This window comes from Paenibacillus intestini (assembly GCF_030803945.1).
GTDB lineage: Bacteria > Bacillota > Bacilli > Paenibacillales > Paenibacillaceae > Paenibacillus > Paenibacillus polysaccharolyticus.
The window spans coordinates 115,343-173,013 of sequence record NZ_JAURUN010000012.1 but is presented as its reverse complement, the minus strand read 5'-3'; the positions used below and the strand labels follow the sequence as shown (position 1 = coordinate 173,013).

At 46.2% G+C, this 57,671-nt stretch carries 47 protein-coding genes, 1 tRNA gene and 1 other RNA gene (1 of these 49 cut by a window edge); 45 read left to right on the top strand and 4 right to left on the bottom strand.

Annotation, left to right across the window (positions count from 1 at the left end; genetic code table 11):
* From J2T16_RS24835 to J2T16_RS24680, 32 genes are all read left to right on the top strand, one after another.
* Positions 1 to 736 carry the 3' portion of a PucR family transcriptional regulator gene (locus tag J2T16_RS24835; RefSeq protein ID WP_221790084.1) on the top strand. 461 nt of this gene lie to the left of the window's left edge, so the window shows 736 of its 1,197 coding nt (coding positions 462-1,197); its start codon lies beyond the left edge, outside the window; its stop codon occupies positions 734 to 736.
* 103 nt (positions 737 to 839) lie between these two features.
* Positions 840 to 1,964 (top strand): ABC transporter ATP-binding protein, encoded by a 1,125-nt coding sequence (locus J2T16_RS24830; protein WP_090924764.1) that lies wholly within the window; start codon positions 840 to 842, stop codon positions 1,962 to 1,964.
* Positions 1,965 to 2,328: 364 nt separating this feature from the next.
* Entirely contained in the window at positions 2,329 to 3,267 is a 939-nt protein-coding gene (hprK, locus tag J2T16_RS24825; protein ID WP_090924765.1) for an HPr(Ser) kinase/phosphatase, read from the top strand.
* A 197-nt stretch (positions 3,268 to 3,464) separates the two neighbouring features.
* The gene (gene lgt, locus J2T16_RS24820) at positions 3,465 to 4,499 is read left to right on the top strand and encodes a prolipoprotein diacylglyceryl transferase (protein WP_499019446.1); all 1,035 of its coding nucleotides are present in this window, start codon (positions 3,465 to 3,467) and stop codon (positions 4,497 to 4,499) included.
* A 6-nt stretch (positions 4,500 to 4,505) separates the two neighbouring features.
* Complete coding sequence (gene ppaX, locus J2T16_RS24815; RefSeq protein ID WP_221790085.1) at positions 4,506 to 5,162, top strand: pyrophosphatase PpaX; 657 nt, start codon at positions 4,506 to 4,508, stop codon at positions 5,160 to 5,162.
* Entirely contained in the window at positions 5,159 to 5,701 is a 543-nt protein-coding gene (locus J2T16_RS24810; RefSeq protein WP_499019445.1) for an acyltransferase, read from the top strand. Before ppaX ends, J2T16_RS24810 begins: the two co-directional genes overlap by 4 nt.
* Positions 5,702 to 6,227: 526 nt before the next feature.
* Positions 6,228 to 7,427 (top strand): ATP phosphoribosyltransferase regulatory subunit, encoded by a 1,200-nt coding sequence (locus J2T16_RS24805; protein WP_221790087.1) that lies wholly within the window; start codon positions 6,228 to 6,230, stop codon positions 7,425 to 7,427.
* Between the two features lies 1 nt (position 7,428).
* Complete coding sequence (hisG, locus tag J2T16_RS24800; protein WP_090924770.1) at positions 7,429 to 8,088, top strand: ATP phosphoribosyltransferase; 660 nt, start codon at positions 7,429 to 7,431, stop codon at positions 8,086 to 8,088.
* A gap of 69 nt (positions 8,089 to 8,157) precedes the next feature.
* Positions 8,158 to 9,462: a histidinol dehydrogenase gene (gene hisD, locus J2T16_RS24795; protein WP_336121427.1), complete on the top strand. Its 1,305-nt coding sequence runs from the start codon at positions 8,158 to 8,160 to the stop codon at positions 9,460 to 9,462.
* On the top strand, positions 9,455 to 10,096 hold the full coding sequence (gene hisB / locus J2T16_RS24790) for an imidazoleglycerol-phosphate dehydratase HisB (RefSeq protein WP_336121425.1): 642 nt from the start codon (positions 9,455 to 9,457) through the stop codon (positions 10,094 to 10,096). Before hisD ends, hisB begins: the two co-directional genes overlap by 8 nt.
* 3 nt (positions 10,097 to 10,099) lie before the next feature.
* Positions 10,100 to 10,720: an imidazole glycerol phosphate synthase subunit HisH gene (gene hisH, locus J2T16_RS24785; protein ID WP_154984812.1), complete on the top strand. Its 621-nt coding sequence runs from the start codon at positions 10,100 to 10,102 to the stop codon at positions 10,718 to 10,720.
* Between the two features lie 161 nt (positions 10,721 to 10,881).
* A complete protein-coding gene (gene hisA / locus J2T16_RS24780) occupies positions 10,882 to 11,616 on the top strand; it encodes a 1-(5-phosphoribosyl)-5-[(5-phosphoribosylamino)methylideneamino]imidazole-4-carboxamide isomerase (protein ID WP_154891573.1) in 735 nt (244 codons plus the stop codon).
* Positions 11,617 to 11,646: 30 nt separating this feature from the next.
* A complete protein-coding gene (gene hisF / locus J2T16_RS24775) occupies positions 11,647 to 12,408 on the top strand; it encodes an imidazole glycerol phosphate synthase subunit HisF (RefSeq protein WP_221790098.1) in 762 nt (253 codons plus the stop codon).
* A 1-nt stretch (position 12,409) separates the two neighbouring features.
* Complete coding sequence (gene hisIE / locus J2T16_RS24770) at positions 12,410 to 13,147, top strand: bifunctional phosphoribosyl-AMP cyclohydrolase/phosphoribosyl-ATP diphosphatase HisIE (protein ID WP_499019447.1); 738 nt, start codon at positions 12,410 to 12,412, stop codon at positions 13,145 to 13,147.
* Between the two features lie 14 nt (positions 13,148 to 13,161).
* Positions 13,162 to 14,001: a histidinol-phosphatase HisJ gene (gene hisJ, locus J2T16_RS24765; RefSeq protein ID WP_499019444.1), complete on the top strand. Its 840-nt coding sequence runs from the start codon at positions 13,162 to 13,164 to the stop codon at positions 13,999 to 14,001.
* A 90-nt stretch (positions 14,002 to 14,091) separates the two neighbouring features.
* Positions 14,092 to 15,039, top strand: coding sequence for a ribose-phosphate diphosphokinase (locus J2T16_RS24760; RefSeq protein WP_090924777.1), 948 nt, complete (start codon positions 14,092 to 14,094; stop codon positions 15,037 to 15,039).
* A 268-nt stretch (positions 15,040 to 15,307) separates the two neighbouring features.
* Positions 15,308 to 17,569 carry a helix-turn-helix domain-containing protein gene (locus J2T16_RS24755; RefSeq protein ID WP_499019443.1) on the top strand — a complete coding sequence of 754 codons (2,262 nt, stop codon included), beginning with the start codon at positions 15,308 to 15,310 and terminating at the stop codon, positions 17,567 to 17,569.
* Positions 17,570 to 18,066: 497 nt separating this feature from the next.
* A complete protein-coding gene (locus J2T16_RS24750; RefSeq protein ID WP_499019442.1) occupies positions 18,067 to 19,668 on the top strand; it encodes an extracellular solute-binding protein in 1,602 nt (533 codons plus the stop codon).
* A 117-nt stretch (positions 19,669 to 19,785) separates the two neighbouring features.
* Positions 19,786 to 20,685, top strand: coding sequence for an ABC transporter permease (locus J2T16_RS24745; protein WP_090924780.1), 900 nt, complete (start codon positions 19,786 to 19,788; stop codon positions 20,683 to 20,685).
* A 69-nt stretch (positions 20,686 to 20,754) separates the two neighbouring features.
* A complete protein-coding gene (locus tag J2T16_RS24740; protein ID WP_499019441.1) occupies positions 20,755 to 21,627 on the top strand; it encodes a carbohydrate ABC transporter permease in 873 nt (290 codons plus the stop codon).
* Between the two features lie 55 nt (positions 21,628 to 21,682).
* Entirely contained in the window at positions 21,683 to 22,636 is a 954-nt protein-coding gene (locus J2T16_RS24735; RefSeq protein ID WP_499019440.1) for a sugar phosphate isomerase/epimerase family protein, read from the top strand.
* 129 nt (positions 22,637 to 22,765) lie between these two features.
* On the top strand, positions 22,766 to 24,511 hold the full coding sequence (locus J2T16_RS24730) for a hypothetical protein (protein WP_499019439.1): 1,746 nt from the start codon (positions 22,766 to 22,768) through the stop codon (positions 24,509 to 24,511).
* Positions 24,512 to 24,718: 207 nt separating this feature from the next.
* Positions 24,719 to 26,467 (top strand): tetratricopeptide repeat protein, encoded by a 1,749-nt coding sequence (locus J2T16_RS24725; protein WP_499019438.1) that lies wholly within the window; start codon positions 24,719 to 24,721, stop codon positions 26,465 to 26,467.
* A gap of 191 nt (positions 26,468 to 26,658) precedes the next feature.
* Positions 26,659 to 27,618 (top strand): thioredoxin-disulfide reductase, encoded by a 960-nt coding sequence (gene trxB / locus J2T16_RS24720; RefSeq protein WP_499019437.1) that lies wholly within the window; start codon positions 26,659 to 26,661, stop codon positions 27,616 to 27,618.
* A 164-nt stretch (positions 27,619 to 27,782) separates the two neighbouring features.
* On the top strand, positions 27,783 to 28,814 hold the full coding sequence (locus tag J2T16_RS24715; RefSeq protein ID WP_499019436.1) for an AI-2E family transporter: 1,032 nt from the start codon (positions 27,783 to 27,785) through the stop codon (positions 28,812 to 28,814).
* Positions 28,815 to 29,223: 409 nt separating this feature from the next.
* A complete protein-coding gene (locus tag J2T16_RS24710; protein WP_123066169.1) occupies positions 29,224 to 30,174 on the top strand; it encodes an ROK family glucokinase in 951 nt (316 codons plus the stop codon).
* 52 nt (positions 30,175 to 30,226) lie between these two features.
* A complete protein-coding gene (gene rapZ / locus J2T16_RS24705; RefSeq protein WP_090924789.1) occupies positions 30,227 to 31,126 on the top strand; it encodes an RNase adapter RapZ in 900 nt (299 codons plus the stop codon).
* 13 nt (positions 31,127 to 31,139) lie between these two features.
* Positions 31,140 to 32,126, top strand: a complete 987-nt coding sequence (locus tag J2T16_RS24700; protein WP_221790105.1) for a gluconeogenesis morphogenetic factor MgfK — start codon at positions 31,140 to 31,142, stop codon at positions 32,124 to 32,126.
* Between the two features lie 6 nt (positions 32,127 to 32,132).
* Positions 32,133 to 33,065, top strand: a complete 933-nt coding sequence (gene whiA, locus J2T16_RS24695) for a DNA-binding protein WhiA (RefSeq protein ID WP_090924791.1) — start codon at positions 32,133 to 32,135, stop codon at positions 33,063 to 33,065.
* A 225-nt stretch (positions 33,066 to 33,290) separates the two neighbouring features.
* Positions 33,291 to 33,560, top strand: a complete 270-nt coding sequence (locus tag J2T16_RS24690; RefSeq protein WP_090924792.1) for an HPr family phosphocarrier protein — start codon at positions 33,291 to 33,293, stop codon at positions 33,558 to 33,560.
* Positions 33,561 to 33,734: 174 nt separating this feature from the next.
* Positions 33,735 to 34,487 (top strand): SIMPL domain-containing protein, encoded by a 753-nt coding sequence (locus J2T16_RS24685; protein WP_154891557.1) that lies wholly within the window; start codon positions 33,735 to 33,737, stop codon positions 34,485 to 34,487.
* A 367-nt stretch (positions 34,488 to 34,854) separates the two neighbouring features.
* Positions 34,855 to 35,952: a stalk domain-containing protein gene (locus tag J2T16_RS24680; protein ID WP_308723440.1), complete on the top strand. Its 1,098-nt coding sequence runs from the start codon at positions 34,855 to 34,857 to the stop codon at positions 35,950 to 35,952.
* A gap of 260 nt (positions 35,953 to 36,212) precedes the next feature.
* Here the strand turns inward: J2T16_RS24680 and clpP are convergent, their stop codons facing one another.
* Positions 36,213 to 36,809, bottom strand: coding sequence for an ATP-dependent Clp endopeptidase proteolytic subunit ClpP (gene clpP / locus J2T16_RS24675; protein WP_090924795.1), 597 nt, complete (start codon positions 36,807 to 36,809; stop codon positions 36,213 to 36,215).
* 180 nt (positions 36,810 to 36,989) lie between these two features.
* A tRNA-Arg gene (locus J2T16_RS24670) sits at positions 36,990 to 37,064 on the bottom strand.
* A 498-nt stretch (positions 37,065 to 37,562) separates the two neighbouring features.
* Between J2T16_RS24670 and J2T16_RS24665 the strand changes: the two genes are divergently transcribed.
* The 10 genes from J2T16_RS24665 (at position 37,563) to ssrA (ending at position 50,218) form a co-directional block, all read left to right on the top strand.
* Positions 37,563 to 38,594, top strand: a complete 1,032-nt coding sequence (locus J2T16_RS24665) for a sugar-binding transcriptional regulator (RefSeq protein ID WP_499019435.1) — start codon at positions 37,563 to 37,565, stop codon at positions 38,592 to 38,594.
* Positions 38,595 to 38,715: 121 nt separating this feature from the next.
* Complete coding sequence (gene gap, locus J2T16_RS24660) at positions 38,716 to 39,723, top strand: type I glyceraldehyde-3-phosphate dehydrogenase (RefSeq protein ID WP_056695277.1); 1,008 nt, start codon at positions 38,716 to 38,718, stop codon at positions 39,721 to 39,723.
* A 149-nt stretch (positions 39,724 to 39,872) separates the two neighbouring features.
* A complete protein-coding gene (locus J2T16_RS24655) occupies positions 39,873 to 41,054 on the top strand; it encodes a phosphoglycerate kinase (RefSeq protein WP_154891555.1) in 1,182 nt (393 codons plus the stop codon).
* Between the two features lie 33 nt (positions 41,055 to 41,087).
* Positions 41,088 to 41,840 carry a triose-phosphate isomerase gene (gene tpiA / locus J2T16_RS24650; protein ID WP_308723438.1) on the top strand — a complete coding sequence of 251 codons (753 nt, stop codon included), beginning with the start codon at positions 41,088 to 41,090 and terminating at the stop codon, positions 41,838 to 41,840.
* Position 41,841: 1 nt separating this feature from the next.
* Positions 41,842 to 43,386, top strand: coding sequence for a 2,3-bisphosphoglycerate-independent phosphoglycerate mutase (gene gpmI / locus J2T16_RS24645; protein WP_499019434.1), 1,545 nt, complete (start codon positions 41,842 to 41,844; stop codon positions 43,384 to 43,386).
* A 244-nt stretch (positions 43,387 to 43,630) separates the two neighbouring features.
* On the top strand, positions 43,631 to 44,917 hold the full coding sequence (gene eno / locus J2T16_RS24640) for a phosphopyruvate hydratase (protein WP_090924800.1): 1,287 nt from the start codon (positions 43,631 to 43,633) through the stop codon (positions 44,915 to 44,917).
* A gap of 233 nt (positions 44,918 to 45,150) precedes the next feature.
* Positions 45,151 to 45,384, top strand: coding sequence for a preprotein translocase subunit SecG (secG, locus tag J2T16_RS24635; protein WP_090924801.1), 234 nt, complete (start codon positions 45,151 to 45,153; stop codon positions 45,382 to 45,384).
* A gap of 584 nt (positions 45,385 to 45,968) precedes the next feature.
* Positions 45,969 to 48,788 carry a ribonuclease R gene (gene rnr, locus J2T16_RS24630; RefSeq protein ID WP_499019433.1) on the top strand — a complete coding sequence of 940 codons (2,820 nt, stop codon included), beginning with the start codon at positions 45,969 to 45,971 and terminating at the stop codon, positions 48,786 to 48,788.
* A gap of 156 nt (positions 48,789 to 48,944) precedes the next feature.
* Positions 48,945 to 49,427 carry an SsrA-binding protein SmpB gene (smpB, locus tag J2T16_RS24625; RefSeq protein WP_090924803.1) on the top strand — a complete coding sequence of 161 codons (483 nt, stop codon included), beginning with the start codon at positions 48,945 to 48,947 and terminating at the stop codon, positions 49,425 to 49,427.
* 426 nt (positions 49,428 to 49,853) lie between these two features.
* Positions 49,854 to 50,218, top strand: a transfer-messenger RNA (tmRNA) gene (ssrA, locus tag J2T16_RS24620).
* A gap of 129 nt (positions 50,219 to 50,347) precedes the next feature.
* Here the strand turns inward: ssrA and J2T16_RS24615 are convergent.
* Together J2T16_RS24615 and J2T16_RS24610 are read right to left on the bottom strand one after the other, a co-directional pair.
* Positions 50,348 to 50,929: a hypothetical protein gene (locus tag J2T16_RS24615; protein ID WP_336121377.1), complete on the bottom strand. Its 582-nt coding sequence runs from the start codon at positions 50,927 to 50,929 to the stop codon at positions 50,348 to 50,350.
* 315 nt (positions 50,930 to 51,244) lie between these two features.
* Positions 51,245 to 51,442, bottom strand: coding sequence for a hypothetical protein (locus J2T16_RS24610; RefSeq protein WP_336121376.1), 198 nt, complete (start codon positions 51,440 to 51,442; stop codon positions 51,245 to 51,247).
* 449 nt (positions 51,443 to 51,891) lie between these two features.
* Here J2T16_RS24610 and J2T16_RS24605 point away from each other — a divergent pair, with 449 nt between their 5' ends.
* The 3 genes from J2T16_RS24605 to J2T16_RS24595 all read left to right on the top strand — a co-directional run bounded on the left by J2T16_RS24605 (position 51,892) and on the right by J2T16_RS24595 (position 57,661).
* Entirely contained in the window at positions 51,892 to 54,411 is a 2,520-nt protein-coding gene (locus tag J2T16_RS24605) for a histidine kinase (RefSeq protein WP_499019432.1), read from the top strand.
* A complete protein-coding gene (locus tag J2T16_RS24600) occupies positions 54,399 to 56,018 on the top strand; it encodes a response regulator (RefSeq protein ID WP_336121373.1) in 1,620 nt (539 codons plus the stop codon). Before J2T16_RS24605 ends, J2T16_RS24600 begins: the two co-directional genes overlap by 13 nt.
* Positions 56,019 to 56,344: 326 nt before the next feature.
* On the top strand, positions 56,345 to 57,661 hold the full coding sequence (locus J2T16_RS24595; protein ID WP_154959895.1) for an extracellular solute-binding protein: 1,317 nt from the start codon (positions 56,345 to 56,347) through the stop codon (positions 57,659 to 57,661).
* Positions 57,662 to 57,671 lie beyond the last annotated feature (10 nt).

The following is a 57,671-nucleotide window of genomic DNA, read 5'->3' as shown; positions in this document are numbered from 1 at the left end:
CGATCCATTGCCTGATTCGTTTGCTTCTATTGCAGGATTTCAGGAGGAGAAAGTTCTTTTTCTGTTGCAGGGTGAGACTCCGGATTCTCAACGTGTTGACTCTATAGTTTTGAATAAGTTGCTCGAAAGTTATTTTGGTGAAGACATCACACTAATCCCGTTGGGTGAGCAAGAATGGCTCTTCATGGGAGACGAAGAGATTGTTACCGGTGAGGCCGATGAAGATACAGCAGAGGCGAGAAAAGAGTCACTCAACGCTTTTTGTATGGGACTGTATGAGCTTGTGGCCAGTGAGTTCGCCGGCGTTTTCCACTTGTCAGCTTCGCTACCGTGTATTCCCAAAGAGGCGTTGCTTCAGGTGACATTCCTTCTTCAGGAAAGCATGGAGCTTGGTCGCTCTTTCCACGTTACACAGCATATCCACCTTCCTTGGAATCTGCAACTAGAGCAATTGGTGGCTAGTATTTCAGAGCAACAGCGAATGCGTTTTATTCGGGAAACGGGAAAGGATACGACGCTCTATAATGACAGCGAGACGTTGGCTACATTGGAGACCTTCTTCAGTTTAGACTGTAACGTCAGCGAGACAGCAAAGCGTTTGTTTATCCATCGTAATACGCTGGTGTACCGTCTGGATAAGATTAAACAAGAGATTGGTTATGATGTAAGACACTTTAAAAGTGCGATCGTTGTGCAACTTTTACTTCTAATGTACAAAGTGACGAAAAAGGCTTAATATTTTTGTGCAGTTTGCGAATAGTCAGATAACCAACCGATAGGGTATTATAAAACTACAAATTGTATTCGATTACAAAATGATCTCTGAGGAGGCAACAATCATGGCAGGAGTACGTTTAGAGCATATTTTCAAAAAATACCCGGGTTCTGATAAAGCAACTGTAGTTGACATTAACCTGGACATTAAAGATAAAGAGTTTCTGGTACTGGTAGGTCCGTCCGGTTGTGGTAAATCAACAACACTGCGTATGATCGCAGGCCTTGAGGAAATTTCTGAAGGTAAACTCTATATCGGTGACCGTGTCGTTAATGATGTTGCACCTAAAGACCGCGATATTGCGATGGTATTCCAATCTTACGCCTTGTATCCGCATATGAGCGTATATCAAAACATGGCATTTGGTTTGAAATTGCGTAAGGTTAAAAAAGATGAGATCGACAAACGTGTACGTGAAGCAGCTAAAATCCTCGACATCGAGCACTTGCTTGAGCGTAAGCCTAAAGCATTGTCCGGTGGTCAACGTCAACGTGTCGCTTTGGGACGTGCGATTGTCCGTGATCCACAAGTCTTCTTGATGGATGAGCCTCTCTCCAACTTGGATGCGAAACTTCGTGGACAAATGCGTGCGGAAATCACTAAGCTTGCTAAACGTTTGGAAACAACCGTTATCTACGTAACGCATGACCAGATCGAAGCAATGACGATGGGTGACCGGATCGTAGTTATGAAGGATGGTATCATCCAACAAGCAGCTTCTCCTGAAGAGCTGTACAACCACCCGGCGAACCTGTTCGTAGCTGGTTTCATCGGTTCCCCGACAATGAACTTCATCTCGGGTAAACTGGCTGAGCAAGGTGCGAGTCTTCACTTCGTAGCTCCTGGTGTGGATGTTGAAATCCCGCAAGGTAAAGCACAAGTGCTGAAATCCAGAGGATATGTTGGTAAAGAAGTTATTCTGGGTGTTCGTCCAGAAGACATTCACGAAGAGCCAGTATTCCTGGAAGCTTCCCCGAATTCTGTATTCTCTACTCACGTAGATGTAACAGAGAACCTGGGTCACGAAATGCTCCTTTACTTGAGCGGTGTAGGTAACGACACTACAATTGCACGTGTAGACGGACGTTCTAACACTCGTGATGGTTCCACAGTTAAAATGGCCATTGACATGAACAAAGTTCATATCTTTGACAAGGAATCCGAAGTTAACGTACTTCTTCAAGACTAATTCTACTGAAGGTTCCTCGGTAACGATGGAATCTGGAAGTAACGTAATTATATAATGTAAATCGAGCCCCTTCCGTTTTCGCTGGAAGGGGCTTTTTTCAAAAATGCAAGGGATGATGAATACGTTCGGGTGGAAATATAGTGCAGATAGAGCAAGGAGTCTGCGATTGCAATCGATCCCAAATTCATTTAAGATTATTTGAAGGTCTGTCTTCAAAATGTTGCATGTTGGAGTATTATTAGAGCGATATTTTACAGGCGAAGTGACCTGGTTATGAATGTTGTTGTGAATACGCTAATAATGGAAAGAAACGATACACGAATGGGTACATAGAGGCACAGCGAATGCTGAAAGGAAGAGACAAATGGCGAAAAAAGTGAAAGTATCCGAATTGGTACAGCAGTTTCAGATGGAAGTGGTGTCGGGGTCACAGGGTTTGAAAAGGTTTATCACGGTAGATGATCTTAACCGTCCTGGCCTGGAGATGGCCGGTTACTTTGAATATCATCCAAAAGAGCGGGTGCAACTCCTGGGAAGAACAGAGCTGGCCTTTTTTGCAATGTTGCCTGAACATGAGCGCCGTGAACGTATGCAGCGTCTATGCACAGAGGAAACACCTTGTATTGTGGTTACACGTGGACTCGAAGTTCCTCAGGAACTGATCGATATCAGTGAAGAACAGAATCTGGCTGTGCTTCGTAGCAATATGGCGACAACGATTCTATCCAGCCGCATTACTGGTTTTCTGGAAGGTAAGTTGGCGCCGACAGCCACCATTCACGGTGTATTGTGTGATGTGTATGGTGTAGGTATGTTGATCACAGGCAGTAGCGGTATTGGTAAAAGTGAAACTGCGCTTGAACTTGTTAAACGCGGTCACCGTCTAATTGCCGATGATGCCGTTGAAATTCGCCAAACCTCCGACTTTCAACTTCACGGTACCGCACCGGAGCTGATCCGTCACCTGCTTGAAATCCGGGGTGTCGGTATTATCAACGTCATGACTTTGTTTGGCGCCGGGGCTGTACGTAATAATAAACGGATTACATTGGTTGTACGTCTTGAAGCATGGCAGCAGGATAAACAGTATGACCGTCTGGGATTGGATGAAGAAACAACGCGTATTATTGATACCGATGTACCCTTGGTTACTATTCCGGTTCGTCCTGGACGAAACTTGGCTGTAATTATTGAGGTGGCGGGCATGAACTATCGCTTAAAACAGATGGGGCTTAATGCTGCACTCCAGTTCACGAACAAGCTGACTGCAACGATTTCAGAAGATATGGAAGATATGGACTAAGGTGGGCTAAGGAAAGTTACCCCGATCAACTGAATAGCAGGGTAGGGGCAATATTAAGCATCAAGCTATAAAATAAAGATTAAAGTTTTCATGAGGCGTGACAACTGGGGTCTGGACACCTTCAAACCGGAAGGTGGATAGCAGGCTCCAGACAGTCATGCTTACCGATGTGAATTGATTGATAGGAGTGTGAATGAATGGATACATTATTACTGTTGAACCCGATTGCGTTCTCTATTGGCGCTTTAAAGGTTCACTGGTATGGGCTTATCTTGGGTACTGCGGCGCTGTTAGGGTTGCTGCTTGTTATTCGGGAGGGCAAACGATTTAATATTCCGCAAGAAGTGTTCATGGATATGGTTTTGCTAGGTGTGCCTTCTGCAATTATTGGAGCCCGAATCTACTATGTGGCTTTTAAGTGGGAAGATTATAAGGACAACTTCTGGGATGTCTTTAAAATATGGAATGGCGGTATTGCGATCTACGGCGCACTGATTGGTGCCATTATATGTGCAGTCATTTTCTTCCGTCGTAAAGGATATAACTTCTGGCGTATGGCCGACATCTGTGCACCTGGACTGATCGTTGGACAGATGATTGGACGCTGGGGTAACTTTGTAAATCAGGAGGCGTATGGCGGTCCTGTAGAGGAATCATTTTTAAGAGACAAGCTGCACTTGCCAGACTTTATTGTGAATCAAATGAACGTGGAAGGTGTATTTCATCATCCGGCCTTTTTGTATGAATCCGTATGGAGTTTTGCAGGGCTGATCCTGTTGCTGGTGCTTCGTCGTCAGAAGTTCATGCGTGCAGGCGAGATGTTTATGTCCTATTTCATCTGGTATTCCATCGGACGATTCTTTATTGAAGCTGTGCGTACGGACAGTCTGGGTTTTCAGGCTCCAGAGTGGATCGCTTCTTTGGTGAACGGATTATGGTCTCCAATGACTGCACTCGGCTTCGAACAAGGTTATTTAGATCCAGCGTACGGTAATGTACGAATTTCACAACTGCTTGCGATTGGCATTATTGTTGCCGCTGTTGTGTTTATTGTCGTGAGAAGAGTGACAGGTAAAGCAAGTGCACATTATAGTGATCCGATTGTCTCGTCGAAAGTGGCTGCAGATGATATTGGACATTCAGAAACAGTAGCTGTTGAAGAGGACAAGGTAACAACAGCACCAAATCAGGCTCAAGATGATCCGAAGCAAGTTGAAGATAAAAAGGAGTAATGCAACGTGATTAATACGGTACTGTTCGATCTGGATGGAACGATTATTGATACCAATGAGCTGATTATCAACTCATTCCTGCATGTTATGGGAGGTTGGGATCATGCTGACCCGTGGACAAGAGAGCAGATTATTCCGCATATGGGAGGCACATTGGAGCAACAAATGCGAACCTTTTCAGGTCAGGAAGAGGTATCGGAGTATGTCAAAGGTTATCGTGCTTATAATGATATTCACCATGAGGCGATGGTCAGACCCTTCCCCCATGTGATTGAGGTTGTTGAGGCTTTGGATCAGGCAGGGATTACGATGGGTGTGGTGACGACTAAAATTCGTCCTTCTACATTAAAGGTGCTGGAGCGCTTTGATTTGCTTAAATATATGAAGTCCATTGTGACTGTGCAGGATGTCACTCATCCCAAACCTCATGCAGAACCGGTGCAAAAAGCGATGGCGGAACTGGGATCGAACCCAGCTCACACACTGATGATCGGGGACAGTCCTGTCGATATTCAATCGGCGCAAAATGCAGGCGCTCTCTCCGCTGGTGTGGCCTGGTCGCTTAAAGGGGAGCAGGTGCTGAGCGGGTATAAGCCAGATTACATTTTGCATGATATGAGGGATTTGCTGGATATGGTTCTTGCGGGAACGGGTCGTTCATGAGAAAAGTAACCCGCTATCCGGTAGAAAGTCAAAATGCACTTTGGCATATCTACAAGACAGTGAGCCCGTGGAAGGGCGTTCGTAATTTTATCTGGATTCATTTGTCACGGTACTGTCCTGTTTTGCCTCTCAAGAACTGGATTTATCGACGCATGCTTGGTATGAAGGTGGGGGAGCATACAGCTTTTGGCCTGATGGTAATGGTGGATGTATTTTTTCCGGAAAAAATAACGATTGGTGAAAATTCAGTGATTGGTTACAATACCACGATTCTGGCTCACGAGTATCTCATTAAGGAGTACAGACTCGGAGAAGTCATTATCGGAGACAATGTGCTGATCGGGGCGAATACAACCATTTTGCCAGGGGTAACGATTGGAGACGGAGCGGTAGTTGCTGCCGGAGCGGTAGTTCATAAGGATGTTGCTCCAGGAGCTTTTGTTGGAGGCAATCCCTTGCGTGATTTGTCACGTCCGTCAGGATCGACGGAAGAAATGGTGTTCAAGACGGAGGAACCTTCTCAGCGAAAGCTACATTAAGCGCGAGGATCATTGTTTGCAAGTGAACGAATGCATGGAGGGAAGAGCTGCTGAGGGCAGCTTTTTTCGTATACAAAACTTGAATTGAAGCAAATGGAAGGGGCCGTAAGACACGGACAACAGGACAAGTGGGTTTAGATCGGATAGGTCACCAAGAGCAGTCATAGCTTAAGATTGTTGACGATTCCGCAGCTTCCATGTTATCATATCCCATATCCTTTAGTTTGTTAGCACTTTACCATGTGAAAGCGAACCGGATGAAGGTGACAATTAATCTATAGAGTAGACGGGTTATTCTTGTAAAAGGTGAAGCCTTCGTTAAGCCAAAGAACATGCGGCTTTACTGAAAATTAGGGTAACTAACATAGAACGGGGATTTGTCATACATAAATCCTTTTGAGATAGAGCGTTAGAGACGATAGAGATGAAAATCTAAATTTAGTTATCGTATTTTAGCAGATGTGAAGATATTATAGTGCAACCTTATATAACAATCCAAATTCATGACTCGGGGTGAATCATTTCCATGTCCAAACCAAAAGGCTTTGAAAAACCAACTGGCTTCCGTGACTATACACCACATGTGGTGTCCAAGCTGCGTAAAATTGAACGAAATGTACTGGAGTGCATGGAGCGTTGGGGTTATCGTCAGATCATAACGCCAACGATTGAGTATTACGACACAGTAGGGGTGGCTAGCTCTACTTCGGATCGCAAATTGTTTAAATTGCTGAACAGCCGGGGAACGACACTGGTTCTACGTTCTGATCTGACAGCTCCGATTGCGCGTGTAGTATCATCGATGCTCAAAGATGAGGCTTTGCCGCTACGTCTGTCCTATCATGCGAATGTATTTCGTTCCATTGAAGAGGAAGCTGGACGGGAGGCTGAATTTTTCCAAACAGGTGTTGAACTTGTAGGGGACGATTCTCCTGAGGCGGATGCTGAAGTAGTTGCATTAGCGATTGCCTCATTGCAGGCAGCGGGTGTATCTTCTTTTAAAATAGCAATGGGTCATATGGGTTTTCTGAATGGACTGCTGGAAGAAGTGATTCCGGGTCAGACGGCTGAGCAGGAACAGTTGAAGGAAGGGCTATTAGGTCGTGATTATGTGGGCTACCGTCAGTCCATTGAAGCTTTGCAACTGGAACCCAAACAAAAACAGCAACTTGAAGCGATTTTACGTCTGCGTGGCGGGAAAGAAATATGCACACATGCGAGCGAACTTAGCTCAAGTGCTGAAGCGGCACAATCTATTGCACATCTGTGTGCAGTGTTTGAAGTATTGGAGGCCTATGGTGTCTCTGAGCATGTGCTGATTGATCTGACGATGATCGGGGATTTCTCCTATTACACAGGCATGACATTTGAAGGTTATGCGGCAGAGCTGGGATCACCTGTGTGTAGCGGCGGACGATATGACAATCTGTTGCAGCAGTTTGGGCGCGCTCTTCCGGCTACAGGATTTGCGTTGAAAACAAACCGGATTATCGATGGTGTTCATGGCATTACGATTGAAGAGACGAAAACGGTACGTATTGAATATAGCCCAGATCACCGTGCTGAGGCATTGACCGAAGCAGCTAGATTACGAAGTTTGGGTCACAATGTAGTTACATCTCTTCTTGCTAATGAAAAGGCAGAGACGACATCTGTAACAAGCGAAACGACTGCGGATCAGGTGGAGCAGGTCATCATCTATGGATCGAAAAAGGGAGGGAACTGAGATGTCGGATATTCTGAAGGTGGCCATGCCTAAAGGCCGCATCTATAAAAAGGCCTCCAAATTGTTCCGTGAGGCAGGGCTAGACATTCCAGAGGACGTGGACGATACACGCAAGCTGGTGATCGAGGTACCAGAAGCGGGTATGGAATTCATTATGGCCAAACCTGTGGATGTGCCAACGTACGTGGAGTACGGTGTTGCCGATATTGGCATTGTCGGGAAAGACGTGTTGCTTGAAGAGGATCGTGATGTGTATGAACTGCTGAATCTAGGCATTGCCCAGTGCCGTATGTCGGTTATCGGGCTACCGGACTGGAAGGCAGGTATCCAGCAGCGAGTTGCAACCAAATATCCACGAATCGCTTCCCAGTACTTCCGTGAGCAAGGACAACAGGTTGAGGTTATTAAGCTGAACGGATCAATTGAGCTTGCGCCTCTAATCGGACTGGCTGATCGGATTGTCGATCTAGTGGAGACCGGGCAGACGTTACGTGAGAACGGACTTGTGGAAATGACGGAAATTCTGAATATTACTAGCCGTTTGATCGCGAATCGGGTGAGCTACCGGATGAAAAACGCACGTATTCAGGCGCTGTGTGATGCACTTCAATCGGTCATCCCAAGTGGGAATGAGGTTACTGCGGGAAGTGCGAGAAGATAGCGAACAGATCAGTAAAGAACGATAGCGAATAGATTAGTGAGTCAATTGATATGTAAGGAGGTTGTACGCATGAAAATTGTACCGGCACGGGAATTTGATCTGAAGCGGGAAGTGGAGTATGGTACACCGGAGCAAAATGAATCGGTACGGCGAATTGTCGCAGATATTCGCCGGGAAGGTGATGCGGCCCTGCTGCGTTACACGGAGCAGTTGGACCGCACGACGCTGACGGCTGCGCAGTTGCGCGTGCCGCAGGAGGAGCTCCAGGCAGCGTATGCAGCCGTTGAGCCATCTTTTGTAACGGCGATTCGCCAAGCCGCCGTTAACATTCGTGCGTTTCATGAGAAGCAGAAACGCAATTCGTGGATTGACTGGCAGCCGGATGGCAGTCTGCTCGGCCAGGTTATTCGGCCGCTGAAACGAGTCGGCGTGTATGTCCCTGGAGGGAAAGCAGCGTATCCATCGTCGGTGCTGATGAATGTCATTCCGGCACAGGTTGCAGGCGTGCCGGAGATTGTGCTTGTCACACCGCCGGCGACGAACGGCGGTGAAGGTATTAACCCGTACATTCTTGTGGCTGCCGCGGAAGCGGGCGTGAACGAGATGTACCGGGTTGGCGGCGCGCAGGCGATCGCCGCCCTCGCTTACGGCACGGAGAGCATTGCCCCGGTCGACAAGATCTGTGGACCGGGTAATATCTACGTGGCGCTCGCGAAGCGCGAGGTATATGGGGCGGTCGATATCGACAGTATCGCCGGGCCAAGCGAGATTGTGGTGCTCGCCGATGATACGGCGAACCCGGTGTATATCGCCGCGGACTTGTTGTCGCAGGCGGAGCATGACGAGATGGCATCGGCGATTCTCGTCACGAGTTCGGCCTCGCTGGCGGCAGCTGTGCAGGCCGAGGTGCAGCGGCAGCTGGATGTGCTGCCGCGGCGCGATATCGCTTCTGCTTCCGTGGAGCAGCATGGCGCGATTATCGTGGTGGATTCCATCGATGAGGGAATCGATGTCGTGAACCGGCTTGCACCGGAGCATCTGGAGATCATGGTGCAGGAGCCGATGGCTTACGCTGGCCGGATCGAGAATGCCGGTGCGATCTTCCTTGGGCCGTATAGCTCCGAACCGGTTGGCGATTATTTTGCCGGACCGAATCATATTATTCCGACCAATGGAACTGCCCGGTTTAGCTCACCGGTAGATGTGGATGATTTTATCAAAAAATCGAGTCTGATTTATTATAGTAAAGAGGCATTGCTACAGAACGGAGCGGCTATTATAGAATTAGCCCGTCATGAGGGGCTTGAAGGACACGCTCGTGCAATCGCTGTACGTTTAGAACAGGAAGGAAAGGCGGAATCGGACAATGGATAATCAGAATAAGAGTACAGAACAGGGTGTCGAGCTTCAAAATAATGGTGCAGTTCGCCAAGCAGAGGTTGACCGCAAAACGAACGAAACCAATATCCAGCTGTCATTCAACGTAGATGGCACAGGGCAATCAAATATTGAAACGGATGTACCATTTCTGAACCATATGCTCGATCTGTTCACAAAGCATGGACAATTTGATCTTAACGTACAGGCTCGTGGAGATATTGATATTGATGATCACCACACGGTTGAAGACATCGGCATTTGTCTGGGACAGACGCTGTACCAGGCGCTCGGCGACAAACGTGGTATTAAGCGTTATGCGAGCGTGTTTGTACCGATGGATGAAGCACTCGCGCAAGTTATCATTGATGTGAGTAACCGTCCGCACTTTGAATACCGGGCCGAGTACCCGTCACATCAAGTAGGTAGCTTTTCTACAGAGCTGGTGCATGAATTTCTGTGGAAACTGGCGCTCGAGGCGCGGATTACGCTACATGTCATTGTGCACTACGGTCAGAACACACACCACATGATCGAAGCAGTCTTCAAAGCTCTCGGACGTGCGCTGGATGAAGCAACGATGATTGATCCACGAGTAACCGGCGTGCCCTCCACGAAGGGAGTGCTGTAGACGATGGCGATTGCAATTGTCGATTACGGTATGGGGAACCTGCACAGCGTCGGCAAAGCGGTCGAACGTCTTGGCTATGAAGCGCTGGTCACGGGTAAGCGGGAAGCTATTCTTTCCGCAGATGGCGTTATTCTGCCGGGGGTTGGTGCTTTTGGCGACGCGATGGTGCATTTGCGTGAGACGGGCCTGGATGTGGTCGTTAAAGAAGCGGCGGCTGGAACGAAACCGCTCCTTGGCATTTGTCTAGGCATGCAACTATTATTCAGCTCCAGTGAGGAGCATGGCGAGCATGAGGGATTGGACATTTTACCGGGCAAAGTAGTGCGCTTCGCACCAAGTGAGCTGAAGGTTCCCCATATGGGATGGAACCGTTTGGAATTTCTACATCCGGAAAATCCGCTCTTCGCAGGTCTGGATGCAGGGCATGTCTATTTCGTTCACTCTTATCATGCACTTACAGAGAACAAGGGTGATCTGCTCGCCGTTACGGATTACGGACATCCCGTTACAGCGATTGTAGGTAGAGGCTCGAACTTCGGCATGCAGTTCCATCCCGAGAAGAGTGGTGAGCTTGGCATGAAATTGCTGGGCAACTTCCTGTCTTTGACGAGCTCAGTAATTTAACAGCAATATAAGCCTAACCTTTATCGCATATAGCGGTTTTCCAGTAAGCTGTATGTACTGTTATACTCGTCTAAAACAAAACCAGGTTTAAATATATTCAACTTGAAGTTACATGAACGTTTGAGCAAATTTCAATCGAATCTACACTCAGGAGGACTTGTATGTCATCTTTTATCTTATATCCGGCAATCGATATCCGGGACGGCAAATGTGTAAGACTGGTGCAGGGAGATTATAATCAAGAAACGGTGTACAACGATGACCCGGTTCAGGTTGCGCTTAACTGGGAGAAGCAAGGCGGTACATACGTTCATCTGGTGGACCTGGATGGCGCCAAAGCAGGACACCCGGTTAACGATGAGTTGATTGGACGTATTGCATCCGCAGTGAATGTACCAGTACAGGTTGGCGGCGGGCTTCGTACAGTCACTGACGTTGAGCGTTTATTGGGTCTGGGTGTTAGCCGATTGATTATCGGGACAGCGGCGATTGAGGATCGTGCTTTTACGGAAGAAGTACTGGGACGTTACGGGGATAAAGTAGCGATCGGTATCGATGCGCGGGGCGGATATGTTGCCACTCGTGGCTGGCTAGAAACCTCCGAAGTACAGGCTGAAGTACTGGCGAAGGAGCTCGCTGCTTATGGAGCGGAAACGTTTATCTTTACGGACATCTCCCGTGACGGTATGATGCAGGGGCCTAATGTTGAGGCAATTGTGTCTCTTGCCAAAGCAAGCGGACGTACAGTTATTGCTTCTGGCGGTGTCAGTGTGATGGATGATTTGCTTCGTTTGAGTCGTCATGCAGATGACGGTGTTGGCGGAGCCATTGTAGGTAAAGCCTTGTATACGGGAAGTATTGATCTGGCTGAAGCGGTGCGTTTGGTTAACAAGTAACGGATAACCGGGTAGAGAGGAAGAAACAGTATGCTGGCAAAAAGAATCATTCCCTGTCTGGACGTGAAGGACGGCCGGGTCGTTAAAGGCGTGAACTTCGTCAATCTCCGCGATGCGGGTGATCCGGTAGAGCTGGCGGCACTGTATGACCGCGAAGGCGCGGACGAGCTCGTATTTCTCGATATCTCCGCATCGGTGGAGGGCCGTGAAACAATGGAGGAAGTCGTAAGACAGACAGCAGGCGAAATTGCCATTCCATTTACGGTAGGTGGCGGGATCTCCAAAGTGGAGGACATGAAGCGTATTTTGCGTGCAGGTGCGGACAAAATTGCGGTAAATACAGCGGCAGTACTTAATCCACAGATTATTGCGGATGGCGCACGCCGCTTTGGCTCGCAATGTATCGTGGTTGCAATTGATGCCAAGTATAACGAGGCGTGGGGCGAGTGGGAAGTGTACACCCACGGCGGACGGAAAGCATCTGGGATCAAAGCACTGGAGTGGGTTAAACAAGCCGAAGAACTGGGTGCAGGAGAAATTCTGTTAACCAGTATGGATGCAGATGGTACAAAGGACGGTTTTGATCTGAAGCTGACCGCTGCCGTTTCGGAATCGGTACGTATTCCAGTCATTGCATCAGGCGGTGCAGGCAAGGAATCGCACTTCTATGATGTATTCACAACAGGCAAAGCGGACGCAGGTCTGGCCGCAACTATTTTCCACTATAAAGAAATTGCCGTACCGGCATTAAAACAACAATTACGAGAGCAAGGGGTGGAAATCCGTGACTAAAGTGAGCGATGAAATCAAGGAGCAACTCTCCTTGGAGCAGGTTGTGGAACATATCCGCTGGGATGAAGGATTGGTTCCTGCCATTGTGCAGGATGTGGATACCCGTGAAGTGTTAATGATGGCTTATATGAACCGTGAATCCCTCAAGTTATCACTTGAATCGGGGGAAACTTGGTTCTGGTCACGTTCGCGTAAGGAACTGTGGAATAAAGGAGCAACTTCAGGCAATGTTCAGAAGATCGTTTCTTTGAAATATGACTGTGACGGCGATACACTGCTAGTTGAAGTGAAACCGAAGGGGCCGGCTTGCCATACAGGTGCAGTGACCTGTTTCCATAATGAAATTATCGGGTTGTCCGCAAATGAAATAGAACAAGACAAGAAAGAAGAGGCGGGAAGCAATGCAAACTCCAGCACGACCTCTTCATCTAATGCGGAAAGCCGCTTTGAGGTTCTGGCTGAACTGGAATCTGTCATTGCTGAGCGTGAGCGTGAACGTCCAGAAGGTGCGTATACCACGTATCTGTTCGATAAAGGTGTCGATAAAATTTTGAAAAAAATCGGTGAGGAAGCTTCCGAGACCATTATTGCCGCGAAAAATAAAGACAATGACGAGCTTCGTCTTGAAGTCAGTGACCTGATGTATCACCTGCTCGTGTTGCTGCAGGAGCGAAAGCTGCCGCTGGATGACATCATGTCCGAATTGAGTCGCCGTCACGAACGGCCGCGCCGCGATTAGGAGGCGAATGCTGAATGCGCATAGACTACCACACTCATCATGAACGCTGCGGACATGCGGTGGGCAAGCTGGAAGAATACGTGCAGCGCGGGATTGAGATCGGCTTGTCCCAGATCGGGCTATCCGATCATATGCCTCTATTGCACGTAGAGCCGGCTGAATACTATCCCGAGATGGCTATGCCTATGGAAGAGCTGCCGCGCTATGTCGAGGAATGTTTCACCTTGAAGGAACGGTACCGCGGGCAGATTGATGTCCGTGTTGGTCTTGAAGGGGATTATATCGAAGGTTGGGAATCGGAGATTCGTTCAATCATTGAACGTTATCCATGGGATTATGTAATTGGCTCTGTGCATTTCCTTGGTGAGTGGGATATTACTGATTTTCGGCAGACTCACCACTGGGAAGGCAAGGATGTTCTTGAAGTGTACCGTCAATATTATGATGCTGTAAGCAAGGCGGCAAGCACACGAATGTATGATATCATAGGACATTCGGATGTGATCAAACGTTTTGGTTATGTGCCATCTCCTGAGCAAAATGAGGAACGCATTGCACTGGAGGATGCGGCCTTGCAAGCTATTGCGAAGAGCGGCTGCGCTATGGAGCTGAATGCTTCAGGTCTGTCCAAACCTTGTGCAGAGATGTTCCCAAGCCGAAGAATGCTAACCGAAGCGATTCGATTGGGTGTTCCTCTGACGATGGGATCGGATGCACATGATCCCATGAAGTTAGGCGATTATCTGTCTGAGGCAGAAGCGCTTTTACATGAACTCGGCTGTAAGCAAGTGGCTGTGTTTGAAAGCCGCCAGCGCTCGTTCATTCCTTTAAATGTAGACAGCAGTGGAGTATAATAAGGGTAAAATAACCTTTTATACGAGTTGGGATTCTCCAACATAACTATATAAGGAATTATGATCGGGGATAACCCGCGGGAGGGCATTATGCAGCATTCGTTACGTATTTTTTCCGGTTCATCTAACCCTAAGCTTGCAGAGCAGGTATGCGACAAGCTGGGAGTACAACTGGGTAAGATTAAACTGTCCCGGTTCAAGAGCGGAGAAATATACGTTCATTACGAAGAAACGATCCGCAATTGTGATGTGTTTTTGATACAGTCTTTGTCTCATCCGATCAATGAACTGTTTGTGGAATTGCTTGTTATGATTGATGCGGCAAAACGAGCTTCGGCGCGCACGGTAAATATTATCGTTCCGTATTACGGCTATGCTCGGCAAGAGCGGAAATCTGCTCCACGTGAGCCTATCTCGGCCAAGATGGTTGCAGATGTATTAACGACAGCGGGAGCAAGCCGTGTGGTTACGATTGATCTACATGCGGCTGCAATTCAGGGCTTCTTTAACATTCCGGTGGATCACATGACATCACTCGACTTAATAAGCGAATACCTGCTTAGCAAAGAGATCAAAAATCCGGTTGTAGTTTCTCCTGATGCAGGACGAGCATCCATGGCGGAGAAACTGGCGAATCGTCTGGATTCACCTTTTGCCATCATGATCAAGAAACGTCCAAGTCATAATGAATCGATCATCACGCATGTTATCGGTGACGTTGAGGGACGAACGCCGATTATTATCGAGGATTTGATCGATACAGGCACAACGATTGTAAATGTTGTTGAAGGGTTGAAGGAACGGGGTGCAGAGAATGCATATGTTTGCGCAACTCATGGCTTGTTCTCGGATGGGGCAGTAAGCAAACTAAATCATCCATCGATTACCGAGGTTGTGGTAACAGACTCTATTGCACTGCCAGAGGATCATCCGGATTGTTTCAAAGTATTACCCGTTGCACCAATGCTCTCACGAGCTATCCGCATCATTGTTGATGGTGGATCTATGGCCACACTGTTTAAGGACTCCGGTATTTAGTTTCATTACCATAAATGGGCACTTTACAGCCCAATCTCGTTTCATGTTCCGTGTCTGAGTGCATTTGCTCAGCACGGTATTTTTGTTTTGACCCCACGAATTGAATTCTGTGCTTTGTTGTTTGGTCGCTTGTGATATAATAACTATAAATATTAAGAAATGATAGCGTTTTATTTATAAATGAATCTGGAATGGTTTTGTTACGGATACTAAACAGTAGAACCACGGCTGAGGGACATTGGCATCGTGGAGTGAGGAGTGGGGTCTATTGTCACGCACGTGGTATTATCGGTTACTCTTTTCGTATTTCCCTATATTTTTCTTTACGATGACGATAATCATCTTTATTGCTTTTGTATTCATTAATGATATTTCCAGAGAGGAAACCAGGAAAGCTGACCGTATATCCACCAGTTATCTGGCCACCACGCTGGATCATACAATCCGGGACATTGAACTGGCTGTGACAGAGAAAGTGCAATACGAACCGGCATACAGGCTTTATTTCAACGGAAACAATCCTAATAACTCGGATACAGTGTATACGATTGCACAAAATTTACGTGAGATGATTAATTCTTCTTCATGGATCCAATCCATATATTTGTATGACAAACAACATGAGCGCGTTATCACGCTAAGTGGTTCAAGGGACGTTGGAAATTTCTCAGACAAGGCATGGATTGATCGAATTCTAAGCGGTGGAACCGGTCAAGGCTGGCAGCCCGTTCGGGAGATGGAATCTGAAGAGTATCAGAGGACACCTATACAGGTGTTGACCGTCAATAAAGATATGCCTTTACCTTTTGGCTCACAAGGTGTATTGGTCATCAATATCAAGATGAGCAGTATCAAGCAGAGTGTCGATAGCATGGTCAATGGTAAACTCTCTTTCCTGACAATAAGTGATCAGGGGGGCAGGGTCGTCTATGATGCTCATTCCGATAATGAGAGTGCTATGGAAGGTACAAAATTAAATGAGTTACCCTTGGAAAGGTTGGGATGGACTCTTACCAGTGGCATCAAAGCTGGCAATCTGTTTGGTTGGGTGTCGGTTGTTTCATATGTTTGGGTGTTCATTGCTATTTTGACGGTGATCTGCGCAATTATCTACATCGTGTATGTTACCCGGCGTAACTATAAGCCAATTCAAATCATCATGAACCGGATTGAATCGCAACAGATTAAAGCATTTGAACAATCCGGTGCTCGTATGGATGAGATGAAGATGATTGATGGTGTGCTTGAGAACTTGATTAACCATATGATGGATTATGATAAAAAAAGCCGCGAGAATGTACTTATGCAACGTAGTAAGTTGTTTAGTGCTTTACTACAAGGTGAGCATGTGGACAATGCGGCTGGCCAGCTGTATGAGGTGTCTCCATTTGATGGAGCCCATGCAGCTTCTCGCTTTATCGTGGTTGTTGGGGATATTAACCGATATGAGAAGGGGTTTCAGGAAAAGTTCACCAGAGGAGAGCAAAACACACTGAAGTTCGCCCTGATGAATGTATTACAGGAGCTATCTAGGGATACAGAAGTGCAATGTTGGACGGAATGGATCAGTGCTGATCGGATTGCTATTCTTTTCTTTTCAAAGGAAGAGACACAGCAGGGACAGGATTTAGCCAAACAGATCCGATTGGTTGCTGAGGAATGTAAATCGTGGGTAGAGCAGAATCTCCGAATTTCCCTCAGCTTTGGCATTGGACCTGTTGCTGAAGGAATTCATGCGATCCATCAATCGTTTACAGCCGCTGAAGCGGTGATGCAACGTAAGCTGCTGATGAATGGTGATGTGGGTGAAGCAGAGGCAAGCGAGATGCAGCATCCATTGCTAGAGACCTACACGTATTTACAGATGATTGCAGACTTTGTCAAACGGTTCAGGATGTCGAGCGGACAGTGGAGAGAGCAATTGGAGGATATTTTTAAGGAGTTTGAGCGAAATAAACTGCCAGATGATGAGATCCGTTCCTTAATTGAGGCTATGCTTCAGATGCTTAGCCGGGAAGTCTCCATGATGTCGGAAGGATTGCAGAAAGAACTGTCGGAAGAGAATATTAACAATTGGCTCAATGCAATGGAAGAAGCAGAATCGTTAGAGGATGTTAAAGTACTGTTGTTCGATAGTCTTACCGATCTGTTCCGGACATACGTTGCTGTAACGGAAACGAAGAGTTATAAAGCTATGGTTAATGAGATGAAAAATTATATCGAGGAGCAGTTCACCAACCCTGAGCTGTCACTTAAACATCTGAGTGACCGTTTTCAGATTTCTGGAAAACATGCCAGCTATCTGTTTAAGACCGAATTCAATATGAAATTTGTTGACTTTGTGACTGAGCTTAGGATGAAAGAAACGGAGAAGTTACTGCTTAATACTGATTATTCTTTACAGGACATAGCTTTAAAGGTCGGATATGCGAATGGTATTACACTGGGACGTGTATTCAAACGTGTGACTGGTATTACACCTGGAGATTATCGCCGGATGAAAAAGGATCAAAAAGTGACTGATGAATAAGGGGCTATCTGTGCTTGTTCCAAAATGAACGAGTAAAAACATGTCATGTTTCCATACATGGTCAACAGAATGTTGAAATAAATCAGGGTGAACCGAAGATGTGAATCTCCATAATTTAGGAGGTTGTCATCATTTGGGGTTCGCCCTTTTTATGTTGTTTTGACAACGAAAAATGAAAGCGTTTGAAAAAAAATGAAATAAACATGTACGTTTCATGGTCATGTCAGAAGATGTGTCATAAAAGCTTTCTGATGTAACATACGAATTTAGTCAGTGCGAGAAAATGGTTTGTTTCCATCGTGTTTGGATAGGGGATGTAATGCCTCTAAACCCTTCTCCCATGCGGTTTTATGGAATTTTGGCAGTCTGCGAAAATAAGCTACCATGCAAACCATAACTCGTTTGTAGGCCCACCCGAATTTAGTATGTTGTCAGAGCGCACAATAGTATGGAATACTCAGGGCAAGCTTTAAAACATTCACGTAAAGCCAAAGGGGATGAACAGAATGACAAGAAAAGGGAGTCTTAAAAAGTTGATGGGTTTGGCGCTTACAGCAGTAATGGGCGTCTCACTACTTGCGGGGTGCGGATCATCAGACAACAAATCAGCAGAAGGCGGAGCAGCTGGTGATGGAAAACGTGTCACATTAAAAGTGGAGCTTTTCGACCGTGGTAACACCCCATCGCCTTACACAATCACGAACAGCTATCTCACGAAGATGATTCAAGAGAAGTTCGGCGATCCTAACAACATTGATGTACAATTTGTTCCTGTTCAACGTTCCGAGGAAGTGACCAAGCTGAATGTCCTGATGGCTAGTGCCTCAGATGTTCCGGATGTTGTCTTTGTTTACGACTCCACTGTGTTTTACCGTTATGCACAGCAGGGAGGTCTGACAGATGTAGGCGATCTGGTGAACCAGTATGGACCTAATCTGAAGAAATTCCTGGGTGAAGATACTTTAAAGTTTGGACAGTTGGAAGGAAAGCAATTTGCTATTCCGGGTAAACGTGCCATCACCGGCCGTTACAGTTCTTATATTCGTCAAGATTGGTTAGATAAGCTGGGAATGCCAGCACCTAAGACAACGGATGAGTTGTATACAACATTGAAAGCATTCAAGGAAAAAGATCCAGCGAAACTGGGAAGCAAAAACATCCCTATGGGCTTTGCGCTTGCACCGGCTCAGTACGAGACACTGATTTACTCCTTTATCAAACCTGTAAGTGGCGACAAAACATACGGTCAACGTTATGAATTGCCGCTCCATGAAGGATTCAAAGAGTCCATGCAGTTCCTGAACAAACTTTACAATGAAGGTTTGATCAGTAAAGATTTCAGTTTGGATAAAGACAAAACGCAACTGAATAAAGATATTCAAAATGGTAATGTAGGTTTCTGGTCTGAAGATGCTGATGCTATGTTCGGTAAAGAGGCTACTATGGATCTCATGCGTAAAAATGTAAGCGACGGCAAAGTTCTGCCATTAGATGCTTATACTAACCCGAACGCAGATAACAAACACATCAAGTCACGTTACGGTTCAAATGGTTTGTTCATTATGATTCCGAAAAGCAGTGAGCGTTCAGTGGAAGCAGTTAAATACCTGGATTGGATGGCGTCTGACAACAACCTGATGGATATCATCAGCGGTGTGAAAGGCGAGAACTATGATCTGGTAGACGGTATTCCGGTTGCAAAAGAAGATGTAGCACAAGATGCAGCAGATCGTTTCTATAATGCAAATGACTTTGCGATTATCTCCAATGGTAAAAACATCGGAGATCAAGCTACAAACGAAAAAGCATGGATTCTGGGTTACCCTAAAAATAACCAGGAGCTGTTGAAGCAATCTCTTGAGATTGCAAACACAGATACGGTAGGACCGATCATCTTTGATAAACCGATTGCTGCCGAGATGAAATATGGCACTACACTTAATGACAAGCTTGATGTCATTATCGTAAAATCCGCTATGGCAAAACCAGCTGATTTCGAATCTGTATTTGAAAAAGAAATGGCTGATTACATGTCCTTGGGCGGTAACGATTTGAAGAAAGAGCTGGAAGAAGCTTTGCAGGGTATGGGTGGAAAGTAAACCTTAGTACGCTTGGAACATGTTAAAAAAGAAACCATACAACTGTTTCAAATTAGAAAGGAACGTGTGCCGCCGGATAGGCGGCACAAACGTTTCTTATGATAGGAGGAAACCGTCTTGAACCTCACATATTTGAAAAGATATTGGCAGCTATATGCATTGATTTCTCTGCCTATAATCTACTTTTTAATCTTCCGTTACGGACCGATGTACGGTGTCCAGATCGCTTTTAAAGATTTCAACCTTTTTCAAGGTATCAACGGTAGTGAATGGATCGGTTTCGATGCTTTTCGCGAGGTATTCGCAATGCCCGATTTCTACACTACATTACGCAACACATTTATGCTGAATTTTCTTGATCTGATCGTTTCATTCCCTGCTCCAATTATTCTGGCGATTATGCTCTATGAGGTTAGATTCAAATGGTTTAAGAAAATCTCACAAACCATTCTGTATATTCCTCACTTTATCTCCTGGGTTATCATCGGGGGGATTGTGTACCAATTGTTTGGCAATCAATCCGGTATGGTAAACAATCTACTGCAGAGCATGGGATTTGATTCCATTCCGTTTTTGACAGAAAAAAACTCATGGCTTGTTACCTACCTGTTCACAGGTGTGTGGCAAAGCGCTGGGTGGGGAACCATCTTGTATTTGGCTGCATTAACAGGTGTGAACAAGGAATTGTTCGAGGCAGCTGAGATAGATGGTGCAACGCGGCTGAAGAGAATCTGGCATATTACAATACCAAGTATTAAACCAACGATTATTACCTTGCTTATTCTTAACCTTGGAAATATGGTCAGCATCGGTTTTGACCGGCCTTATGTTATTGGTAATACGGCTGTTCGTGAATATTCCGATGTACTTAGTACCTTTGTATACAGAATTGGTCTACAGTCTGGACAATATACACTTGCAACGGTTGTTGGCTTATTCCAGGCGGTTGTCGGACTGGTCTTCGTCCTAGGTTCCAACTATCTCTCGAAGAAAACAACGGGTGAAGGAATTCTCTAATTCAGAACAATAGTAAAGTGTACCAACTTTGTTGTACGTATAGATCATCAGTAAAGGAGTTGTGCGCAGATGAGTGAACGCACCTCGAACCGGATTTTCGACATTGTCAATGTCACTTTTATTTCATTGTTTGTACTATTCTGTCTTGCTCCGTTCTTACACACGATTGCGATATCACTTAGTTCAAACCGGGCCATAACGTCAGGTGAAGTAACGATTTTCCCGAAAGAGTTCTCTTGGGATGCCTATGGTCAAGTGTTTTCGGATAACTCCATGCTGTATTCACTAGGATTTACAGCGCTTCTTACGGTTGCAACAACGTTACTTTGTCTGTTGTTTACCATTGCAGCAGCGTACCCGTTGACGAAGAAAAAATTAAAGGGCCGTAAGCTGTTTATGTACATCATTATTATTACGATGTTCTTCAGCGGCGGGATTATTCCTGAGTATCTGTTGATTCGTGACCTGCATTTGATGAACTCGGTTTGGGCATTGATTTTACCAGGGTTGGTTAGTCCATTTAACTTGATTATCCTGATCTCCTTCTTCCGCGGAATACCGGATAGCCTGGAAGAGTCCGCCGAGATTGATGGAAGCTCTCATGTGCACACACTCTTCAAAATCATTTTACCGCTGTCTATGCCTGTACTTGCTACACTTGGTCTGTTCTATGCGGTCGGACGCTGGAATGGCTTCCAGGATTCCCTGATGTACATCACAGATCCAAAGTTATATCCTTTGCAACTGAAGCTCTTTCAAATGGTACAGAACAATATGATAAGTGACCTCACGTTGCTGGAGGGTGCTAGCCGTACAAGATTAACACCAGAGAGTCTTAAAGCTGCAGCGGTTGTCTTTGCGACAGTACCGATCCTGCTGGTATATCCATGGTTGCAAAAGTATTTTGTTAGTGGCGCAATGCAAGGAGCAATTAAAGGTTAATTCGTAGCCCCCATACGCGCTAACATCACAATTGGGGAAGGAGAAGGAATGAATTATGCAGGGAATTGACAAGGGAGAATACTCATTCTCGACATGCTGGAATATCAGGAGACATCCTGTAGGAGAAGACATGATTCGGGAAATTGCAGGACTTGGCTTTCGCCGGGTGGAGCTTAACTATAATGTAACGAAGGAAATGCTCTCTACAATTGAGCCGATGATTGAGCGCGGAGAGATTGGGGTGTCCAGTGTACACAACACATTCCCCCATGATCCCGATCCTGACTACGGAACGGACTCTGTGTTGCTCGGTTTTGAAGATGAAGTGAAGCGGAAGCGGGCCATTGATCTGTTAGTTGGATCAGCTGAATATGCGCATCGTTATGGAGGGGAAGCTGTCGTTGTGCACCCAGGTGAGGTGCCTTTCCCACATGATATCAGCAAGGATCTGGAGAAGCTGTACCGCGAGGAAGGAACGGATTCGCCGCAATATCGCAGCAAATGGGCAGAGCTAATGGAACGGCGCGAAGCTCTGAGTGCAGGTTATATTGAGAAAATTATCATCAGTCTGGATGAGGTTTGTAACCGGGCGGTGTCCAAAGGACTGAATGTCCGTTTTGGGATCGAAACACGCTCAAGACCGCAACAGATTCCCACGCTTGCCGAAGCGAAAACAATCATCCAGGCGCTCAAAGGTGCTCCGGTCGGGATTTGGTACGATACGGGTCATGCAATCATGATGGATCGATTGGGACTGTACGACAGTGTAGGTGAGATGCAGGGGCTGATGGATGATATCGTTGGTGTTCATATTCATGAAACGCTGGGGCTCTCCGATCATTGGTGTCCATACGTGCACAGTAAGGATATGCACTTCTATGATGCTTATCTTCCAATGATCCGTAAAGCACAGGTGAAGGTATATGAATTGAAGTCAGCCTGTGAACCGGAAGCGATTCACGAAAGTCATGATCTGCTAATGCAAAAACTGGCGAGTTTAGAAGCATAAATAGGTAAACGGATAAGATCGGTTGGCTTGGGCTGTTAGAGCGCACAGCCTGCTGATCTTATCTTTTGAATACGACTGTATTCGTATGAGTTGACGTTATTGAATGGATGGGATGGAGGGGGAATGTAGATGTATAGACAAATGGTAGAAAGCAATGACAGAGCCACGGAACGAGGCATAGAGCGGCAGGTGCTTGATTCGGAAAGCCGTTACTATGGTGGAACAATTGATCCTTTTTCGGGTGTGGCTTGGGTTAACCATACAACGGGAACACCTACAGATATGTGTTTTTGGGGAGCGGCAATTTCTAATCAGGACTCCAAGTATTATCGAGACGAGGACTTGCTGGAAAGATTGCGACTTGCTAGTGAGTTTGTGTTGCGTCATCAGCACAGTGATGGATCGATTTCCCCCGGCTGGACGAACTATCACTCCCCGCCAGACACTGCTTTTGTTGTCGTAGGATATTCGCAGTTGTATCAACTTTTGAACCAACAGGACTGGGCACCACTGAAGCCTGTGCTGGATAATATGCGACTGTTCCTGGAACGGACGATCCCTGTCATGTTAACGGGAGGCTGTCATACACCAAACCATCGCTGGGTGTTGTGTGCCGCACTTGGTTTTCTGCATGAGATCTTCGGCATAGAGGAAGCGGTACAACGCGCGGAACAATGGCTGGCGGAAGGGATTGATATTACCCCTGATGGAGAATGGACCGAGCGTAGCAACGGGATCTACAATGCGGTGAGTGATATTATGTTGATTCATGCTGCACGTTTGTTGAACCGTCCTGAACTGCTGGAGCCGGTACGTTTGAACCTCAGGATGATGGTATATTTGGTGCACCCTACTGGTGAAATTGTGACCGATTATTCAGGCCGCCAGGATCTCGGCAGTAAACATGGCTTGTCTTCGTATTATTTGCCCTATGCGATTATGGCCAAACTGGATCAAGATCCGATTTTTGCAGGTATGGCTGCTTGGGCAGACAGCGATTTGACAGACCCTGGTGTGTGTTCGGTGAATGCACTCGTACGTTTGTTGCTAGAGCCTGATCTTCAACAGGCTACTGGAACAAGGGATGCGCTCCCGAGTCAATATGAAGTGATGCTCAATGAGCATTTTGGACGGGAACGTTATGTGGACCAAATGGAGAATGTAGGCCATTATGGACGAATCTCGCACAGTCGCATGCATACGGATTTTGGTGCTCCTGTTGCCCGAATTCGCGATGGAGAGACCAGTGTAACGGTTATGACCGAGGTAGCTCCATTTTTTGCACTTCGTCACGGTGAGGTACGTCTGCTCGCGGTTCAGTTAGCGTCTTACTTTAACCCCGGATATGTACCGATGCAAAAGATGACGCGGTTGCCTCAGGGATATCAGTTGACCGGGGAACAGAAGAAAGGCTATTACGGACCAATTCCTTCGGCCGATTTACCAGCTACAGCTTCCTCATCGATCAGCCCGTGGTATTTGCTTCCACATCAGACCCGTACACTTACACATGAGCAGACATTCCGTGTTGATGCTGAGGTACTGCAGACAGATCGCGGTTGGACGATGCATCTGACTGGTGAGGAACCACAGGAAATCATGATGCAGTTATCCTTTGTATTTGGAAATGAAGGAGAGCTTAGCTGTGAAGATGGCATAGAAACCAGTGATGGAAGCATTCTGTGGAAAGGCGGCAAGCTACGTTACAGTTGCGGAGAAGATTGGCTAGAGATTGATGGAGGCGAGATGGGACATCTGGCTGCACATGTTCGTGAAGCTAAGACGCCTGAGAATTGCAAGATTGTACTGGTTAATTTCATGACTCCGTTTGATAAAACGCTAGATATAACGCTTTCACCGTCGCTGACGAAATAAAGGATAATCTTCACTCTTCAAGTAGCTAAATGGATTACCTATTAACCTTCAATAGAGATGATGTTTCATTCATAATTGGGATGAAATATCATCTTTATTTTTTGTATTTTTTTCATAAACGACATGAAACTACATATAGCGAAGAGGGCCTAAAGATGTGGTATACTGAAGAGTATGAATGAAAGCAAAGAGGAGGTGCCTTGGAAGATGAAGGGCAAGCTAGTGCGGACCGAGGGTCACCTTGCCAATATTATACCGATTCACTTGGATGCTTCTTTCTTTTTTGAAAGAGCTGTCCGCTCGCTGGACCGTAATCATGTCGACAAGGCATTGAAATATTTTCGTAAAGCTGTTGAGTACGAGCCGGATAATCCGGTGAATCATTGTAATATGGCAGGTATATTGTCCGAAAAGGGGGATTATGAAGCCTCCAACGCCATTCTGGCAAATGTGCTGGATGTGGTTGACCCGTCGATGACGGAATGTTATTTCTATATGGCGAACAATTATGCCAACATGGATCAATTCGAGGAAGCCGAGCGTGCACTGGTAACCTATCTGGAGGAAGACACGCAAGGACAGTTCATGACGGAAGCCGAAGAAATGATGGAGCTTTTGTATTATGAGCTGGATCGTCCGGCCAAATTAAATCGAATCAAGTCACGCAAAGGTGTTGTGGAGCACGATCAGGCACGCGAGTTTCTGGAAGAGGGGAAGTTTGCCCAAGCTGCAGAGTTGCTTGAAGGCATGTCGCCCGATTATCCGGATTATCTCGCTGCCCGTAACAATCTGGCTCTCGCCTATTATTATATGGGACTGTTTTCTAAAGCGAAAGAGACTATCGCTGAAGTGCTGGAACAGGAACCAGGCAATCTGCACGCACTTTGTAATCTGGCGATCTTCTATCAAAATGAGAACCGGACAGACCAAGTGTTGTTGTTGATCAAAAAACTGCGCGCGATCGTGCCATTCCAGCACGAACAGGTATACAAGCTCGCTACAACAATGGGGATTCTGGGCCAGCATGACGCGGCCTATATTCATTTCCGCCGTTTGCTTAAGGGTGAAGAGACCGCCACTGATCCGGCACTGGCGCATTACGCAGCAGTAGCAGCTTTCAACACAGAACGGTATGACATCGCAAAGCGGCTGTGGCATCACGTGAACAAGCTTGACCCAGGTTCTGAGGTGGCTCGTTATTATTTGGACGGCCTTGAAGCGGTAATTCAAGGTGTGCAGGAGCCGAGTAAGTTAAGCTATCACTACCATCTTCCTTTTGACGAGCAGTTCAAGCAATGGGAGGATTACGGTAATGGCATTCCGGAAGAGATGAAAAATGATCCACTGATTCGCTCATCGTTCTTCTGGGCTTTACGTCATGGAGATCAGGCAACCAAGTTGCAGGTTATTCATGCGCTTGGCATGATTGGCGATTACGAGGTGCAACAGGCCTTGCAATTGTTCATTGATGAACCTGGTGAAGAGCCTACCCTGGTCAAGGCGGCACAAGCCGTTTTACATGATCTGCAAAGGGTTGAACATCCTGAATTGAACGCTGAAGTTTCTCAACCACTTACCCCGGAGGCGGAGGCGTTAAAGACCGTACCTAAGGCGAGTAAGAAGGAAATTACAGGGATTCGACTCGGAAAAGAGACATCCCCTCATTGGCAGGCTGTTGTTGATCGTGCGCTTCAGATGTCAGAGGCGAGAGCCGAATTACAGCAAGAGATGGAGCGGATCTGGACGGATTATGTTTCCAGGGTTCGACCGGATCTATCTGGTTCCAAACAGATCGAAGGATGGGCTGCAGGACTGGAGTATCTGGCTTCCAAAAACCGTAGCCGGCCCGTTACGTATCAGAGTATCGCTGAACGTTACGGTATATCCGCATCTACCGTCAGCAAATATGCGAGGCAGCTCAATCAGATCTGTAGTGTAACTCCGCCTAACGGATAGAATTCAGAGATATAGGCTCTGTAAAACGTTGCAATTCAAGCTTGAAGCATGGTTGTCCCTGAGAGAAGGATACATTAACCGGGAAAACGGGTAAACTTAACGAATAGGTCTAAAAATGCCTGTAGATATCATCTTGGCAAGTTATTCGCGACCATTACACATCTGAACCTGATGAAGGAGGCTGTATCTATATGTCTAAATACAGAACGATTGTGATCGGAACTGGACCTGCGGGTCTGACAGCAGCGATATATCTGGCTCGTGCGAATCTGAATCCGCTGGTGATTGAAGGTCTTCAGCCAGGTGGGCAATTGACAACGACTACAGACGTCGAGAACTTCCCGGGTTTCCCGCAAGGTATTATGGGGCCTGAGTTGATGGACAACATGCGTAAGCAAGCAGAACGTTTTGGGGCTGAATTCAAGAATGGCTGGGTGGAAGAGGTTGACTTCAGTAAGCAACCTTTTAAAGTAAGTGTGGGCGGCATTGGTGAATTGGAAGCGGACTCCATCATTATCTCCACAGGTGCTTCGGCTCGTTATCTCGGTATTCCGGGAGAGCAGGAGAATGTAGGGCGGGGAGTCAGCACATGTGCAACATGTGACGGGTTTTTCTTCCGCGGTAAAAAGATCGTTGTGGTGGGCGGTGGTGACTCTGCTATGGAAGAAGCGAGCTTTTTGACTCGTTTTGCTACAGATGTTACGTTGGTTCACCGCCGGGACGAACTGCGCGCATCCAAGATTATGCAGGATCGGGCCCGCAGCAACGAGAAGGTGAAATGGGCTTTGAACCGTACACCTCTTGAGGTTGTACCTGAAGCAATGGGTGTCAAAGGGTTGAAGGTGCGCAACAATGAAACCGGTCAGGAAGAGTTGCTCGAAGCAGATGGTGTATTCGTTGCCATCGGGCACACGCCGAATACCGGATTTCTTGGCAATGCCATTACACTGGATGAGCATGGGTATGTTGTGGTGAAGCCAGGAACAACAGAAACCAATATCCCAGGAGTATTTGCATGTGGTGATGTTCAGGATACGAAATATCGTCAAGCCATTACAGCTGCAGGATCAGGTTGTATGGCAGCGATGGATTGCGAAAAGTTTCTGGAGGGAAGCGTCGTGCATGATTGGAGCGAAACGCTGGATAAATAATATGCATGACAGCCTCATGGCCAGGAATAAATAGTTATAAGAGACAACGGGAAGTCTCATGAACTGAGAGAAGCCGGAGGGCTTCTCTTTTTTTGAAACGATGGTGGGCATGATTTCGTATACATAAGGGGTATATTAGCTGTGAGGTGAAGATGTTGGGGGAAATGATAAAAGATTGGCTTCAGAATGCAACGGTTAGACGTTTTTTGATCCTGCTGTTGTTCTGTTTAATTTTGTTCAGTATGGGGAGTATGCTTCATATGATTCTGCTGTTGTTCCTAGTGACTTATGTCATGAACAGGCTACAGCATCTCATCACAAAAGGTTTGAATCGCTTTTTTTCAATCGACTATAAAGTCGTGGTCATTCTGCTGTATATGATTGTGATAGCCGGAATTGTTCTTGGTATTTCCAGATATTCACCACGAATTGTGGATCAGGTGGTGCAGTTAACCAACGAGATTATGAAATTTCTCGACACGGCGGATGGTGATAATTTTGCCTCCAAGATCGCTGGTTATCTGCAGTCCTTCGACATTAAAAATTATACCAACGAAGCACTGAAATACATTTTTGCCTTTAGTAAATGGCTGGAATTCATCCTGCTGGTTATTATTTTGAGTTTGTTCTTCCTGTTGCAGAAAAAAGAAATCTATAAATTCACATCCAAGTTCAAAACAAGTAAAATCGGTTGGTTTTATAATGAAGTGGCATACCTGGGAGACAAATTTGTATCTTCTTTTGGTAAAGTCATTGAAGCGCAACTGCTAATTGCCGTATTTAATACGGTGCTGACGATGCTCGGATTGTGGATCTTAGGTTACCCTTACCTATTCGCGTTAACAATTATGGTCTTCCTGCTCAGTCTGGTGCCTGTTGCAGGGGTTATGATCTCCCTTGTGCCGCTCTGTCTGATCGGGTATCAAATGGGCGGATTGCAGATGGCCATCATCGTGATCGTTATGATCATCATTATTCATGCGCTGGAAACATACTTCCTGAATCCGAAGCTCATGGCGCACAAGACCAAGTTACCGATGTTTTACACCTTTATCGTGCTGATTCTGTCGCAACATTTCCTCGGCATCTGGGGCTTGATTATTGGTATTCCAATCTTTGTCTTCATGCTGGATATTCTGGATGTAAACAAGATGGAGAAGACTGAGGAGCCTGTGCGAGTAGAGACGAAGTTGTAATTGATTCTTGAGAGTTCCTAAATTGTGCGAAAAAAAATAAACGCCTCCAGTGCTTCGCTGGATGGCGTTTTTTGTTATACCCACACCTGAGGTGAGGGGTATCATGGGGGATTTAGTTAACAATGTCATGGTGACCAGATGACCATTGTCAATTTTTATGAATGGAACGAGGGATAATGAAATATCATGAGTTTAGGCTACCCTTTCTATCAGGGGAGGAGGGAGCATGGCGTTTTAATAGATTAAAATGAGGTTGTATACGCATTCAAAAATGGTGTGTGATGTTGTTCACAACCCTGCCAAAGCATGTTGGGCGTGAGGTCTTCTCGTCTTGACCCCGGCGTATCCTTCAATTATAGTTGGTACGTAGGACTTAAACTATTTTAGATAGATAAAGGTGGCTTGCAGCATGTCTGAGAAAATCTACGTTGGGGTCGATCTCGGCGGAACAGCAATCAAGGTCGGTATATGTGATGATCAAGGTCAGCTTATGCATACGTATGAAGGACCGACTGAAGTGGACCAGGGCGTTGACACGGTTATCGCCAACATCGAGAAGTATGTCCGTCATATCGTAGCCGAATCGCCATACAGCTGGGAACAGCTTGAGGGTGTCGGAGCAGGAGTTGCCGGTTTCACGAATGTACGCGAGGGGATTATTGTTCATGCTCCTAACATCGGATTTCGGAATGTAGCCATTCGTTCGGTTCTGGAAGAGCGTCTGGGCAAGCCTGTCAAAATAGATAATGATGCGAACGTTGCTGCTCTGGGTGAAGCTTGGGCTGGAGCCGGCAAGGGTGTAGACAATTGTGTATGCTTCACACTCGGTACAGGCGTTGGCGGCGGTCTCATCCTGAACGGTAAAATCTATCAAGGGTTCTCCGGCATGGCAGGGGAACTGGGTCACATCAGTGTTGTACCGGATCTGGAAGCAATCAAGTGTGGCTGTGGTAAAATGGGATGTGTAGAGACGGTATCATCCGCAACAGGTATCATTCGTATGGCGAAGGATGCTGTAGAGCGTGGTGATCATACGTCCCTTGCTTTGGTAGACAAAATCGCTGCCAAGGAAGTATTTGATGCGGCCAAAGCGGGCGATGAAGTGGCACTGCGGATTGTAAACCGTGCGGCTTATTATTTGGGCAAATCCATGGCAACCGTAGCCGCTGTACTGAATCCGGAATTATTTATTGTTGGCGGCGGGGTATCCAAGGCGGGCGACTTCTTGTTTGATGAGATTCGAACTGTGTTTGCTCAATTGACTCCAGAGCCGCTGCAACAAGGTGTTCAGATTTTGGAAGCTACACTGGGTAATGATGCAGGTATCGTAGGCGCGGCAGGTCTCCTCTTACGTTCGTAGTACCTTTGTAACATGATATATCCGACAGCAATATGATAAGGAGGGGACATTTATGCTTGACGGTGAAGGCTCACCAGGCACAGGCGCCACGCTCATTATCATTACGGGCATGTCCGGAGCGGGTAAAACGATAGCTGTGCAGAGCCTGGAAGATCTGGGGTTTTTCTGCGTAGATAATTTACCGCCTGTTCTAATTCCTAAATTCGCGGAGTTGATCGAACAGTCGAATGGCAAGATTGGCAAGGTAGCACTAGTCATCGATCTTCGGGGACGTGAATTTTTCACAGCATTGTCCGAGTCTTTAAACTATATCAAGGATCATTTTACGATTCACTGCGAAATTCTATTTTTGGATGCAACCGATTCGGTTCTGGTTCAACGTTATAAAGAGAGCAGACGTAGACATCCGTTAGCGCCAGAAGGTATGCCGCTGGATGGCATTAAGCTGGAGCGCAAGATGCTGGAGGAACTTAAAAATTCAGCGACTCAGGTGCTGAATACCAGCACCATGAAGCCTGCTCAATTGAAGGAGCGCATCATCTCGCGGTTCTCTCACTTGGAGAGCCAGATGTTGTCCGTGAATATAACGTCCTTCGGATTTAAATACGGCATTCCGATTGATGCGGATCTCGTATTTGATGTTCGTTTTTTACCGAATCCGCATTATATTGATCATTTGCGGCCGAATACAGGACAAAATAGTGAAGTGTACGAATATGTTATGAAATGGCCGGAAACGCAAGCGTTTCTGACCAAGCTGCTGGATATGCTGCATTTTCTGATTCCGCAATACCGGAAGGAAGGCAAAAGCCAGGTTATTATTGGAATCGGCTGTACCGGAGGCAAGCATCGTTCGGTAGCAATATCGGAATATTTGGGCAAAATGCTCGGAAGCAGTGAGACTGAAGCTGTTACCGTAAGCCACCGCGACGCTGACCGGGACCGTCATTGAAGAGGGTGAAGGGATGAAAGAGGCCGGACCACGGAGAGAACGTCCGAGAATCGTTGTTATGGGCGGCGGAACCGGATTATCTGTGATGTTACGCGGTTTAAAAGAAAAGCCGATGGATATCACGGCCATCGTTACGGTTGCCGATGACGGTGGGAGTTCAGGGATCTTGCGCAGTGAGTTGCAAATGCCGCCACCAGGCGACATTCGTAACGTTCTCACCGCGCTGGCAGATGTTGAGCCACTGCTTTCGGACATGTTAAAGTATCGTTTCAATACAGGCGCGGGGCTTGCAGGCCACAGCCTGGGGAATTTGATATTGGCTGCAATGACGGATATATCAGGCGACTTTGTGACCGCTGTGCGGGAGCTTAGCCGCGTGTTTGCCGTTAGAGGTCAGGTGCTTCCGGCAGCAGGTCAAGCTGTTGTGTTACACGCTGAGATGGAGGATGGATCAATTATTACTGGTGAGTCCAAAATCCCTGAGGCAGGCGGGCGTATTAAACGTGTCTTTCTTGAACCGGATCACGTGGAGCCGTTGCCAGAAGCTGTGGAGGCTATACGCCAAGCAGATGCGATTCTTATTGGCCCAGGTAGTCTATATACGAGCATCCTTCCTAATCTGCTTGTGCCCAAACTGGCAGAAGCTGTCGTTCAAACGGATGCGGTGAAGATGTTTATTTGTAACGTAATGACACAGCCGGGAGAGACCGATAATTATACAGTGAGTGATCATCTTAAGGCAGTGCATGATCATATTGGTCACCAGCTCTTTGACTACGTGATCGTGAACAATGGTGACATTCCGCTACAAGTGCAGAATAAGTATGCGGAAAAAGGAGCAAAACCGGTTGTTCTCGATATGAATGTGCTGAAAAGTTCAGGTTATCAGGTTGTCGCAGATACGCTGGTTTTGTTCAAAACCTATCTGCGCCATGATGCTGATAAGCTCAGCCATCATATTTACCAACTGGTCCAAAATTGGATGTTACGGAAGAGGTGAAGTCCCATGTCATTTGCAGCACAGACCAAAAAAGAATTAACGATGATTGAAAGTGAAGCGTGCTGCGAACAGGCGGAACTTTCAGCCCTCATCCGTATGCTTGGTGCAGTGCAGTTATCGAATAAAAAAGTCATCTTGGATATTTCGACAGAGAATGCTGCGATCGCAAGAAGGGCATACTCTCTGCTTAAAAAGCATTTTCAAGTGCATACGGAATTGTTGGTTCGCAAAAAAATGCGGCTGAAGAAGAACAATGTGTATATTGTTCGTGTTCCGTCTATGGTTCAGGAGATTCTAAAGGAGCTGCACATCGTCTCTGAAGGATTCTTGTTTACTCCTGGCATTAATGAAGAGTTACTGGAGAAGAATTGTTGTAAGCGAGCCTATCTTCGTGGTGCGTTTCTGGCAGGTGGTTCCGTAAATAACCCGGAGGGCTCCTCATATCATCTGGAGATTGCGTCCATGTATGAAGAGCATTGTCAGGCACTGGTGGATTTGGCTAATGAATTTCATCTTAATGCCCGGTGTATAGAAAGGAAAAAAGGATTCATCCTATACATTAAGGAAGGCGAGAAAATCATTGAGTTGCTTAGCATCATTGGTGCTCACCAGGCCTTGTTCAAGTTTGAAGATGTTCGAATTATGCGGGACATGCGTAATTCGGTGAATCGAATTGTCAATTGTGAGACAGCTAATCTGAACAAAACGATTGGCGCAGCGGTTAGACAAATCGACAATATCCGTTTACTGCAAAAGGAAGTAGGTTTGGAATCTCTTCCGGATAAGCTACGTGAAGTAGCTGAGGTAAGGCTTGCTCATCCCGATATCAATCTGAAGGAAGTAGGCGAATTGCTAAAAGGTACGGTTAGCAAATCAGGCGTGAACCATCGCCTTCGGAAGATTGATGAGCTTGCTGAGAAAGTGCGCGCGGAACGTTAAAGTTGAAGGTTGAAAAGAATCATTTAGGTTTAAGGTTTGTTATGACCTTACCAGGTCGTGTTGGGTTACTCGTGCGGGTGAAGGAGAGGCTTCGGCTCTGGATTTTGGCCTAAGCCCGAGGGCTATGTTTTTTCTTCTAGTGTCCTGCACGGGTTAATGGTATAATGTTGTATAAATATAATTGTGTATTTAATGTCCAGATTTCATAATAGGGGGTAAGTTTCTATGACAAAGCACCCGGTAGTTGTCCGTTTGAAAACGGGTCTCCATGCCAGACCTGCGGCACTGTTCGTTCAGGAAGCGAATAAGTACTCATCTGAAGTGTTCGTCGAGAAGGACGATAAAAAAGTAAATGCTAAAAGTATCATGGGAATCATGAGCCTTGCGATCAGTACAGGTACAGAAATCCATATTAGTGCTGAAGGCGCGGATGCGGATCAGGCTGTAAACGCTTTAGTTAGCCTGGTGAGCAAGGAAGAGCTTGAGAACCAATAAGCTTCATGAACTCAATTCAATCCATGAAGAAGTCCCGCAAGGGGCTTTTTTGCGTTTTATATAAAATTTAATTAAACGGGTCCGTCAAGTGCAACATTATGGAATTTGTCCCGTCTGTTAAGGTATCAAATCGCTTCAAGTTTGAGAAGTTAACATATGAGGAGGTTATTCGTAATGGGTAAACAATGGATGAAACCGTTTGGTGCAGTGCTGGTGGCAAGTTCGTTGCTGGTCGGAGGAACGGCTTATGTAGCTCCAGGAAACTACGCTTATGCTGCCGAAGTTCAGGGCGTACAGCAAAATGTAATCAATGTCGTAGGTAAAGGTGAGATTCAAGTGAAGCCGGATATTGCCTATCTGTCCATCGGTGTGAACAGTACTGCCGATACTGCGGCGTCAGCACAGAAGGCAAATGCTGCTAAGATCCAAAAGGTTACTAATTTGCTGAAAAACACATGGAAGATCAGTGCAGATGATATTCAAACCAGTCAATTCTATGTGCAACCAAACTACACGTATAGCGAAAAAGATGGACAGAAAATTAAAGGTTACACAGCACATCACACGTTGACAGTGACATATCGTGATATGGACAAGATTGGTGAATTGCTGGATGCCGCATCCCAGGCGGGTGCCAACAACATCGAAAATGTACGCTTTACAGTAGAGAATCCGGAGAAATACGAATCCGAAGTGATTGCTAAGGCGGTAGCTAATGCAGATGTGAAAGCAGGAGCGATCGCTAAAGCGGTTAAACGTCAGCTGGGTACTGTTCTTTCGGTAAGTCAGCCAGATGCTAATGTTCCTGTGTTCTATGCATCAGAGCTCATGTCGCAAGCGAAGAGTGAATCAGATGCAGGTACACAGATTGAGGCTGGTCAGGTCAAAGTAAGCACCGTTCTGAATATCACGTATGAGATGAAGTAAGGAATTTTGCACATCACGGGATAAAATATTAAATATTAAGAATTTATAAAAATGACAAAAGCACTGTCCTTCGGGGCCGTGTTTTTTTGTTGCACATGCTGGCTTTGAGGAAGCGAGGGTCAGAAAGTACTTGTGTTACCTGTCTAAGAGATGGTCGAATCATGTCGTTTTTGTAGCATTGTTCGTGACAAAACGTTCATTTTCTGCGATTAATATCGTACGATTTTCATCAACATTGTAACTGGAGCTGTAAACCTTTCCGAAAAAGGGTTAATTATAATAAAGAGGCAAGCGTATGGCCTATGAAATCTAATTAAATTTACATACGCATTAAACCTAAATGAAATATTAGAGAGGAGTTTTACAGATGAAAACATGGAAAAAGTGGACGAGTGCATTATTGGCAGCAGGTGTAATTATGGGAGGAAGTACAGCGTGGATGGATCAATCGGTTCAAGCAGCATCCGTATCTTCCAAAGTAACTGCACCGGCTGAAGTAACGTTGAAATCAGGCGGTAAAACCCTCACGCAAAAAGGGTTGCTCCAAGGTGGATCTACATGGGTGTCGCTGACAGCAGTTAAGGATGTAGCAGGCGGGACATTGAAATATGATGCAAAAACAAAGTCATATACCGTAACTGCAGCGAACAATGCAATGACTGTTAGTTTGATGGATGGACAGCCGAACGTGTATATTAATGGTTTTTATCCTCAAGTGGAAGCAAAGTTGATCCAGGGTCGTTTGTACATCCCGTTCTCTGCAATGAGAGATTATTTGGGTGTACAAGGTAGCTGGGATGCCAAAACCAAAACACTGACCCTGAGCAAGGTGAAACAAAATAACGTACAGGTGAAATCGACCAAAGCGAATGTAACCGTTAAAAATGCTGAGGTGGATGTGCAGTACCCGCAAGTGAGCGGACTGGCGAGCAAAGAGGCAGAAGCTGCGATTAACAAGGTGCTCAAAGATGAAGTAGACACCGCTGTTGCGGCGTTCAAAAAACAAACGTCTGAATTTGGTGGAGCAACTGCAAATCGTCCATATGCATTCGAAGCTTCGTATGTGGTGAGTTACAATGAGAACGGCGTACTGGGTCTGATCACTCAACGTTATGAGGACTATGCAGGCGCACACGGTATGACTTACCGTACAGGTCACACGTTTGCACTCGACACTGGCAAAGAGCTGACACTGGATGATGTAATTGCTAATAGCAAGTCGATGCGTGAAACGATCAGCAAAAAGGTTGGCGAGCAACTGAAAGCGAACACGGGATACTTGAGTGGCTACAAAGGCCTTAACAAAGATCAGGATTTCTACGTGACGCCAACAGGTGCAGTGGTATTCTTCCAGTTGTATGAGTACACAGCATATGCGGAGGGCTTCCCTGAATTCAAGTTCACTTACAAGGATATTCTGCCTAAAGGAACCGCACCATTCAGCAACGTAGCTTCGGAGAAGTAAGTTCGTATTAGGTTAGATGAAATCATAAAATAAATTAAATTCAAGTCAAGAGCACTTATACCGTTTCTTCGTGAAAAATAATAAACCGGAAGCCTCCGTCGAAGCAAGAATGACGGGGGCTTCTGCTTTATGCAGGCAATGCACCCCAAGACCGGGTGGTGATATTGCCTGTTTATAATTAAAAAGCGCAGAGCGTGCTCACCTATATTCAGGTGATGCCCGCCCTGCGCTTATTTACGTTGTCTCCAGGTAGCTAAAGCTTAGATGCCTTGGGAGCCTACGTTTTGGATTACTTTATCGATGATACCGTAATCGGCTGCTTCAGCAGCACTCATGAAGTAGTCACGATCTGTATCTTTTTCGATACGCTCCAGAGGTTGACCTGTGCGCTCGGAGATGATGCGGTTCAAGGTATCACGCATTTTCAGAATGCGACGTGCACGGATTTCGATGTCCGACGCTTGACCTTGTGCGCCACCCAGTGGTTGGTGAATCATAATTTCACTGTTTGGCAACGCAAAACGTTTGCCTTTTGCACCGGCATTCAACAAGAATGCACCCATAGAAGCCGCCATACCTACGCAGATCGTAGATACATCCGGTTTAATGAACTGCATTGTATCGTAAATTGCCATCCCCGCTGTGATGGATCCGCCTGGGCTGTTGATGTATAGGTGAATGTCTTTCTCCGGATCTTCCGCTGCCAGGAACAACATCTGTGCCATGATGGCATTCGCTACAACGTCATTCACGTCGCTGCCAAGGAAAATGATACGATCCTTCAGCAATCTGGAATAAATATCATAGGCGCGCTCACCCCGGTTGCTCTGTTCAACGACCATTGGAATATAACTCACGTGAAAAACCTCCTCGGAAATGTAAATGTTAAATGGTGTTTATACTTAAACTGTTACCGTATTAACCACATCATAAACAATCTCAAACAAAAAGTCAAAGAAAGTCAAACTAAGTTTGAAAAAAAAGAAACCTTTCCGGTTTCGTTGGTTAAATGCATTATGAGCTGTTAAAAAATTAAGTGGCGCGCCCGCCAAGAATCGAACTTGGATCTCAGGCTTCGGAGGCCTACGTCATATCCATTGGACCACGGGCGCAAATTATGTGACAGCAATAATGATTATAGCTTATGCACTGGTGAATTGCAAGCAGTTGCTTTGCATGAACATGGTGTGGTTTTCCTTACGATTAATGGGCTCACGTTGTCTTTCATGAATGGGCTGAGTTATTCCGAAGATGGTTTGAATTGTTTCGGAAATGATCATGATGAAGAAAGATGGATAAAGCTTGTATTTCAGTACATGCTATAAGAAGTTTTGGACATGCCCTATGAAAATGAAACACAGCAAGATATAGATGTTATGTGTGGACTTCTTCTATATATGGTGTGAGATCCTCATTTCCTTATCTCGATGTGTTGAGGTTGTGAAAATAGGCGCGTATAAACGCCTGCTAACCTGTCGAAATAAGCAATTGAAACACTTGCATCTCGCGTCAGTTTTAGGTAGAATGAACGTGGGACTTAAAAAGTTAACCCGGGACATTTTAAGGCCATGCAGAAAGCTTGGAACATGAAGCTTGCGGGAGTGGAAAGCATGCGAACGATCTTGGAAGTGCAAAAGCAGCTTCTGCCCGATCTCATGGATGTCTTGAAAAAACGCTATACGATTCTGCACCAGATCATGTTATCGGATGTGATTGGGCGGAGAACGTTAGCCAATTCCATGCAGATGACCGAGCGGGTTCTGAGAGCTGAGACCGATCTGTTAAAGGCTCAGGGACTTATCGAAATTGACAGTGCAGGGATGAAGATCAGCGAGGCGGGTTATAATTTGCTGCAGCAATTAGAACCTGTCGCGAAAGAGCTGTTTGGATTATCCGAGCTGGAAGAGCGAATCAAGCAAGCCTACGGTCTGCAAAAGGTAGTCGTGGTTCCTGGTGATTCGGATATATCTCCTTACGCCAAAAGGGAGCTTGGAAGAGCTGGAGCAAAAGCTCTCAGCAGTATCATGAATGACAACGACGTTGTCGCTGTAACAGGCGGATCAACAACGGCCGAAGTCGCAGAACAACTCACACCACCGACTTCAATGAAGGGTGTCTGGTTTGTACCAGCACGTGGCGGGTTGGGAGAGAGCCTGGAAATTCAGGCAAATACGATTGCATCCACGATGGCAAAACGGACAGGGGCTCAATACAAACTCCTGCATGTACCGGATTTGCTTAGTGACCATGCCTATGAATCACTGATCCAGGACCCGGGAGTTCAGGAGATTTTACAGCTGATCAGGCAATCGCGCATCGTAATTCATGGCATTGGTGATGCTGTGGAGATGGCGAAGAGACGCAAGCTTGCACCGGAGATCATTGACGAACTTCAGGAGCAGGGAGCTGTATCGGAGTCCTTCGGGTATTACTTCAATGGTCAGGGTGACGTGGTACATACCATGCTTACGCTGGGCATGCGGCTTCAGGATATCGAACGCACCGATGTAGTCATTGGCATTGCGGGCGGCAAAAGCAAGGCAGCTGCCATCCATTCCGTACTGCGGTTCGGACAGGAAGATATTCTGATTATTGATGAGGCTGCGGCCGAAGTCATCGTCGCTGACATGGAAAACATCTAACTTTTCAGAGATGAAATGGTTTTATTTTGAACACAACTCTTGTTGTCTTGACGGACTTTACCGTCTGTCTTGAATATATAGCTTCATAAAAAACTAATCAAAACTTGGGAGGAACTTACTCATGATTAAAGTAGGTATTAACGGTTTTGGACGTATTGGTCGTTTGGCATTCCGCCGTATTCAAAATGTAGAGGGCATTGAAGTAGTAGCAATCAACGACTTGACTGACGCTAAAATGCTGGCTCATTTGCTCAAATATGATACAACTCAAGGTCGCTTCGATGGCGATGTTGAAGTACATGATGGTTTCTTCAAAGTAAACGGCAAAGAAGTTAAAGTACTTGCTAACCGTAACCCTGAAGAACTGCCTTGGGGAGACCTGGGTGTAGACATCGTTCTGGAATGTACTGGTTTCTTCACAACGAAAGAAGCAGCTGAGAAACACTTGAAAGGTGGAGCTAAGAAAGTTGTTATCTCCGCACCAGCTACTGGCGACATGAAAACCATCGTTTACAACGTAAACCATGAAATTCTCGACGGTACTGAAACTGTAATCTCCGGCGCATCTTGCACAACAAACTGCCTGGCACCTATGGCAAAAACACTGCAAGACAAATTCGGAATCGTTCAAGGTTTGATGACTACAATTCACGCTTACACTGGCGACCAAAACACATTGGATGCTCCACACCCTAAAGGTGACTTCCGTCGTGCTCGCGCAGCAGCTGAAAACATCATTCCTAACACAACTGGTGCTGCTAAAGCAATCGGTCTGGTTATCCCTGAACTGCAAGGCAAATTGGATGGTGCAGCTCAACGTGTACCAGTAGCTACTGGTTCCCTGACTGAGCTTGTAACTGTTCTGGGCAAAAAAGTTACTGCTGAAGAAGTTAACGCAGTTATGAAAGAAGCTTCCGATCCACAAACTTTCGGATACACTGAAGACGAAATCGTATCTTCCGATATCCAAGGAATCACTTTCGGTTCCCTGTTTGATGCAACTCAAACTAAAGTTCTGACTGTTGGCGACCAACAACTGGTTAAAACTGTAGCTTGGTATGACAACGAAATGTCCTACACAGCTCAATTGGTTCGCACATTGGAGCACTTTGCAAAAATGATCAAGTAATATCTGTAATAACATAGAGCGGAAACAGATTGTTATTGTTTCCGCTCTTTATATATGGATATTTAGTTAATTTCTCATGAACACCAGGACTGACAAGGGATTCAGCTCTTGAAAGGTTCACCAAATACATGGGTGCGGAGGAAATAGAGATGAACAAAAAAAGTGTACGTGATATCGAATTGAATGGAAAACGGGTATTTGTCCGTGTAGATTTCAATGTGCCGCTCGAAGATGGTAAAATTACAGATGACAAACGTATTCGTGCAACACTGCCTACGATCAACTTCCTGATCGAAAAAGGTGCAAAAGTAATCTTGGCGAGCCACATGGGACGTCCAAAGGGTGAAGTTGTAGAATCCATGCGTTTGACGCCAGCAGCTGAGCGTTTGTCTGAATTGCTGGGTAAACCGGTTACTAAAGCGGATGATTCCGTAGGTGAAGCGGTTAAAGCTCAAATCGCGGCAATGAACGATGGCGACGTATTGTTGCTTGAGAACGTTCGTTTCCACGCAGGCGAAGAGAAGAACGATCCGGAACTGGCAAAACAATTTGCTGAACTCGCTGATGTATTCGTTAACGATGCATTCGGTGCAGCTCACAGAGCACATGCTTCGACCGAAGGAATCGCTCACTTGCTTCCAGCAGTGTCCGGTTTGTTGATGGAAAAAGAGCTTGATGTGTTGGGTAAAGCAATCTCCAACCCTGAGCGTCCTTTCACAGCAATCATCGGTGGTTCCAAAGTAAAAGACAAAATCGATGTGATCGACAACCTGCTGAATATTGCAGACAACGTAATCATCGGTGGTGGTTTGTCTTACACATTCATGAAAGCTCAAGGCCACGAAGTAGGTCAATCCCTGCTGGATGAGTCCAAATTGGATGTAGCACTTGGCTTTATCGAAAAAGCAAAAAAACTGGGCAAAAACTTCTACCTGCCAGTGGATATCGTAATCTCTGACGATTTCAGTGCAGACGCAAACACAAAAATCGTTGAAGTTGGCGACATTCCTGCAGATTGGGAAGGTATCGACATCGGTCCTAAAACACGTGAGATCTACGCTGACGTAGTTAAAAACTCCAAACTGGTTGTATGGAACGGACCTATGGGCGTATTCGAAATCGAGCCATTCTCCCACGGTACTCGTGCAGTAGCAGAAGCTTGTGCTACAACATCTGCTTACACAGTAATCGGCGGCGGCGATTCTGCAGCGGCAGCTGAGAAGTTCAAATTGGCTGACAAAATGGACCACATCTCCACAGGTGGCGGTGCATCGCTCGAGTTCATGGAAGGCAAAGTGCTTCCAGGCGTAGTTGCATTGAACGACAAGTAAGCTTTAAGCTATAGCATGAAGGAGTTGAAACCAATGAGAACACCAATTATCGCGGGTAACTGGAAAATGTTCAAAACGGTTTCCGAATCCAATGACTTCATTCAGGAAGTTAAAGGAAAAGCGGAAGTCGCAGGCGTAGAAACAGTAATCTGCGCACCTTTTACAAACCTGCCATCCCTGGTAGAAGCTGTGAAAGGCACTAACATCAAAATCGGTGCACAAAATCTTCACTTCGAAGACAACGGTGCATTCACTGGTGAAATCAGCGGTATCATGCTGAAAGAACTGGGTGTTGATTACGTGATTATCGGTCACTCGGAGCGCCGTCAGTACTTTGCGGAAACCGATGAGACTGTCAATAAAAAGTTGCATGCAGCATTCCGTCATGGATTGACTCCAATCTTCTGCCTTGGTGAAACGCTTGAAGAGCGCGAAGCCAACCAAACAAAAGACGTATGTAAAGTGCAAACCGAAGCAGCTTTCACTGGTCTGACTGCTGAGCAAGCAGCACAAGTGGTTATCGCTTATGAGCCAATCTGGGCGATTGGTACAGGTAAATCCTCTACATCCCAAGATGCGAATGAAGTTATTGCTTACATCCGTACATTGGTGAAGGATCTGTACAACGAGCAGGTTGCAGATGCGGTTCGTATCCAATACGGCGGCAGCGTGAAACCGGAAAACGTAACAGAATACCTCGGACAAAGCGACATCGACGGCGCACTTGTTGGCGGTGCCAGCTTGCAGCCGGCTTCGTTCATCGCGCTTGTTGAGGGGGCGAAGTAAGATGACAGCTCCAAAACCTGTAGCACTGATCATTATGGATGGCTTCGGTCTGCGTAACACGGTGGAAGGCAATGCGGTAGCGCAAGCCAAAAAACCGAACTATGACCGTTACATGAGCCAGTTCCCACACACAACTTTGACTGCATGCGGTGAGGCTGTAGGTTTGCCGGAAGGACAAATGGGGAACTCCGAGGTAGGTCACTTGAATATTGGTGCCGGCCGGATCGTATATCAGGATTTGACCCGTATCTCCAAATCGATTCGTGACGGCGAGTTCTATGACAATGAAACACTTGTCAAAGCGGTGCGCGAAGCGAAACAGAACGGTAAAAAGCTTCATCTCTACGGCTTGTTGTCCGATGGTGGCGTACATAGTCACATCGACCACTTGTTCGCGATGCTGGATCTGGCTAAAAAAGAAGAAATGAATGAAGTATACATTCATGCCTTCCTGGATGGCCGTGATGTTATGCCGGATAGTGGTAAAGACTTCATGCAGAAGCTGATCGCTAAGATTGATGAAGTGGGTGTAGGTAAAATCGCAACGGTTCAAGGCCGCTACTATGCTATGGACCGTGACAAACGCTGGGAGCGTGTGGAGAAATCTTACCGCGCCATCGTTTACGGTGATGGACCGAAATACACTGATCCACTCAAAGCGGTTGAAGAATCGTATGAGAAATCCGTATTTGACGAGTTCGTTGAACCAACGGTTATCGTTCAAGCGGATGGTGAGCCGGTAGGTCTGGTAGAGAGTGGCGATTCCGTCATCTTCCTGAACTTCCGTCCCGACCGTGCAATCCAGTTGTCGCAAGTATTCACGAACTCCGATTTCCGCGGTTTCGATCGTGGGCCGAAGTTCCCTGTAGGCTTGCACTTTGTGTGCCTGACGTTGTTCAGCGAAACAGTTGAAGGTTATGTGGCTTACTCGCCTAAAAACCTCGACAATACGCTGGGTGAAGTGCTGGTACAGAATAACAAAAAACAACTGCGTATTGCAGAAACGGAGAAGTACCCGCACGTAACCTTCTTCTTCAGCGGCGGCCGTGATGTAGAGCTTCCAGGCGAAACTCGCGTGCTGATTAACTCACCTAAGGTGGCGACGTATGACCTGCAACCGGAGATGAGCGCTTATGAAGTAGCCGATGCAGCAGTCCGTGAGATTGAAGCGGATAAACACGATGCGATTATCCTGAACTTTGCTAACCCTGACATGGTTGGACACTCCGGTATGCTGGAGCCTACCATTAAAGCGGTTGAAGTGACGGATGAGTGCATGGGTCGCGTTGTAGACGCGGTACTTGCCAAAGGCGGCGTAGTGCTGATCACTGCGGATCACGGTAACGCAGATATGGTGTTTGATGAGCAAGGACGTCCGTTCACAGCTCATACAACGAACCCGGTTCCATTTATCGTAACTGATCCAAATGTAACTTTGCGTGAAGGTGGAATTTTGGCCGATATCGCGCCAACCATTCTTGACCTGATGCAATTGCCACAACCGGAAGAGATGACGGGAACATCCGTTATTGCTACCCGTAAGTAAGTTGCACAGCCAACATATATGAAATTGGGAAGTTTGGCGTTTGCCCCTGAACGGAGGCAGCAGAAATGGTCTGAAGAAGCGTGAGCGTTCGCCTTTATCACTAGGATTCCAACTTATGAGAATAAGTTCAAAGGAATCCGGGGATAACAGCGATCGGAAGACGATTCTGCTGATGTAGTGGATAAGGGGAAACACAAGTGGTCCTAATTTTTAATAAATTCAAAATTAAAGGAGATTATCACTCATGACTATTATTTCTGACGTGTACGCTCGCGAAGTCCTCGACTCCCGCGGTAACCCTACAGTTGAAGTTGAAGTATACCTGGAGTCCGGCGCAATCGGACGCGCAATCGTTCCATCTGGTGCATCCACTGGTGCCCACGAAGCAGTTGAGCTTCGCGATGGTGACAAATCCCGTTACCTCGGTAAAGGCGTTCTGCAAGCTGTTAAAAACGTAAATGAAATCATCGCTCCAGAAGTAATCGGTATGGATGCTTTGGATCAACTGGGTATCGACAGATTGATGATCGCTTTGGATGGTACGCCAAACAAAGGTAAATTGGGCGCAAACGCAATCCTGGCTGTATCCATGGCTGTAGCTCGCGCTGCTGCTGATGCTCTGGAATTGCCACTGTATGTTTACCTGGGCGGATTCAACGCGAAAGCATTGCCAGTACCAATGATGAACATCATCAACGGTGGTGAGCACGCTGACAACAACATCGACGTACAAGAGTTCATGGTATTGCCAGTTGGCGCACCAAGCTTCAAAGAAGCTCTTCGCGTAGGTGCAGAAATCTTCCACAACCTGAAATCCGTACTGAGCTCCAAAGGCTTGAACACAGCTGTAGGTGACGAAGGTGGTTTCGCACCAAACCTGGGTTCTAACGAAGAAGCAATCACTACAATTATCGAAGCAATCGAAAAAGCTGGTTACAAACCAGGTGTTGATGTATTCCTGGGTATGGACGTTGCTTCCACTGAGTTCTACAAAGATGGTAAATACACTTTGGCTGGTGAAGGTAAATCTTACACTTCCGCTGAGTATGTTGACCTTCTGGCTTCTTGGGTTGAGAAGTACCCAATCATCACGATTGAAGACGGTATGTCCGAAGATGACTGGGATGGTTGGAAATTGCTCACTGAAAAATTGGGTGACAAAGTACAACTCGTTGGTGACGACTTGTTCGTAACGAACACTGAGCGTCTTGCTAGAGGTATCGAGCAAGGTATCGGTAACTCCATCCTGATCAAAGTAAACCAAATCGGTACATTGACTGAAACATTCGATGCAATCGAAATGGCTAAACGTGCAGGATACACAGCTGTAATCTCCCACCGTTCCGGTGAGTCCGAAGACAGCACAATCGCTGACATCGCTGTTGCAACAAACGCGGGTCAAATCAAAACGGGTGCTCCTTCCCGTACAGACCGTATCGCAAAATACAACCAATTGCTTCGCATCGAAGATCAATTGGATGAGCTTGCTCAATACAATGGTCTTAAAGGATTCTACAACCTCAAAAAATAAGCTGCGTATACAGCTTTTCGGGCAAGCCGGGTAACCGGCTTGTCTTTTTTATGAACAAAATGGTGCTGTGGAGTGTGGATGTAGTAGCAATATGAATACTTGATGTCCAATTTTGAAATTTAAGGGAAATAGGGTGTGGTGTACTACTTGTATCACGCCTATAGCTATGCTACAATTAAAGCAACTGTTTTTATGGTCAGATGTTATGCCCACATGGGTAGGAGGTGGAAAGAATGGATATTGCTTTGAAATTGCTGCTCGTTGTTTTCTCGATCGGTCTAATCACTGTAGTATTGCTGCAGCACGGGAAAAGCGCTGGTTTGGCGGGTGCCATCTCCGGTGGTGCGGAACATCTTTTCGGTAAAACGAAAGCGCGCGGATTGGATCTTTTCTTGCAACGTGCAACGGTGGTACTGGGTGCAGGATTTATGATTTTGGCTGTTATTGTTACGATCGTTTCGAAGTAACTAGCAGTCAGCAAGAAACCGAATAGCTGAAGCCAATGGCTTAACGGATAAACCTTCGTTTCGTGCAGAAACGGAGGTTTTTTAGTAGAAATTTATTGCTCCAAAGTTTTCCATTTATATTGCTATATAGGCCATCTAGTCCTTCATGAAATTGAGGGATACTGCATTTTGCTTGTAACTTCTGTTCGATTCCCCCTTACTGTTTTAGAGACCCATTTCAGGCAGGTATGCCCCGGCGAGATGTAAAAATCCTGTGATTAATACTTCAAACGTATAGATAAGATTTGTGGTGAAACTAATTTTCTAAATGCTAATTTAAATCAGATCGGGCATATCACATACTGCATAAACTGTTTGAAGGAGCAGACTCAAACGGCTAACTTGGAACGTTAAGAGACCAAGGGTCTTTTTTGGGTAGCTACGGATGGGCTGGATTGAATTCGTGTATACTAGGGTATGAGATAGTAAGGGCGCGGTAATCATACGCATTTTACTATATGGCATCTGTACGAATACGGCACGAATTCCGATACATAAAGAGAAGAGATCAGACTATACTCTTACGTTTCCCGAGGTGAAAACTAATGATAACCGAACAACAATTGCTTGACTTCATGCGGGAGACCGCTTATAAACCGATGACTTATCAGGAGCTGGAACAGCACTTTCAGATTGAAGATGCTGCTGATTTCCGAGCCTTTTTGATTATGCTGAATACGCTGGAGGAATCCGGCCAAATTTTGCTGACCAGTAACAACCGCTATGGTATGCCAGAACGTATGAATCTGGTGCGTGGGCGCTTGCAGGCGCATTCGAAGGGGTTTGCCTTTCTGATTCCAGAAGACCGCGAACACCCGGACGTATATATCCATGCCAATGATATGAAAAGTGCAATGAATGGCGATATTGTGCTTGTGAAAGTAACGTCCCAAGGGCCGTCCGGTGGACGTCTGGAGGGTGAAATTGTACGGATTGTGACGCGTGCAATTACACAAGTTGTGGGTGTTTTTCAGAGTCACGAAGTGTACGGATTTGTCATTCCGGACGATAAACGGATTAATCGTGATATTTTTATCCCGCGTACGAATTTTGCCGGTGCTGTAGATGGACAGAAAGTTGTTGCCAAGATTGTCAGTTATCCGGAAGGCCGTGCAGCCGCAGAGGGTGAAATTATAGAGATTTTGGGTCACAAGGATGAGCCAGGCATTGATATTTTATCGGTCATCCGCAAACACCAGCTGCCTGAAGCTTTCCCGGATGAAGTGATGCAAGAAGCGGAAAAAGCACCGGACTCCATTACGGATGAAGAGATTATCCAGCAAGGACGTCGCGACTTGCGTGGTCTGAACATCGTTACGATTGATGGTGAGGATGCGAAGGATCTGGATGATGCGGTTAACGTGGAAAAACTGCCGAACGGCAACTACCGTCTGGGCGTGCATATTGCCGATGTAGGTTACTACGTGCGTGAGAACTCCAAACTGGATCAGGAAGCATATAACCGCGGATGCAGTGTGTATCTCGTGGACCGGGTTATTCCGATGCTGCCACAACGTCTGTCGAACGGAATCTGTAGTTTGCACCCGCAGGTGGATCGTCTGACGTTGTCTTGTGAGATGGAGTTTAACGACCAGATGAAGGTTGTGAAACACGACATTTTCACGAGTGTCATTAAAACGAAGGAACGTATGACCTATACCAACGTACGCAAAATCCTGGAAGGCGAAGAGCCGGAATTGCTTGAACGTTATAAAGACTTGGTGGATGATTTCCACCTGATGAAAGAGATTGCCTTGAAGCTACGTGCGATGCGCATGCGCCGCGGGGCGGTTGATTTTGATTTTGAAGAATCCAAAATCATTGTCGATGAGAACTGCAAACCGGTGGATATTGTGAAACGGGAGCGTTCCATTGCAGAACAAATCATTGAGGAGTTCATGCTTGCCGCCAATGAGACCGTAGCGGAGCATTTCCACTGGCTTAAAGTGCCGTTCATCTATCGTGTGCATGAAGACCCGGATCAGGAAAAACTGCAAAACTTCCTCGCTTTTGCGGCGAATTTTGGACACCAGGTCAAAGGGCGTGGCAATGCCATTCATCCAAGGGCGCTTCAATCACTACTGGAGGATATTAACGGTACGAAAGAGCAGACGGTCATCAGCACGATGATGCTACGTTCCATGAAACAGGCGAAGTATGACTCGGAAATGTCAGGTCACTTTGGTCTGGCTGCTGAGTTCTACAGTCACTTTACATCCCCGATTCGTCGTTATCCCGATCTGGTTATTCACCGGGTCATTCGTGAAGTGATTGAGAACAAAGGAGCATTACCGGAGAATCGCCAAGAGTATCTGGCAAGCCGGATGTCGGATATCGCCCAGCAGTCTTCAGAGCGCGAGCGTGTGGCGGTGGAAGCGGAGCGCGACACGGAGAAAATGAAAAAGGCCGAGTACATGCTTGATAAGGTCGGCGAAGAGTTTGAAGGCATCATCAGCAGCGTAACCAGCTTCGGTATGTTTATTGAGCTGGAGAACACGGTCGAAGGTCTGATTCGACTTAGCGCGCTGACAGATGACTATTACCATTTTGATGATCAGCATATGGCTTTGATTGGTGAGCGTACATCCAAAGTATTCCGTATTGGTGACGAAGTGAAGATTCGCGTAGCACGAGTGAGTATGGAAGAGTACACCATTGATTTTGAAATGGTCGATATGAAACCTCGCCGAGAACGCGATGGCGGTTTCGATCGTGGTGCTCGCGGTGGTAAAGGTGGTCGTCCTGGTAGCGGCGGCGGCCGAGGCGGAGCCAAAGGTGGCTTCGGTGGAAACCGTGGCGGAAAAGGCGGTGCTGCAGCTGCTGGTTCAGGCAGTAAACGTGACCGCGGCGGCAGATCAGCAGAAGAGAGTGGTAAAGGTGCCCGCGGTGGCCGTGGTGGAGCGGCAAATGCCGGAGCAAGCGCAGGCTCATTAACGGGTGGGTTTGCTGGTAAAGGCAGCGGCAGACCGAAAGGTGAACGTCGTGCGAGTGATGCAAGTGCAGGCACAGGCGCTTCAGGTAGTCGTGGTAAAGGTGCGGTAAGCTTTGGTTTTGGTTCGGGTAAAGGCGGATATAGCTCTGCCCCGGCTGGTCAGGATAGTGGATCAGGTGAACGTAACCAAGGAAATAGCCTGAATGGTAGCGGCCGTGGAGAAGGAAGCTTCAAATCCGGTAAGGGCGGTAGCGGTAAAGGTGGCAAAGGCGGAGGTAAACGTAAGAACACCTCACCTAGTGGTATTTATATCGGGGAAAATGCTACACCGGGCGGCGCGCAAGAAGGCGGAGCACCTCGCCGTAAACGTAAGAAAAACAAAGGCGGGGCCGGGAATGGGACAGCTGCTTTTGTTCGGAAGAAAAAGAAGTAAGTGAGAAATCAGGAGGGGCGGCGTAGGCTGCCTCTTTCTTGATTTTAACAGCCGTCCTTGCTACAATTAAGGTCTGGCACAGGTTTTTTGGTGCAACATGGATGCTATGCTGGTACAGCATGGTACGGGTTTATTTTACGAAGAAGGAGTGAGGACATGGGCAAGAATGATGGGCAGAACAAAGTGCTTGCACAGAACAAAAAGGCTTCCCATGACTACTTCATTGAAGATACGTATGAAGCGGGCATGGTGCTGACGGGCACAGAAATTAAGTCGATTCGTAACGGCCGTGCGAACATTGGAGACTCATTTGCAACGATTCGTAACGGTGAGATTCATATTCACAATATGCACATTAGTCCTTTTGAACAAGGCAATCGTCATAATCCGCTTGATCCAACACGCACACGTAAATTGTTAATGCATAAAGTGCAAATTCATAAGCTACTTGGGTTGTCCAAGCAGGATGGATACAGCATTGTGCCGCTGAAAATTTATATTCGTAATGGCTATGCGAAGCTGCTACTTGGCTTGGGTAAAGGTAAGAAGCAGTATGATAAACGTGACACTGCCGCGAAGCGGGATGCTCAACGTGATATCCAACGTGCACTGCGCGAGAAGCAGAAGGTTGCGCGTTAAAAGAGAACGACGTTTCGCAAACTCGGAATCGATGGAGCCTCGCAGTTTGCCTATGTATGGGTGAGTGTGAGGCTTTTTTATTTTGTAGATTGCGTAAATTTGTGCATCGGTGGGTAAATTAATTAAACCGACGGTTGTAGCTGGGTAAACTTTACTTCCGATGAGTCACGCGGTATAATATGTAGACGATTGAGCCTGATGGCTTGGTTAGTTGGATAGTCTGGATAACCTTTCATTTGCGCTCATTAGACTGGATTGCTTTCCAGCAATCTGCACTATATCGGTGATTCGGGCTGTGATATGATTATTCATGTAGTAGACAGGAATGCCGAGTATGTAAGAAACATCTTTTCACCTTGGAGGGATTAGATGTGCAGCACCTTTGCTCCGTATTCACGGATTAATCCTGGAGCCCTTCTTATATGAGGGGGCGTTTATGGATTCGACGGGGATAGTTCGAGCATGGGTAGCGGGTAGTGGGGACGCGTCCGCTTTATCAACGCTAAAGCCTATTAAACGGCAAACAACAAACAAACTACGCTTTCGCAGCCTAAGAAACTGTGTGCGTGCTTCTACCCTGCATCGCCCATGTGACAGGACTAGGGGCTAACAAGTAGTGGGATACGCTGTCACATCTCCGCCTGGGGTGTGCTGAAGAAGACAATCAGGCTGACCCAACGTATAGCCGGTTACGGGGCGATACTCGGGTGACATCAAAACTGTGACTACACCCGTAGAAGCTTATGTGTCGTTATCTTCGGACAGGGGTTCGACTCCCCTCGCCTCCATTAGTAGTATCCGGAAGACCGCCTGCAAAGGCGGTCTTTTCTGTTTCATAAGGCAAGGTTTCTCTGACGAAAAAAATGACTCCTGATAAATACAGAAGCCATCTAAGTCACTTGATGAAATTTTGCGTTAATTTATTCTACACCGTAAATATCAGCAAGTTCAAAGTATTGAGATGTTGCTTGAGAAACGTTACCCGCTTTCATATATTCAATAAGTTTATCGAACGCGTTCCAATCATAGGAGTTTACGTTGGTTTTAATTGAATTCATGCCACGTATGATACTTTCCAAGTCCTCTACAGACATCACACCACCTTCATCGAGATAGATTTTTGCGTAGCGTAAAACAAATCTGCCATATTTCTGTTCGGATTCACTTAGCTCAGCTACTCCAGGCCGATCAGGCTCGCTTATATCTTGATCCCCATCCAAGGCTATGTATGCTTCTCTCAGTTCATTGATCTGTTTGGTCCTCATCAATTCCGTAACCTCATCAAAGCGCTCTCTGTATTCTCCTTCATAGGTTATCAATGTTCCATGATTTAATTCAGAAAGTAACTGTGCCTGCTCATCACTCATGGTTCCGTACTGATCATATTCCGATAAGTAATGCTCAATGTTCGATTTCTCTTGTTCGAGATATGTATTATTACCACAAGCTACCAAAATCATTGACATTCCAATACATATCCATAATAGTTTCAAATGCTTCATATAGACTCTCCTTTTGTTTTTAAGATCAGTTAGTCGTTATCTCTTCATAAACTTGAAAAAATACCCTCCTTCATATTGAGACATGAGGAAAATACCCCCGTTTTTAGTAACTGTGGCTTCCGTGTTTTGAGCATTGTTAACGGGCATGATCAGTTTTGAATAGAGTTCATCCTGTTCACTTTTTAATAATGTGGGTATAGAATAGTTTATTTGGATTGTTATCAGGTTCGATAAAATTTTTTGCCAATCACGATCATCATCTGGGTATATGTATATACCAACTGTATCTATCTTTCGTGTCCTTCTGTAATTCTCCTATAATAGCTGCTGTGCTCCATTCAGATCGCATTTGAAAATATCAAAATCTTGATTAACCGAATTTATCTTCACCTTGTCAATATGATAATCTAAGCCAATCTCCTTTGCCGAAGCATTGAAACGTTGAGCAAATTCTTCAGGAGTTTGATTAAACGGTTTGATCTGCAAAGCTTGGCGTAGTGTTACAGATCCCATATACTCCTGCACAAAAAATGACTATAAAAACTCCCATAAGTATAAATCTTCTCATTGCTTTTCCATCTTTTTTCTTTACTGAGTATGCTCCTAAGGTTAGGCATGTTATTGAAGCGATTAGTCCGATTAAAAACAGAGTATGTACATGATTATAAGTTCCCTTTCAAGTCAACCTGTGAGAGGAGATGGTTTGCTTTTCAATTGTGATGTGAGTCACTCCTTTATTCATTTATTTCCTCTAGTATACTATGCTTTGATCTAAACTACTTCCAATTTTTCAATACCATTTAACTCTCCCCACATCACTAGCAAAAAAACGATAAAAATGGTTGAGCCTCCTCTATACACAGGCCTATAATATACAATTGTATAAAATCCGATAGGATGGTTGATATCTCAATAATTGATGATGCTTGATGTTGTCGGATTAGAACTAAAGGAGGGTCAAAGTGAACGAAAATACCGAGATAGGGGCGAAAGTAGAAGCTGAAAAAGATGTAAGAGTCACTTTCAATGAGCAACTGAGATTTCGTATCAAAACGTTTATCCTACGCAAACCCAAAACACTCGCCTTTAAAATTCCCTTTGCGTACTTTGTTATTATTCTGCTAACGGTGGCGTTTAGTGCGCTGGTGTTGAACCGTATTTCGGAAAATGATGCGCAACAGAAGATCAACGAAGCATCTCTGCAGACGATTACGTCGATCCAGACTAATGTCAATCTGATGATCGAGAATGTGAACAATTATTCGAAAATGATTTTCTCCGATCCGAACCTGCAGAACCTGCTAAGGCAAGGCAATGTATATGCTAATTTGCAGATGCAATCCAAGGTTAGTTCGTATTTGACCAATCTTATGCAAGCGGTTCCAATAATCGATTCAGTCTACATTTATGACAACTCGGGACACCGTTTTTCGGTGGGCACACAGCAATGGCCTGCTTTTCTCGAAGCGAATGTGAAGGATGCACCGTGGTATGAGCAAGCTCTGAATTACAAAGGGCGATACCTGCTCAGGCTGAATGGCGGTGACAGCAACGAAAAGCAAGCCGGAGTCGGAGCGGTGGCAGAGAACATTAACAACACTGTATACACACGGGCAGATGTAAAAGAAAATAAACTTCAAAATTCTCCTCATCATGATTCTGCTAACAAAGAAACAATCCAAAACGTGATTAACAAAGATCAAGGCTATGAGCAACTCAATAGAGAAATTCATGAAAACGAAAACACTAGCAACATGGACAGCAAAAATACCAACGATATAAACAATAGTCAAAATGTCGGCAGGCCCCCGGCCAACGGAAGAAGTTTAGAAATGGAGACTGAGAACGAAACAGAACAGGGAGAAGAAAAAGATAAAGAAAATGAAAATGAAAAAGAGAAAGAGAAAGAGAAGGTGGTCTCTTTTATTCGTTTAATGCGCGACCTGGACGATACCTCTCCACTCGGCTTTTTGGTCATGAACATCAAAGAGAAATCCATTGCGCAGGCCTACGCTAATCTACCGGCATCCGATTCATTTCAGGTAGCCATTCTGGACGAGCATCAGCAGATTATCGCATCGAATGCCACTACAAATACGGCAACAAACACCATGACAAATGCTGTAAAGAATGCGGCTTCTACAGCTTCTTCTTCAACATCTCTGGCATACACAGCCTCATCAAAATCTACCGCACATACAGCAACTCCAACAGCTACAGAATCAGAAGAGGCAATTCCATCTGATGCATCCTCGTCCACAGCTCAGAAACAAGCAAGTATGCAAGAGATTCTAAAGACGAATCAAGCGAAGTTAAAGCAGGCATTTCAGGAACAGCCTTCAGGCGTTCTGACTCTACATTCCGGAGGACAAGAATACGCGGTGACTTACCGCTCAGCAGGTGAAGATCAGTGGAAATACATCAGCATGAGTCCATATCGCGCAACAGATACCCGCAACACCTCTCTGGTTCTGCTTGCTTTCATGCTGCTGGCGGTGAATGGGTCTGTCTTTTTTATCAGTTCTTTTATTATCTCTCGTAGCGTCATTAAGCCGATTCATAAGTTACTCCGATCCATGCAAAAAGCACCCAGTGGCAACTTCCGCAAAGTTAAAGTGGAGCTGAACAGTTACGAATTTGAACAACTGTACAGTGGCTACAATCAGATGATTGAGCAGATCGAGCAGATGCTGAGTCGCATTATTCAGGAGCAGCAGACGATCCGCCGAGCGGAGTTGAACACGCTCCAAGCACAGATCAAACCGCATTTTCTATACAACACACTCGACTCGATTACTTCTCTGGCGATGTCGGGTATGAACGATAAAGTGTGCGAGATGCTGGAGGCACTCGGAAGTTATTATCGGCTGAGTGTGAGCAAAGGCAATGAGGTCATCACACTACGCGAAGAGGTTGAGATTGTACGTCATTATTTGACCATCCAGCAGGTGCGTTATCCGGGTGTATTTGAGGTGCAGTACGATATCGATCCGGAGTGTGAGCAGGTGCTGATTCCGAAACTCGTACTCCAACCACTGGTGGAAAATTCACTCTATCATGGCATTCGCGCCAAAGGCAGCTCGGGCATTATACGTATTCAGGCGCAGCAATCGGGAGATAGCATTACTCTAACACTTACAGACGATGGAGCAGGTATGTCCGAGGAACAAGTGCAACAGATTCAGCGCACAGAAAAGCACAACTTCATCCGACTCGTGCATGATCAGTCAGAGCCTAGCTCCTTCAGCGCCCCCGACCTAACTAATCTAGCTACTCTCTCGAGCTCCTTTAAATTCTCTTCTAACCCTAATCTCGCCTCTAACTCCAATGTGAATCAAAGCTTTGGTCTGTGGGGAACGATGGAGCGGCTGCGTATTTTTTATGATCGTGAAGATGTGTTGAATCTTAAGAGTGTGCCTGGAAAAGGAACCACCATAACCATTACGATCCCGAAGGGAGACGTTGGATCATGGAACCATTAAAAGTATTGCTTGTGGATGACGAATATCTCATCCGAAATCTACTACGTATGCGCATCGATTGGCAGGAACAAGGCATGCAGATCGTTGGCGAAGCCTGTGATGCGGCAGAAGCCTTAGAGCAGATAGAGTTGTTACATCCCGACATCGTATTCACGGATATTTATATGCCCAAGATGGACGGCATTGAGCTGAGTGGTCTCATTTTGGAGCGTTATCCGAACATCAAAATTGTAGTGGTGACAGGACATGATGAATTTGAATATGCACGTCAGAGTGTGAAGCTGGGCATATCCGATTTTATTTTGAAACCGATTCGAGCTACTGAGTTATTACAGGTTACCACCAAGCTGCGAGCGGCTATCGAGCAGGAGAGAGGAAGGGAATATGAGCTGACCAAGCTACGAGAGGAGATGAAGCGCAGTCTGCCGTATCTCAAGGAACGTTTTGTGAATCAGTGGCTACAAGGGGTGTTGCATGAGGAAGAGGTGCGGGAACAGTTGCATTTCTACCGCATTCCAATCGCTGCGGACCACCCGCAGTCTCGAGTAGCCATCATCGAGGTACAGGCCGCGTTACCTTCACAAGCGGAGACTTCTACAGAGGAAGTTCATATCCTGATGCGTATGGATGGTTTGAAGCACGTACAGGCCTATTACCAGCAGGATATATACAAAATCATTGTCATGGACACACACAATCGTATTGTCATCCTTGCGACCCAACCTGATGCTAAGCTAACCGAGCAGGCCGAGAAGCTTCTGGAAGAACTGCGATGTCTGCTTAAAGTTGACGGTTCCGAGGCAGACGTAACGATCGGGATTGGACAGCTGTACTCCGGGTGGGAGAGTGTCTGTATTGCTTACCGTGAGGCATGTCGTGCTCTGGATTACCAGACGTTTGTGGGGAAAAACCAGGTCATCTGCTTCGAGGATCTCGTGATCGAAAGCGATAAACGCAGTCAGCCGTATCGCTCGGATAAAGGGCTTCTAGAGCAGCTGCAATTCTGCATTAGCGTTGGTGCGGGAGAGGAGGCTGTGTCTTTACTTAAACAGATCCTTGCTACCCCATTCTCCAATACCGCACAGTTCCGCATGGCGGCTATGGATGTAATTACCGAATGCCAACGCGCCGCCATGGAGCAGCAACTTGAGGGGGAGCAGGTATTCAACCAGGAAGCTGTTTCAATAATGCTGATGGCAGAGCATTTACCAGACTTGAGAGCGATGCTGGAGCAATATGTCCGGGCCATATCGGGTGTGATTAAAGCCAAACGACAAGCGAAGGAAGTCAATTTAATCGATCAGGTCAAGGCGTACCTGGAAGAGCAGATGAGCAATGCAGAGGTGGGGCTGTCGAGTACAGCCGCGGCTTTTTACGTAAGTCCGGGTCACTTGGGGCGTTTGATGAAAAAAGAAACCGGGCAGACGTTTGTTGAGTATTTGACGCAGCTTCGTATGAAGAAGGCCGAATCCTTGCTGAAGCAGACGGATTTGAAAGGGTATGAGATCGGAGAGCAGGTAGGCATCCCGGACCCTCAATATTTCAGCGTGTTATTCAAAAAACAGTTCGGCCGCTCCATGAACGAATACCGGAACGTCCGAAATTAAGCCTTTTCTATTTCGAAATGGTCGCGCTTTCAATTGTGTTCAAATATTACAAGTCGATGCTTGTTTTCTAAATGGAGCGCAGTGCGAACCACTACTAAAATATGGGTACATAGTTGAATTACTTTTTACACAAAAACGGAGAAGACAGAAAAAACCTGAAGAAAAGAAGAGTTCGCCTTTATCACGGGATTTTACCCCTTCAAAAGGGAATCAAAAAAATCTGGGGATAACAGCGATCGTAAGGTTATTCTGTCATCGGAGTGTACGTGTAAATATCTGAGTTCTACTATGTACAGAACCAATAAAAAGATCAGGGAGGTCATATGATGAAAGCGCTATTAAAGAAATCTTTAAGTCTGTTTCTGGCTCTGGGACTTGCGGGAAGTCTAGCTGCATGTTCGTCCGATTCGTCTGGCGGAGCACAGGGGGGAAGCAATGGTAAGATCAAGCTGACGCTGTGGGATCAATCGGTTGGTACAACAGACCCGTCAGCCAAACTGCTACCTGAGATTGTGGAGAAATGGAACAGCGAGCATCCCGATATCCAGGTTGAACGTACAGGCACAACAGGTGAACAATACAAAACGAAAGTGAAAACATCCATCGCAGCTGGTGAGTCACCAGACCTGTTCTACGGAATGGGCGGGGGCAGCTTCATGCAGCCCTATATTAAATCCGGTAACGTACTGGAGATTACGAGTTATCTGACTGACGATATTAAGGAACGTATGGGTCCCGGGATGGCAGAAGCGATCAATATGGATGGCAAAATCTATACGTTACCTGTGTACACACACATCGCCAACCTTTACGTGAATACGGAACTGTTCGAGCAGGCGGGTGCCAAAATCCCGACTACATATAACGAGTTACTGGATGCTGTCACCAAATTAAAAGCGGCTGGAATTACCCCAGCCGTGATTGGTGAGAAAGACCGCTGGCCGGGCATGTACTGGTATGACATGATTGCGATGCGCCAAGCGGGGAATGCGGCAGTGATCGAAGCATTCAAAGATCCGTCCAAGTGGGATTCACCGGACTTTGTCGCGGCGGCGACCAAGATGCAGCAGCTGGCTCAAGCCGGAGCATTCAACAGCAGTATGTTCAGTATGAGTTATGACGAGATGCTTGGCGCATTTAATGCAGGCAAAGGAGCGATGATGTTCCAAGCCAACTGGGTGAATGCAGGTATCGAAGACCCGTCTGCCTCGGCAGTTAAAGGTAAAGTGAAGGTGATTCCGTTCCCGGTATTTGAGGATGGCAAAGGCACTAGCACTGAGATCTTCGGCGGAGCAGTTGACGGTTTCTACATCAGCCAGACGACCAAACATCCGAAGGAAGCTACGGAATTCCTCATGTATCTGAGCGAGCAACTCGGCACACAAGGTTTCCTGGCGGGAGCAGGACTGCCAAGCTGGAAAACCGATTCACTTGACACCTCCAGCTTGTCTTCTCTCGATCTATCTGCGGCGGACATTATGAAAACAGCCACCTCGTTTATCGCCTGGTGGGATAACATTTTGCCAGCCGAGTCTGCGGAAGCACATAAAAATCTGATTGCACAGCTGCTGGCTGGTGACGTGACGCCAGAGGAGTTCTGCAAACAGATGGCGCAGTTGAAACCAACGGAGCTAAGTCTATAGGTTAAAACCT

Excerpts from the sequence above, each read along its gene's own strand:
- J2T16_RS24830 (WP_090924764.1), top strand. The coding sequence starts at position 840 with ATGGCAGGAGTACGTTTAGAGCATATTTTCAAAAAATACCCGGGTTCT.
- hprK (WP_090924765.1), top strand. The coding sequence starts at position 2,329 with ATGGCGAAAAAAGTGAAAGTATCCGAATTGGTACAGCAGTTTCAGATG.
- lgt (WP_499019446.1), top strand. The coding sequence starts at position 3,465 with ATGGATACATTATTACTGTTGAACCCGATTGCGTTCTCTATTGGCGCT.
- J2T16_RS24810 (WP_499019445.1), top strand. The coding sequence starts at position 5,159 with ATGAGAAAAGTAACCCGCTATCCGGTAGAAAGTCAAAATGCACTTTGG.
- J2T16_RS24805 (WP_221790087.1), top strand. The coding sequence starts at position 6,228 with ATGTCCAAACCAAAAGGCTTTGAAAAACCAACTGGCTTCCGTGACTAT.
- hisG (WP_090924770.1), top strand. The coding sequence starts at position 7,429 with ATGTCGGATATTCTGAAGGTGGCCATGCCTAAAGGCCGCATCTATAAA.
- hisD (WP_336121427.1), top strand. The coding sequence starts at position 8,158 with ATGAAAATTGTACCGGCACGGGAATTTGATCTGAAGCGGGAAGTGGAG.
- hisB (WP_336121425.1), top strand. The coding sequence starts at position 9,455 with ATGGATAATCAGAATAAGAGTACAGAACAGGGTGTCGAGCTTCAAAAT.
- hisH (WP_154984812.1), top strand. The coding sequence starts at position 10,100 with ATGGCGATTGCAATTGTCGATTACGGTATGGGGAACCTGCACAGCGTC.
- hisA (WP_154891573.1), top strand. The coding sequence starts at position 10,882 with ATGTCATCTTTTATCTTATATCCGGCAATCGATATCCGGGACGGCAAA.
- hisF (WP_221790098.1), top strand. The coding sequence starts at position 11,647 with ATGCTGGCAAAAAGAATCATTCCCTGTCTGGACGTGAAGGACGGCCGG.
- hisJ (WP_499019444.1), top strand. The coding sequence starts at position 13,162 with ATGCGCATAGACTACCACACTCATCATGAACGCTGCGGACATGCGGTG.
- J2T16_RS24760 (WP_090924777.1), top strand. The coding sequence starts at position 14,092 with ATGCAGCATTCGTTACGTATTTTTTCCGGTTCATCTAACCCTAAGCTT.
- J2T16_RS24750 (WP_499019442.1), top strand. The coding sequence starts at position 18,067 with ATGAACAGAATGACAAGAAAAGGGAGTCTTAAAAAGTTGATGGGTTTG.
- J2T16_RS24740 (WP_499019441.1), top strand. The coding sequence starts at position 20,755 with ATGAGTGAACGCACCTCGAACCGGATTTTCGACATTGTCAATGTCACT.
- J2T16_RS24735 (WP_499019440.1), top strand. The coding sequence starts at position 21,683 with ATGCAGGGAATTGACAAGGGAGAATACTCATTCTCGACATGCTGGAAT.
- J2T16_RS24730 (WP_499019439.1), top strand. The coding sequence starts at position 22,766 with ATGTATAGACAAATGGTAGAAAGCAATGACAGAGCCACGGAACGAGGC.
- J2T16_RS24725 (WP_499019438.1), top strand. The coding sequence starts at position 24,719 with ATGAAGGGCAAGCTAGTGCGGACCGAGGGTCACCTTGCCAATATTATA.
- trxB (WP_499019437.1), top strand. The coding sequence starts at position 26,659 with ATGTCTAAATACAGAACGATTGTGATCGGAACTGGACCTGCGGGTCTG.
- J2T16_RS24715 (WP_499019436.1), top strand. The coding sequence starts at position 27,783 with ATGATAAAAGATTGGCTTCAGAATGCAACGGTTAGACGTTTTTTGATC.
- J2T16_RS24710 (WP_123066169.1), top strand. The coding sequence starts at position 29,224 with ATGTCTGAGAAAATCTACGTTGGGGTCGATCTCGGCGGAACAGCAATC.
- rapZ (WP_090924789.1), top strand. The coding sequence starts at position 30,227 with ATGCTTGACGGTGAAGGCTCACCAGGCACAGGCGCCACGCTCATTATC.
- J2T16_RS24700 (WP_221790105.1), top strand. The coding sequence starts at position 31,140 with ATGAAAGAGGCCGGACCACGGAGAGAACGTCCGAGAATCGTTGTTATG.
- whiA (WP_090924791.1), top strand. The coding sequence starts at position 32,133 with ATGTCATTTGCAGCACAGACCAAAAAAGAATTAACGATGATTGAAAGT.
- J2T16_RS24690 (WP_090924792.1), top strand. The coding sequence starts at position 33,291 with ATGACAAAGCACCCGGTAGTTGTCCGTTTGAAAACGGGTCTCCATGCC.
- J2T16_RS24685 (WP_154891557.1), top strand. The coding sequence starts at position 33,735 with ATGGGTAAACAATGGATGAAACCGTTTGGTGCAGTGCTGGTGGCAAGT.
- J2T16_RS24680 (WP_308723440.1), top strand. The coding sequence starts at position 34,855 with ATGAAAACATGGAAAAAGTGGACGAGTGCATTATTGGCAGCAGGTGTA.
- J2T16_RS24665 (WP_499019435.1), top strand. The coding sequence starts at position 37,563 with ATGCGAACGATCTTGGAAGTGCAAAAGCAGCTTCTGCCCGATCTCATG.
- gap (WP_056695277.1), top strand. The coding sequence starts at position 38,716 with ATGATTAAAGTAGGTATTAACGGTTTTGGACGTATTGGTCGTTTGGCA.
- J2T16_RS24655 (WP_154891555.1), top strand. The coding sequence starts at position 39,873 with ATGAACAAAAAAAGTGTACGTGATATCGAATTGAATGGAAAACGGGTA.
- tpiA (WP_308723438.1), top strand. The coding sequence starts at position 41,088 with ATGAGAACACCAATTATCGCGGGTAACTGGAAAATGTTCAAAACGGTT.
- gpmI (WP_499019434.1), top strand. The coding sequence starts at position 41,842 with ATGACAGCTCCAAAACCTGTAGCACTGATCATTATGGATGGCTTCGGT.
- eno (WP_090924800.1), top strand. The coding sequence starts at position 43,631 with ATGACTATTATTTCTGACGTGTACGCTCGCGAAGTCCTCGACTCCCGC.
- secG (WP_090924801.1), top strand. The coding sequence starts at position 45,151 with ATGGATATTGCTTTGAAATTGCTGCTCGTTGTTTTCTCGATCGGTCTA.
- rnr (WP_499019433.1), top strand. The coding sequence starts at position 45,969 with ATGATAACCGAACAACAATTGCTTGACTTCATGCGGGAGACCGCTTAT.
- smpB (WP_090924803.1), top strand. The coding sequence starts at position 48,945 with ATGGGCAAGAATGATGGGCAGAACAAAGTGCTTGCACAGAACAAAAAG.
- J2T16_RS24615 (WP_336121377.1), bottom strand. The coding sequence starts at position 50,929 with ATGAAGCATTTGAAACTATTATGGATATGTATTGGAATGTCAATGATT.
- J2T16_RS24610 (WP_336121376.1), bottom strand. The coding sequence starts at position 51,442 with ATGGGATCTGTAACACTACGCCAAGCTTTGCAGATCAAACCGTTTAAT.
- J2T16_RS24600 (WP_336121373.1), top strand. The coding sequence starts at position 54,399 with ATGGAACCATTAAAAGTATTGCTTGTGGATGACGAATATCTCATCCGA.
- J2T16_RS24595 (WP_154959895.1), top strand. The coding sequence starts at position 56,345 with ATGAAAGCGCTATTAAAGAAATCTTTAAGTCTGTTTCTGGCTCTGGGA.